Annotated in this window: 51 protein-coding genes and 1 tRNA gene (1 of these 52 running past the window's edge); 17 read left to right on the top strand and 35 right to left on the bottom strand. The window is 58.1% G+C overall.

The annotated features are described in order from the left end of the window. From nuoN to G518_RS0100135, 26 genes are all read right to left on the bottom strand, one after another. On the bottom strand, positions 1–1,004 hold the 5' portion of the coding sequence (gene nuoN / locus G518_RS0100265) for an NADH-quinone oxidoreductase subunit NuoN (protein ID WP_028600814.1). The gene continues 484 nt to the left of window position 1, outside the view; 1,004 of the gene's 1,488 nt are visible here — the first part of the coding sequence; it begins with the start codon at positions 1,002–1,004; its stop codon lies beyond the left edge, outside the window. Positions 1,005–1,014: 10 nt separating this feature from the next. Further along, positions 1,015–2,490, bottom strand: a complete 1,476-nt coding sequence (locus tag G518_RS0100260; RefSeq protein WP_028600813.1) for an NADH-quinone oxidoreductase subunit M — start codon at positions 2,488–2,490, stop codon at positions 1,015–1,017. A 16-nt stretch (positions 2,491–2,506) separates the two neighbouring features. Continuing rightward, complete coding sequence (nuoL, locus tag G518_RS0100255; RefSeq protein WP_028600812.1) at positions 2,507–4,540, bottom strand: NADH-quinone oxidoreductase subunit L; 2,034 nt, start codon at positions 4,538–4,540, stop codon at positions 2,507–2,509. 1 nt (position 4,541) lies between these two features. Further along, a complete protein-coding gene (gene nuoK, locus G518_RS0100250) occupies positions 4,542–4,850 on the bottom strand; it encodes an NADH-quinone oxidoreductase subunit NuoK (protein ID WP_028600811.1) in 309 nt (102 codons plus the stop codon). After that, positions 4,847–5,524, bottom strand: a complete 678-nt coding sequence (locus tag G518_RS0100245) for an NADH-quinone oxidoreductase subunit J (RefSeq protein ID WP_028600810.1) — start codon at positions 5,522–5,524, stop codon at positions 4,847–4,849. The genes nuoK and G518_RS0100245 overlap by 4 nt, the downstream gene beginning before the upstream one ends. Positions 5,525–5,559: 35 nt before the next feature. Further along, positions 5,560–6,069: an NADH-quinone oxidoreductase subunit NuoI gene (gene nuoI, locus G518_RS0100240; RefSeq protein WP_028600809.1), complete on the bottom strand. Its 510-nt coding sequence runs from the start codon at positions 6,067–6,069 to the stop codon at positions 5,560–5,562. A gap of 165 nt (positions 6,070–6,234) precedes the next feature. Then, positions 6,235–7,311, bottom strand: a complete 1,077-nt coding sequence (gene nuoH / locus G518_RS0100230) for an NADH-quinone oxidoreductase subunit NuoH (RefSeq protein ID WP_028600808.1) — start codon at positions 7,309–7,311, stop codon at positions 6,235–6,237. After that, positions 7,308–9,479, bottom strand: coding sequence for an NADH-quinone oxidoreductase subunit NuoG (nuoG, locus tag G518_RS0100225; RefSeq protein WP_028600807.1), 2,172 nt, complete (start codon positions 9,477–9,479; stop codon positions 7,308–7,310). The genes nuoH and nuoG overlap by 4 nt, the downstream gene beginning before the upstream one ends. Before the next feature lie 17 nt (positions 9,480–9,496). Next, a complete protein-coding gene (gene nuoF, locus G518_RS0100220; protein ID WP_028600806.1) occupies positions 9,497–10,849 on the bottom strand; it encodes an NADH-quinone oxidoreductase subunit NuoF in 1,353 nt (450 codons plus the stop codon). Continuing rightward, positions 10,849–11,382 (bottom strand): NADH-quinone oxidoreductase subunit NuoE, encoded by a 534-nt coding sequence (gene nuoE, locus G518_RS0100215; RefSeq protein WP_051235758.1) that lies wholly within the window; start codon positions 11,380–11,382, stop codon positions 10,849–10,851. The genes nuoF and nuoE overlap by 1 nt, the downstream gene beginning before the upstream one ends. Next, positions 11,379–12,629, bottom strand: coding sequence for an NADH-quinone oxidoreductase subunit D (locus G518_RS0100210; RefSeq protein WP_028600804.1), 1,251 nt, complete (start codon positions 12,627–12,629; stop codon positions 11,379–11,381). The genes nuoE and G518_RS0100210 overlap by 4 nt, the downstream gene beginning before the upstream one ends. Before the next feature lie 30 nt (positions 12,630–12,659). Further along, positions 12,660–13,280: an NADH-quinone oxidoreductase subunit C gene (locus tag G518_RS0100205; RefSeq protein WP_028600803.1), complete on the bottom strand. Its 621-nt coding sequence runs from the start codon at positions 13,278–13,280 to the stop codon at positions 12,660–12,662. Positions 13,281–13,282: 2 nt separating this feature from the next. After that, a complete protein-coding gene (locus tag G518_RS0100200) occupies positions 13,283–13,762 on the bottom strand; it encodes a NuoB/complex I 20 kDa subunit family protein (protein ID WP_028600802.1) in 480 nt (159 codons plus the stop codon). 46 nt (positions 13,763–13,808) lie between these two features. Beyond that, complete coding sequence (locus tag G518_RS0100195) at positions 13,809–14,168, bottom strand: NADH-quinone oxidoreductase subunit A (RefSeq protein ID WP_028600801.1); 360 nt, start codon at positions 14,166–14,168, stop codon at positions 13,809–13,811. A 47-nt stretch (positions 14,169–14,215) separates the two neighbouring features. Beyond that, positions 14,216–14,300, bottom strand: a tRNA-Leu gene (locus G518_RS0100190). 124 nt (positions 14,301–14,424) lie between these two features. Further along, entirely contained in the window at positions 14,425–14,862 is a 438-nt protein-coding gene (secG, locus tag G518_RS0100185) for a preprotein translocase subunit SecG (RefSeq protein ID WP_028600800.1), read from the bottom strand. Between the two features lie 35 nt (positions 14,863–14,897). Further along, positions 14,898–15,644: a triose-phosphate isomerase gene (tpiA, locus tag G518_RS0100180; protein ID WP_028600799.1), complete on the bottom strand. Its 747-nt coding sequence runs from the start codon at positions 15,642–15,644 to the stop codon at positions 14,898–14,900. 25 nt (positions 15,645–15,669) lie between these two features. Further along, entirely contained in the window at positions 15,670–16,686 is a 1,017-nt protein-coding gene (locus G518_RS0100175) for an NAD(P)H-quinone oxidoreductase (RefSeq protein WP_028600798.1), read from the bottom strand. Between the two features lie 75 nt (positions 16,687–16,761). Next, on the bottom strand, positions 16,762–19,044 hold the full coding sequence (pnp, locus tag G518_RS0100170; RefSeq protein WP_028600797.1) for a polyribonucleotide nucleotidyltransferase: 2,283 nt from the start codon (positions 19,042–19,044) through the stop codon (positions 16,762–16,764). 207 nt (positions 19,045–19,251) lie between these two features. Then, positions 19,252–19,518 carry a 30S ribosomal protein S15 gene (gene rpsO / locus G518_RS0100165; RefSeq protein WP_028600796.1) on the bottom strand — a complete coding sequence of 89 codons (267 nt, stop codon included), beginning with the start codon at positions 19,516–19,518 and terminating at the stop codon, positions 19,252–19,254. A gap of 170 nt (positions 19,519–19,688) precedes the next feature. Beyond that, positions 19,689–20,852, bottom strand: a complete 1,164-nt coding sequence (locus G518_RS0100160; protein ID WP_028600795.1) for a pyridoxal phosphate-dependent aminotransferase — start codon at positions 20,850–20,852, stop codon at positions 19,689–19,691. Positions 20,853–21,772: 920 nt separating this feature from the next. Then, positions 21,773–22,294, bottom strand: coding sequence for a hypothetical protein (locus G518_RS0100155; RefSeq protein WP_028600794.1), 522 nt, complete (start codon positions 22,292–22,294; stop codon positions 21,773–21,775). A 409-nt stretch (positions 22,295–22,703) separates the two neighbouring features. Then, positions 22,704–25,166, bottom strand: a complete 2,463-nt coding sequence (locus G518_RS0100150; RefSeq protein ID WP_156909210.1) for a hypothetical protein — start codon at positions 25,164–25,166, stop codon at positions 22,704–22,706. A gap of 322 nt (positions 25,167–25,488) precedes the next feature. Beyond that, positions 25,489–27,018 carry a Do family serine endopeptidase gene (locus tag G518_RS0100145; RefSeq protein ID WP_028600792.1) on the bottom strand — a complete coding sequence of 510 codons (1,530 nt, stop codon included), beginning with the start codon at positions 27,016–27,018 and terminating at the stop codon, positions 25,489–25,491. A 117-nt stretch (positions 27,019–27,135) separates the two neighbouring features. Next, positions 27,136–28,515, bottom strand: a complete 1,380-nt coding sequence (locus G518_RS0100140; RefSeq protein ID WP_028600791.1) for an ATP-binding protein — start codon at positions 28,513–28,515, stop codon at positions 27,136–27,138. Between the two features lie 142 nt (positions 28,516–28,657). Beyond that, positions 28,658–29,314 (bottom strand): response regulator, encoded by a 657-nt coding sequence (locus tag G518_RS0100135; RefSeq protein ID WP_028600790.1) that lies wholly within the window; start codon positions 29,312–29,314, stop codon positions 28,658–28,660. A 63-nt stretch (positions 29,315–29,377) separates the two neighbouring features. On the opposite strand from G518_RS0100135, the gene G518_RS33225 reads away from it, so the two are divergent. From G518_RS33225 to G518_RS0100090, 9 genes are all read left to right on the top strand, one after another. After that, entirely contained in the window at positions 29,378–32,389 is a 3,012-nt protein-coding gene (locus G518_RS33225; protein WP_084651280.1) for a monovalent cation/H+ antiporter subunit A, read from the top strand. Then, the gene (locus G518_RS0100125) at positions 32,389–32,730 is read left to right on the top strand and encodes a Na+/H+ antiporter subunit C (protein WP_028600789.1); all 342 of its coding nucleotides are present in this window, start codon (positions 32,389–32,391) and stop codon (positions 32,728–32,730) included. Before G518_RS33225 ends, G518_RS0100125 begins: the two co-directional genes overlap by 1 nt. Next, positions 32,727–34,433 carry a monovalent cation/H+ antiporter subunit D gene (locus G518_RS0100120; RefSeq protein ID WP_036593106.1) on the top strand — a complete coding sequence of 569 codons (1,707 nt, stop codon included), beginning with the start codon at positions 32,727–32,729 and terminating at the stop codon, positions 34,431–34,433. The genes G518_RS0100125 and G518_RS0100120 overlap by 4 nt, the downstream gene beginning before the upstream one ends. Before the next feature lie 174 nt (positions 34,434–34,607). Next, positions 34,608–35,099 (top strand): Na+/H+ antiporter subunit E, encoded by a 492-nt coding sequence (locus tag G518_RS0100115; protein WP_028600787.1) that lies wholly within the window; start codon positions 34,608–34,610, stop codon positions 35,097–35,099. After that, positions 35,096–35,374, top strand: coding sequence for a K+/H+ antiporter subunit F (locus tag G518_RS0100110; RefSeq protein WP_028600786.1), 279 nt, complete (start codon positions 35,096–35,098; stop codon positions 35,372–35,374). The genes G518_RS0100115 and G518_RS0100110 overlap by 4 nt, the downstream gene beginning before the upstream one ends. A gap of 70 nt (positions 35,375–35,444) precedes the next feature. Then, the gene (locus tag G518_RS33220; RefSeq protein ID WP_084651278.1) at positions 35,445–35,861 is read left to right on the top strand and encodes a Na+/H+ antiporter subunit G; all 417 of its coding nucleotides are present in this window, start codon (positions 35,445–35,447) and stop codon (positions 35,859–35,861) included. Positions 35,862–35,936: 75 nt separating this feature from the next. Further along, complete coding sequence (locus G518_RS0100100) at positions 35,937–36,908, top strand: Bug family tripartite tricarboxylate transporter substrate binding protein (protein WP_028600785.1); 972 nt, start codon at positions 35,937–35,939, stop codon at positions 36,906–36,908. Beyond that, the gene (locus G518_RS33215) at positions 36,909–38,408 is read left to right on the top strand and encodes a sulfatase family protein (RefSeq protein ID WP_051235757.1); all 1,500 of its coding nucleotides are present in this window, start codon (positions 36,909–36,911) and stop codon (positions 38,406–38,408) included. A gap of 50 nt (positions 38,409–38,458) precedes the next feature. Then, complete coding sequence (locus tag G518_RS0100090) at positions 38,459–39,382, top strand: LysR family transcriptional regulator (RefSeq protein WP_028600784.1); 924 nt, start codon at positions 38,459–38,461, stop codon at positions 39,380–39,382. 18 nt (positions 39,383–39,400) lie between these two features. Here G518_RS0100090 and G518_RS0100085 read toward each other — a convergent pair whose 3' ends face one another. The 6 genes from G518_RS0100085 to G518_RS40860 form a co-directional block, all read right to left on the bottom strand. Next, a complete protein-coding gene (locus G518_RS0100085) occupies positions 39,401–40,072 on the bottom strand; it encodes a response regulator (protein ID WP_028600783.1) in 672 nt (223 codons plus the stop codon). After that, positions 40,069–41,589: an ATP-binding protein gene (locus G518_RS0100080; RefSeq protein ID WP_028600782.1), complete on the bottom strand. Its 1,521-nt coding sequence runs from the start codon at positions 41,587–41,589 to the stop codon at positions 40,069–40,071. Before G518_RS0100080 ends, G518_RS0100085 begins: the two co-directional genes overlap by 4 nt. Positions 41,590–41,716: 127 nt before the next feature. Beyond that, a complete protein-coding gene (locus G518_RS0100075; RefSeq protein ID WP_084651403.1) occupies positions 41,717–42,586 on the bottom strand; it encodes a dioxygenase family protein in 870 nt (289 codons plus the stop codon). A gap of 109 nt (positions 42,587–42,695) precedes the next feature. Further along, positions 42,696–42,986: a hypothetical protein gene (locus G518_RS0100070; protein ID WP_051235756.1), complete on the bottom strand. Its 291-nt coding sequence runs from the start codon at positions 42,984–42,986 to the stop codon at positions 42,696–42,698. 517 nt (positions 42,987–43,503) lie between these two features. Next, a complete protein-coding gene (locus G518_RS0100065) occupies positions 43,504–44,781 on the bottom strand; it encodes a branched-chain amino acid ABC transporter substrate-binding protein (RefSeq protein WP_028600779.1) in 1,278 nt (425 codons plus the stop codon). Positions 44,782–44,800: 19 nt separating this feature from the next. Further along, positions 44,801–45,718 carry a DUF2242 domain-containing protein gene (locus G518_RS40860; protein ID WP_245597858.1) on the bottom strand — a complete coding sequence of 306 codons (918 nt, stop codon included), beginning with the start codon at positions 45,716–45,718 and terminating at the stop codon, positions 44,801–44,803. 234 nt (positions 45,719–45,952) lie between these two features. On the opposite strand from G518_RS40860, the gene G518_RS0100055 reads away from it, so the two are divergent. Beyond that, positions 45,953–46,330: an Hsp20/alpha crystallin family protein gene (locus G518_RS0100055; RefSeq protein WP_028600778.1), complete on the top strand. Its 378-nt coding sequence runs from the start codon at positions 45,953–45,955 to the stop codon at positions 46,328–46,330. Between the two features lie 169 nt (positions 46,331–46,499). On the opposite strand, the gene tsaD is transcribed toward G518_RS0100055, so the two are convergent. Continuing rightward, positions 46,500–47,546, bottom strand: coding sequence for a tRNA (adenosine(37)-N6)-threonylcarbamoyltransferase complex transferase subunit TsaD (tsaD, locus tag G518_RS0100050; RefSeq protein ID WP_028600777.1), 1,047 nt, complete (start codon positions 47,544–47,546; stop codon positions 46,500–46,502). Positions 47,547–47,643: 97 nt separating this feature from the next. Between tsaD and G518_RS0100045 the strand changes: the two genes are divergently transcribed. From G518_RS0100045 to G518_RS0100025, 5 genes are all read left to right on the top strand, one after another. Then, a complete protein-coding gene (locus G518_RS0100045; protein ID WP_028600776.1) occupies positions 47,644–48,339 on the top strand; it encodes a substrate-binding domain-containing protein in 696 nt (231 codons plus the stop codon). A 268-nt stretch (positions 48,340–48,607) separates the two neighbouring features. Beyond that, positions 48,608–48,928: a thioredoxin family protein gene (locus tag G518_RS33205; RefSeq protein ID WP_051235754.1), complete on the top strand. Its 321-nt coding sequence runs from the start codon at positions 48,608–48,610 to the stop codon at positions 48,926–48,928. 112 nt (positions 48,929–49,040) lie between these two features. Continuing rightward, the gene (gene ybiB / locus G518_RS0100035) at positions 49,041–49,946 is read left to right on the top strand and encodes a DNA-binding protein YbiB (protein ID WP_028600775.1); all 906 of its coding nucleotides are present in this window, start codon (positions 49,041–49,043) and stop codon (positions 49,944–49,946) included. Between the two features lie 44 nt (positions 49,947–49,990). Beyond that, complete coding sequence (cobA, locus tag G518_RS33200; RefSeq protein WP_084651274.1) at positions 49,991–50,890, top strand: uroporphyrinogen-III C-methyltransferase; 900 nt, start codon at positions 49,991–49,993, stop codon at positions 50,888–50,890. A 64-nt stretch (positions 50,891–50,954) separates the two neighbouring features. Beyond that, positions 50,955–52,238: a BaiN/RdsA family NAD(P)/FAD-dependent oxidoreductase gene (locus G518_RS0100025; protein ID WP_036593103.1), complete on the top strand. Its 1,284-nt coding sequence runs from the start codon at positions 50,955–50,957 to the stop codon at positions 52,236–52,238. Positions 52,239–52,300: 62 nt separating this feature from the next. Here G518_RS0100025 and G518_RS0100020 read toward each other — a convergent pair whose 3' ends face one another. Next, positions 52,301–54,943 carry an AAA family ATPase gene (locus G518_RS0100020; RefSeq protein WP_028600773.1) on the bottom strand — a complete coding sequence of 881 codons (2,643 nt, stop codon included), beginning with the start codon at positions 54,941–54,943 and terminating at the stop codon, positions 52,301–52,303. Beyond that, a complete protein-coding gene (locus G518_RS0100015; protein WP_028600772.1) occupies positions 54,940–56,082 on the bottom strand; it encodes a metallophosphoesterase family protein in 1,143 nt (380 codons plus the stop codon). The genes G518_RS0100020 and G518_RS0100015 overlap by 4 nt, the downstream gene beginning before the upstream one ends. 358 nt (positions 56,083–56,440) lie before the next feature. Here G518_RS0100015 and rpsU point away from each other — a divergent pair, with 358 nt between their 5' ends. Both rpsU and G518_RS0100005 read left to right on the top strand, forming a co-directional pair. Beyond that, entirely contained in the window at positions 56,441–56,653 is a 213-nt protein-coding gene (rpsU, locus tag G518_RS0100010; protein ID WP_007833691.1) for a 30S ribosomal protein S21, read from the top strand. A 102-nt stretch (positions 56,654–56,755) separates the two neighbouring features. Next, positions 56,756–57,202: a GatB/YqeY domain-containing protein gene (locus G518_RS0100005; RefSeq protein WP_028600771.1), complete on the top strand. Its 447-nt coding sequence runs from the start codon at positions 56,756–56,758 to the stop codon at positions 57,200–57,202. The last annotated feature ends 469 nt before the right edge of the window (positions 57,203–57,671 follow it).

Raw genomic sequence — 57,671 nt, 5'->3', positions numbered from 1 at the left:
GAGCTGTAGGCGTTAGCGGCCGACAGCGCATTACCGTTGACCACCCCTGCGGTCAGGCCGAGCAGCACGAAGCCCATTTGCGCAATCGTCGAATAGGCCAGCATCCGCTTCAGATTGGTTTGTGCAATGGCCGCCAGGTTACCGAGTAGAAGTGAAGCAACCGCCAGCAGGCCAAGCATCTGTTGCCAATCGAACGCCAGCGGCAGCAAGCCTTCCACCAACAGACGAATGGCGATGGCGAAGGCAGCCAGTTTCGGTGCCGCACCGATGGTCAGCGTCACGGCTGTGGGAGCGCCTTGATAGACGTCTGGAATCCACATGTGGAAAGGCACCACGCCGAATTTGAAGGCCAAACCGGCCACGACAAACACCAGACCGAAAATCAGCACCTGATGGCGAATCTGGCCAGAGGCCACCGCCTTATAAACAGACCCGATATCAAGCGTGCCCGTAGCGCCGTACAGCATGGACAAGCCATAAAGCAGGAAGCCTGAGGCCATCGCGCCCAATACGAAATACTTCATGGCCGCTTCTACCGACACCGTATGGTCGCGGCGCAGCGCCACCATGGCGTAGCTCGCCAGCGTCAGCAGTTCAAGGCCCAGGTAGATCAGCAGGAAGTTATTGCCTGAAATCATCACAAAGATGCCAAGCAACGACAACAAGCTGAGCACGAACCACTCACCGCCGCGCAGAACACCGCGCTCACGCATGTAGGTGCGACCATAAACGAGCGCCACGGCGCTAGCCAAGGCAGCGAAGCACTTGAGCCAGTTGGCAAGCATATCGCTCACCACCATTCCGCCGAAGCCGTAAACGGTCTGACCGCCGTACGCGTAAATCCCCGTCAGCACAGCCAACACGAGCAAGGTCAAAACAGACAGGATATAGGTCGCTGTCCGGCGCTCGCTGGTGTCCAGCAGATCAACCAGGGCGATCACGCAGGCCATCGCCAGCAACACGATCTCTGGATAAATCGAAATCCAACTGAATGCGTCAATCATCTCCTGGTCCTCAATTCAGTTTGGAAACCGACACCTGCTTGAGCAGGTTGGCGACGGACGCATCCATCACATCGGTGAAAGGTTTGGGATTGATACCCATACCCAACACCGCCAATGCCAGCAGACTAAGCATGACAAATTCGCGCGCATTGATATCTTTCAGGTTGCGCACGTGATCGTTGGTGACGGGTCCAAAGTAAACCCGCTTGAACATCCACAAGGTGTAGGCAGCGCCCGAAATAAGCGCAGTGGCTGCGAGAAGCCCAAGCCAGAAGTTGGCCTTGACTGCCCCCAGAATCACCATCCACTCACCCACGAAACCCGCTGTTCCCGGCAAGCCGCAGTTGGCCATAAAGAACAGCAAAGCGAATACCGTGAAGCGCGGCATGGTAGTGGCTACCCCACCATACGCTGCAATCTCACGCGAATGCACACGGTCGTACAAAACGCCGATACAAAGGAACATTGCACCTGAAACGAAGCCGTGGGCGATCATCTGCACCAGGCCGCCGGCGATGCCAAGGTCATTGAAGAGGAAGAATCCGAGTGTGACGAAACCCATGTGCGCCACAGACGAATAGGCCACGAGCTTCTTCATGTCCTGCTGCACAAGCGCAACCAGACCTACATAAATCACGGCAACTAACGAAAGCGTGATCATGAGCCCTGACCATTCGTGCGAAGCATCGGGCGCAATGGGCATGGAAAAGCGCAGGAAACCGTACGCGCCCAATTTCAACATGATCGCCGCCAGTACGGCGGAGCCACCCGTAGGCGCTTCCACGTGCACATCAGGCAACCAGGTGTGAACCGGCCACATGGGAACCTTGACCGCAAAAGCGGCGAAGAGCGCGAAGAAAATCAAGGTTTGCGCCGTGCCCGAAAGCGGCAAGGCATGCCAGGTCAAGATATCGAAACTCCCGCCCGAGCGGGTGTACAGATAAATGAAGGCCACCAGCGTCAGCAACGAGCCGAGCAGCGTGTACAAGAAGAACTTGAACGCAGCGTAGATCTTGTTCGGGCCGCCCCAAATACCGATGATGAGGTACATCGGGATCAACGTGGCTTCGAAGAACACGTAGAACAGCAAGCCGTCAAGCGCTGAAAACACACCAATCATCAGGCCGGAGAGAATCAGGAAGGCCGCCATGTACTGGTTGACCTTGCGCTGAATGACTTCCCATCCCGCGATGACCACGACCACGGTGATAAACGACGTGAGCAGCACAAACCACAAGGAAATGCCGTCCACACCCAAGTGGTAATTGACATTGAAGCGCGCAATCCAGGGCGACTTCTCGACAAACTGCATGGCAGCGGTCCCGAGCTTGAAGCCCGAGTAAAGCGGCAATGTCACTACAAAACTGATGATCGATCCGATGAGAGCCAACCAGCGCACCATTTGCGCTTGACTCTCCCGGCCGAACGCCAGCAACACGACGCCAAACGCAATCGGCGTCCAGATGGCAAGGCTCAACCAACCCATTTTCTTGGTTTTCCTATTATTTGTTGAGCCAGACGAAGTACGTCATGAGCACGAAGATACCCAGGATCATCACCAGCGCGTACTGGTAGAGATAACCGGTCTGTAGCCGGCGCACTACGCCGGAAATCCAACCCACTAGCTTCCACGATCCATTGACGAAGAAGCCATCAATCAACGCGCGGTCTCCGCCCTTCCACAGGCCAGTTCCAAGGACGCGTGCGCCCCGAGCGATCACGTTTTCATTGAACCAGTCCAGGTAGTACTTGTTCTCGAACAGCGTGTAGATAGGCTGGAACATGCGTTGAATCCGGGCAGGCAATGCCGGGTTGATCATGTACATGTAATAGGACAGAGCGACACCAGCCAAGGCCAGCCAGAACGGAGGCGTCATGAAACCGTGGAGCGCCATAGGCAACCAGCCGTGAATGGCTTCACCCAATTCAGCCATAGCGCCGTGCCGTGCGCCATCCACATAAATTACGCCTTTGAAAAAATCTCCAAAGAGCATGGGCATCAAGGTGATGGCGCCAATGAACACCGACGGTATAGCCAGCGCCACGAGTGGCAACCAAACAACCCAGGGCGTCTCGTGAGGCTTTTCGTCGTGGCCATGATGCCCGTGATCGTCATGAGCATGATGATCGTCGTGGTGTGCGTCAGGGTTCTGGTCGTAGCGCTCTTTACCGTGGAAAACCAGGAAGTAAAGACGGAATGAATAGAACGCCGTGACGAAAACACCTGCAAGGACAGCGAAGTATGCAAATCCGGCCGCCGGCAACTGGCTGGCGTGCACCGCCTCAATGATGGCGTCCTTGGAGTAAAAACCAGAGAAGAAAGGAGTACCGATCAACGCCAGCGAACCGAGCAGGAACGTGATCCATGTGATTGGCATGTACTTGCGCACACCGCCCATCCAGCGGATGTCCTGGTTGTGATGTAGACCCATGATGACGGAACCGGCCGCGAGGAACAGCAAGGCCTTGAAGAAGGCATGCGTCATCAGGTGGAACACGCCTACTTGGTAGGCCGATGCACCAAGCGCCACCGTCATGTAACCCAGCTGCGAAAGCGTGGAATACGCCACCACCCGTTTGATGTCATTCTGGATGATGCCCAGAAAGCCCATGAACAGTGCCGTGATCGATCCAATGATGAGGATGAAGTTAAGCGCAGTGTCGGAAAGCTCGAACAGCGGCGACATGCGAGCCACCATGAAGATCCCGGCAGTCACCATGGTGGCAGCGTGAATCAGCGCGGAAATGGGGGTTGGCCCTTCCATCGAATCAGGCAACCATACGTGCAGCGGAAACTGGGCAGACTTGCCCATGGCCCCGATGAACAGGCAGATGCAGATCACCGTGATCAATTGCCAGCTCGAGCCCGGAAGCTGCATGGCGGAGAGTTCGGCCGCCTTGGCGAATGTTTCGCTGTAGCTCAGCGTGCCGGCGAAAGCAGCGATCAGACCAATACCAAGAATAAAGCCAAAGTCACCCACGCGGTTGACCAGGAACGCCTTCATGTTGGCGAAAGTGGCACTAGGCCGGTTGTGCCAGAAACCAATCAGCAGATAGGAAACCAAGCCCACCGCTTCCCAGCCAAAGAACAGCTGCAGGAAGTTATTGCTCATCACCAGCATCAGCATGGAGAAAGTGAAGAGCGAGATATAGGAGAAGAAACGGTCGTAGCCGTCGTCTTCGGCCATATAGCCAATGGTGTAGACGTGCACCATGAGCGACACAAAGGTCACGACGCACATCATCATGGCGGTGAGGCTATCGACCAGGAAGCCCACCTCCATCTTCAGGCCGCCCACAACCATCCACTCATAGAGCGTTTCGTTGAAATGCGCGCCATCCATGACCACGCTCTGCAGCGTCATGACAGAGATGACGAGAGCCACAAAAACGCCCAGGATGGTCGCTGTATGCGAAGCCGTACGGCCAATGCGATTACCACCGAACGCCGTGCCAAGAATGCCCGCCAGCGCAGAACCCACCAGCGGGGCCAAGGGCACCGCCAACAGCGTGGAAGCGGAAAGGGTCTGACTCATCTTATCCCTTGAGCGAATTGAGTTCGTCTACGTTGATGCTGTTCTTGTTACGGAACAACAGCACGAGGATCGCGAGACCAATAGCCGACTCAGCAGCCGCCACGGTCAGGATGAAGAAAACAAATACCTGACCATGCATGTCTCCCAGATAAGCGGAGAAGGCTACGAAGTTCATGTTCACAGCCAGCAGCATGAGCTCAATAGCCATGAGCAGCACGATGAGGTTTTTGCGGTTCAGAAAAATGCCCACCACGGACAGCGCGAACAAAATCGCGCCCAGTGTCAGGTAATGCGCTAGTGTCAAAGTCATTTCTTGGCTCCCTCGGCGGAAGGTGGCTCTTCGGCAGCAGGTGGCACCGGAGGCGCTTCACGCGTGGCGGCCATGGAAAGAACCTGAAGCCTATCGCGCGCCTTCACCTTCACTTGCAGTGATGGGTTGATGGCTTTGCTGTCCTTACGCTGGCGCAATGTCAGCGCGATGGCAGCGATCATGGCCACCAGCAAAATGACGGCGGCAATCTCCAACGGATAGAGATACTTCGTATAGAGAAGCGTACCCAATGCCTTGGAGTTTGAATACTGCACCACCTGGCCCGCTGCGTTAACCACGGTTTCCGGAATGATGGGCGCCTGTCCGGAACGGAAGCCACCAATCAACACCACCGCCATCTCAAGTGAAATGAGCGCGCCCACGCCAAGTGCCAGCGGGAAGTGTTTCCAGAAGCCTTGCCTCATGCTGTCGATGTTGATGTCCAGCATCATCACCACGAAGAGAAACAGCACCATCACCGCGCCAAGATAGACCAGTACCAGCACGATGGCCAGGAACTCAGCGCGCAAGAGCAGCCAGATGCCTGATGCTTGCGAGAACGCGAGCATCAGATACAGCACCGCGTGCACGGGGTTGCGCGCGGTGATCACTCGGAAGGCTGCAAATAGCAGCACAAGCGAGAACAGGTAGAAGAAACCGGTCGTGACGTCCATGGATCGTATCGTTCTGTGAGGCGAGCCGGGCTGGATCAGCGGAACTTGGCGTCGGCTGCTTTAGCCGCGGCGATTTCGGTTTCATACCGATCGCCCACTGCCAGCAACATCTCTTTTGTGAAATAAAGGTCGCCCCGCTTTTCTCCGTGGTATTCGAAGATATGCGTTTCGACAATCGAATCGACCGGGCAGCTTTCTTCGCAGAAACCGCAGAAGATGCACTTTGTCAGGTCGATGTCGTAGCGCGTGGTGCGGCGTGAACCGTCAGCCCGCACGTCCGATTCGATGGTGATCGCCACAGCTGGGCAAACTGCCTCGCACAGCTTACAAGCGATGCAACGCTCTTCGCCGTTCTCATAACGGCGCAGCGCATGGAGTCCCCGAAAACGCGGGGACAGTGGCGTTTTTTCCTCAGGATATTGCACCGTCACCTTGCGACTGAAGGCATAACGGCCGGTCAGGGCCATGCCCTTTAGCAATTCCACGAGCATGAAGCTCTTGAGGAAATCTCGAACGGAAAAAGGTGAAGCAGCTACAGAAGCCATAGTCATTCTCCGTCTGACCTAGAAGCGGCGATTGAACGCCGCCGGCGCGCCAAATGGCGAGCCGATCAGATGCGCGGCGCCCTCACCCTTTGGGTGAAAGCCAGAAACGAAAGCGGTCATGCGGCCCTCATGAAAATTACAAGCGGTCAACTGCCGATTCCAAGTTCAATGCCAGATATTCCAGGGCGTGTGCATCCACGCCCCGACGACAAGCAACCACACCAGCGTGACTGGAATGAAAATCTTCCATCCCAGACGCATGATTTGGTCATAGCGGAAACGCGGGAAGGTCGCGCGGATCCAGATGAACATGGACACGACGCCAAAGGTTTTTATCGCCAACCAGATCCAGCCTGGAATGAAGTCCAGCGCTGCGAAAGGCGACAGCCAACCACCCAGGAACATCAGCACGGCAAGAATCGATACCAGCCACATGCTGGCGTACTCAGCCAGGAAGAACACTGCGAAGCCCATGCCCGAGTACTCGACCATATGCCCGGCAACGATTTCAGCCTCACCTTCGACGACGTCGAACGGATGGCGGTTGGTTTCGGCGACGCCAGAAATCAGGTAGACCACGAAAATAGGCAGCAGCGGCAACCAGTTCCAAGAGAGCAAGCCGAAACCGTTGCTGGCCGCCATGCCCTGCCCTTGCGACATCACGATCGACGTCAGGTTCATGCTGCCGGAAACCATGAGCACCACCAAAAAGCAAAAGCCCATGGCGATTTCATAGCTCACCATCTGTGCGGACGCACGAAGCGCGCCCAGGAAAGCGTATTTCGAGTTTGACGACCAGCCGGCAATGATCACGCCATAAACCTCAATAGAGGTAATGGCCATCACCAGCAACAGGCCCGCGTTGACATTGGCAAGCGCGACATCCGGGCCGAAGGGAATCACGGCCCAGGCTGCAAGCGCGGGCATGATGGCCATGAGCGGGCCCAGGAAAAACAGGCCCTTGGAAGCGGCTGTTGGCTGGATGATTTCTTTGGTGAGCAGTTTGACCGCATCGGCGATGGGCTGCAACAGACCAAACGGGCCAACACGGTTAGGGCCGTGGCGAACCTGCATAAAACCCAGCAATTTGCGCTCCCAGAGCGTCAAATAAGCCACCGCCCCCATCAAGGGCAGCAAGATCACGACGATTTTGATCATGATCCAGATCACTGGCCAAACCAGTTGCCCCCACCAAGACACCGAAAAAAGGGTCAAACCCCAGTTATGGAAGGCGTCGATCATGATGTGGCTCCTTCCAGGGCGCTGGCGGAGTGACGGGCATCGGCTGTCAACTGCAGAGAAGGCGCCCGTCGCACTATGCTGTCCAGCTCATAAATGCCCACAGGCCGCATGGCATCCGCTGCACCAGACGGCGCAGTGCTGGCTTTAACGGAAGCGGTGGTGGCGTTGCTCAGACGTTCGACCGGAAGCGCGCTCACGCCTGCTGCGCCAAGCGCACGGTCGAGAACTTCCTGAGAGGAGTCGAAAGACATGTTTGGCACACTGAGAAGGTCGCCCAGAACACGAAGTACCTTCCAACCAGGCCGTGTATCGCCTAAGGGGCGCACCACGGCGTGGAAACTTTGCACACGGCCTTCGGCATTCACGAAGGTGCCAGAGGTTTCAGTAAATGGCGAGATAGGCAGCAGCACATCGCTGATGTCCATGTTGGCCTTGAATGGACTGAAAGTAACGACCATTTCGCTACCAACCAGCGATTTGCTGGCTGCTACGCCGTTTGCGGCGTCAAAAGCTGGCTCACAGTTGAAGAGCAATGTTGCCTTCAAGCCGCCTGCCAACATCTGGCCGGCATTCTGGCCGTCTTTTCCGGGCAAGGCATTGACCCACTGAGCGCCCACGGTGTTGGCGGCTTCTGTCAAATACCCAACGCTTGCACCCGTTTGCTGGCCGATCCAATTAGCCAACGCCAGCAAACTGGAGGCATCAGGATGATGGGCCGCTGCATTGCCAAGCAATACAGCCTTGCGCTCACCAGAAAGCAGCATCCGCGCGATGGCTTTAGCACCGTCGCTGATTTGATCTGCGGCTGGAGCGAGTGCGGGAGCCGCAATGCCCTTTTCAGCTGCGACGGAAGCAGCCACATCTGCCAAAGCCGACACCCATTCACCAGGCGTACCCACCATCCAATGTTTGAGCGGCATGGCCCATGCATCAGCCGAAGTGAGAAGCGCCGGGGATGTGATGGCGGCAACCGCGCCACCATGGCGTGCAGCTTGACGAATCCGCTGTGCAAAGAGCGGATGATCCTTGCGTAAGTTCGAGCCAACAATCAGAGCGGACTGCAGATTCGACAGCGATGCCACCGAAGTTCCGAGCCAACGGACACCTTCGGACGGAGCGAACTCCGTGTGGCGCAGGCGATGGTCGATATTCTCGCTACCCAGGCCGCGCAGCAAAGCGCCGCCCAGATAAAGCTCTTCCAGCGTGCTGTGCGGGCTGAATAAAGCCCCAATGCTATTGGCACCGTGTTCGGCCTTGATATTGTTGAGGCCCGTAGCCACATACTCAAGCGCGGTTTGCCAATCGACTTCCTTCCACTCGCCACCTTGCTTGAGCATGGGGGTGGTCAGACGCTCGGCACCGTTCAACGCTTCGTAGGAGAAACGATCACGGTCAGCAATCCAGCATTCGTTGACGGCTTCATTTTCCAGCGGAACCACGCGCATGACACGGTGATTTTTGACTTGGACAATCAGGTTGGCACCGGTTGAATCGTGCGGACTGACAGATTTGCGGCGCGAAAGCTCCCACGTCCGGGCGCTGTAGCGGAATGGCTTGCTGGTGAGCGCACCCACCGGGCAAATATCGATCATGTTGCCCGACAGTTCGGAGTCCACCGAAAGACCGACGAATGTTCCGATTTCGGAGTGCTCACCACGGTTGGACATGCCCAACTCCATGATGCCGCCGATCTCCTGACCGAAGCGCACGCAACGGGTGCAGTGGATACAGCGAGTCATTTCCTCCATGGAAATCAAGGGGCCCACATCCTTGTGGAAGACCACCCGCTTTTCTTCTTCGTATCGCGAGCCGGAGCCGCCATAACCCACCGCCAGATCTTGTAACTGGCATTCGCCGCCCTGATCGCAGATGGGGCAATCAAGCGGGTGGTTGATCAGCAGAAACTCCATGACGGATTTCTGCGCCGTGACAGCCTTGTCGCTCTTGGTGCGCACAATCATGCCCTGCGTCACAGGCGTGGCGCATGCAGGCATCGGCTTAGGCGCCTTTTCCACATCCACCAGGCACATACGGCAATTGGCAGCGATGGACAGCTTCTTGTGATAACAGAAGTGGGGAATGTAGGTGCCGGCTTTGTCCGCAGCATGCATGATCATGCTGCCCTCGGTCACCTCAACCTTTTTGCCGTCGATATCGATTTCAACCATGGCGCTTCTTTGCCGGATCAAACGTGAGCAGAGACCATGCAGGTCTTGTGCTCAACGTGGTGTTCAAATTCAGAGCGGAAATGCTTGAGCATCGCACGCACCGGCATGGCCGCGGCGTCCCCGAGCGCACAGATGGTGCGACCCATGATATTGCCGGCTACGGAGTCAAGCAGATCCATATCGCTTGGGCGACCATGGCCGCTTTCAATGCGTTCAACCATGCGGAAAAGCCAGCCAGTGCCTTCGCGGCATGGCGTGCATTGACCACAGGATTCATGCATATAAAAGTATGAAAGTCGTTGCAGTGACTTGACCATGCAACGCGTGTCGTCCATCACGATGACGGCGCCAGAACCCAGCATGGACCCCGCCTTGGCGATGGAGTCATAGTCCATCGTGCATTCCATCATGATGGCGCCTGGCAGCACCGGCGAGGAAGACCCACCCGGAATTACCGCCTTGAGCTGGCGCCCCCCGCGTACACCGCCTGCGAGCTCGAGCAGCTTGGAAAACGGGGTTCCCATGGGAATTTCATAGTTGCCAGGACGCTCGACATCACCACTGATGGAGTAGATCTTGGTGCCACCGTTATTGGGTTTACCGCACTCAAGATAGGCCTGACCACCATTGCGGATGATCCATGGCACCGCAGCGAAGGTTTCGGTATTGTTGATCGTGGTGGGCTTGCCGTACATGCCAAAGCTTGCAGGGAAAGGCGGCTTAAAGCGAGGCTGCCCCTTCTTACCCTCCAACGATTCCAGCAAACCAGTTTCTTCACCGCAAATATAGGCACCGAAGCCATGATGGGCGTGCAACTGGAAATTGAATCCACTGCCGAGAATGCCATCACCCAGATAGCCCGCGGCGCGCGCTTCCGCCAGCGCTTCCTCGAACCGTTCGTAAACCTGAAATATCTCGCCGTGGATATAGTTGTAGCCCACGCTCGTACCCATGGCGTAAGCGGCGATCGCCATGCCTTCAATCACGATGTGCGGGTTGTACATGAGGATGTCGCGATCCTTGCATGTACCGGGCTCGCCCTCATCGGAATTGCAAACCAGGTATTTCTGACCTGGGAATTGCCGAGGCATGAAGCTCCACTTCAAGCCGGTCGGGAAGCCCGCACCGCCACGACCACGCAGGGCCGACTCTTTGACGGTGGCAATCACTTGATCAGGCGTAAGGCCCTCACCACCATCTTTTCCCAAAATCTTGCGCAGGGCTTGATAACCGCCGCGCGCTTCGTATTCTTTCAGACTCCAGTTCGCACCATTGAGCCCAGCATAGATCTGCGGCTCAATGTGGCGATCATGAAAACAAGTCTGCACGCCCGTAGCGGCAAACTGCGACAACACCTGCTCGGCTTTCATCAATTGGCCTCCGCGTTCTTCAGGCCATCGATCAACTGATCAAGCTTGTCTTCGCTCATGAAGCTGCACATGTTGCGATCATTGACCAACAGAACTGGCGAGTCTGCGCATGCTCCGAGGCATTCGGATGGTTGCAAGGTAAACAACCCATCCGCCGTGGTTTGACCCGCGCTAATGCCGAGCTTCTTCTCCAGATACTCGAGCGCTTTGGCACCATCTCGCAATTGGCATGGCAGATTGGTACAAACGTTCAACTTGTAACGGCCAACCGGGCGCCGGTTGTACATGTTGTAGAAGCTGCTCACCTCATGGACAGCAATCGGTGCCATGCCCAGGTAAACGGCTAACGCTTGCTCGTTCTCAGGGCTGACCCAGCCCTGCTCCTGCTGAATGATAGACAGGCAAGCCATGACGGCTGACTGTTTTTGCTCAGCGGGGTACTTCGACACCTCGCGCGCAAAGCGCGCCATCGTTGCAGTCGAAAACGGCGCCGCCTGGGCGGTGCTCACTTGGGAAGACACATCAGAGATCATCGATCAATCTCTCCAAACACGATATCCAGCGTACCAATGATGGCCACAGCGTCAGCCAGCATATGGCCCCGGACCATTTCATCAAGCGCTGCCAGATGCACAAAACCTGGGGCACGGATTTTCAAGCGATAAGGCTTGTTGGCACCATCGCTGACCATGTAGATGCCGAATTCACCCTTTGGATGCTCTACGGCCGCATAGGCCTCGCCTTCAGGCACATGCATGCCTTCAGTGAAGAGCTTGAAGTGGTGAATCAACTCCTCCATATTGGTCTTCATGGCTACGCGACTTGGCGGAGCGACCTTGTGATTGTCCACGATCACCGGGCCCGGATTGGCGCGCAGCCAATTCACGCACTGCTTGATGATGCGATTGGACTCACGCATTTCCTGCACACGGACAAGATAGCGATCGTAGCTATCACCCGTTTTGCCAACGGGAATATCGAAATCGAGGCGATCGTAGACTTCGTACGGCTGCTTCTTACGCAAATCCCAAGCAATACCGGAACCCCGCAACATGGGGCCAGTCATACCGAGGTTAAGCGCGCGCTCTGCGCTCAACACGCCGACGCCCACAGTGCGTTGCTTCCAAATCCGGTTGTCGGTGAGCAAGGTTTCGTACTCATCCACGAGACCGGGGAACCGCTGGGTGAAATCGTCAATGAAATCCAGCAGCGAACCCTGCCGAGCAGCGTTTTGCCGCTCCAACGATTTCGTGCCGCGAATTTTGCTGCGGTACTGCGGCATGGTGTCCGGCAGATCGCGATAAACACCGCCAGGACGGAAATAGGCTGCATGCATGCGCGCGCCCGAAACCGCCTCGTACACATCAAACAGGTCTTCCCGCTCGCGGAAGGTGTAGATGAGGATGGTCGAGGAACCGCAATCATTGCCGTGCGAGCCAAGCCACATCAGGTGATTGAGCAACCGAGTGATCTCGGAGAACATCACACGGATGTATTGCGCACGAATAGGCACCTCAATGCCCAGCAGCTTTTCGATGGCCAGGCAGTAGGCGTGCTCGTTGCACATCATGGACACGTAATCCAGACGATCCATATAAGGAAGCGACTGGATGAAGGTCTTGTGCTCGGCAAGTTTTTCTGTAGCGCGGTGCAAAAGCCCGATGTGCGGGTCAGCGCGTTGCACGACCTCGCCATCCAGCTCGAGCACCAGCCTCAATACGCCGTGTGCAGCCGGATGCTGCGGCCCGAAGTTCAGGGTGTAATTCTTGATCTCAGCCATGAGTCAATAAGCCAAAAGCGCTAAGCGCCTTTAGTGCACTCCCCCATAATTTTCTTCACGAATCACGCGCGGCGTAACGTCGCGCGGCTCAATACTGACAGGCTCGTACACCACACGTTGACGCTCTGCGTCGTAACGCATCTCCACATGCCCCGAAAGCGGGAAATCCTTGCGGAACGGGTGCCCGATGAAGCCGTAGTCGGTCAAGATGCGGCGCAAGTCCGTGTGCCCCTCAAACATGATGCCGTAGAGATCAAATGCTTCGCGCTCATACCAGTTGGCGGCGTTCCAAAGCTCATTGACTGACGAGATCACAGGAAAGTCATCACCGGCACAGAACACACGCACGCGCACACGCTGATTCAGACTGATAGAGAGCAAATGCGTCACCACTGCGTAGCGCGCACCTTCCCACCTGCCATCGCCGTAGGTGGAGTAATCGACACCACAAAGATCGATAAGCTGCTCAAATTGACAGCCCTCACTATCTCGCAGCGACTTCATCACAGCCATGTATTCGGACGGACGAACGGTGACCGTAACTTCACCCAAGGCAATACCCACATCCTGAGCTTGCGCACCCAGGACGGCAACAATTTTATCCTTCAGCGCTTGGGGCGTGATGGCGTAGTCGACTGCGGAATCTGCCATGCTCATACCCGCGCAATCGTGTTGGTGCGACGCACTTTTTGCTGCAACTGGATGATGCCGTAAAGCAAGGCCTCAGCAGTGGGCGGACAACCAGGCACATACACATCCACAGGCACGATGCGGTCGCACCCACGAACCACCGAATAGCTGTAGTGGTAGTAGCCGCCACCATTGGCACACGAACCCATGGAGATCACCCAGCGCGGCTCAGCCATTTGGTCATAGACCTTGCGCAAAGCGGGCGCCATCTTGTTGCACAGCGTACCGGCAACAATCATCAGATCAGATTGCCTCGGGCTTGCACGAAACACCTCGGCACCGAAACGACCAATGTCGTAACGAGCGGCTGCCGCATGCATCATCTCGACCGCGCAGCACGCCAAACCGAATGTAACCGGCCATAGCGAGCCCGTCTTAGCCCAGTTCATCACCGCGTCGAAATTCGTGGTGACGAAGCCCTTTTCCATCATGCCTTCGATCATGGGCGTTATCCTGCGTATTGTGAGATTGCGTGGACCACGTGAACTATCACTCCCAATCCAGCGCGCCCTTTTTCCACTCGTAAACAAAGCCGACGACAAGAATGGCCAGGAAAATCACCACAGCAACAAAGCCAGTGAGCCCGACATCCTTGAGCGCCACAGCCCAGGGGAAAAGGAAAGCGATCTCTAGATCGAACAGAATGAAAAGGATGGCAACAAGGTAGTAACGCACATCAAACTTCATGCGCGCATCCTCGAATGCCTCGAATCCACACTCGTAAGGAGAGTTTTTGGCCGCATCGGGCCTATTGGGACCGAGAAAAGCCCCCATACCAAGACACAAAGCACCGACAGCCAGACCGACCAAAATAAAAAGAAGGACGGGCAGGTATTGAGCCAGGTTCATGGGGTTCGCTCTCTCTGACTGAGGGACTACCCCTTCAGTACTTTTTATGGTGCCGTCGGCGAGACTCGAACTCGCACAGCTTTCGCCACTACCCCCTCAAGATAGCGTGTCTACCAATTTCACCACGACGGCCAATTTCTACTTTAGCAAGCTCCTCTTACAGGATTTACGCTTACCGAATTAATCTAGGAGTTTACCCTGAAAAACCTCCACTTCCAGGATGGAAGCAAGGTTTTTTCGACAACTTTCACCAAGCTTACTTGGAAGGGATCTGAGCAGCTCCCGAAGCTGCCGGAGTTGGCGCTGTAGCGGGAGATTGTGCAGTGCCTGCTGGTGCAGGCGAAGCGCCACTCGGGATCGCAGCCGCCCCTGTAGCCGAGCCAGCTTGTGAAGCTGCTGGGACGACGATAGCGGCCTTTTCCAGAACACTATTCCCTGTGGGCGCTGTCGTACGAACGCCGACGCCAAAATAGGCCAGAGCGAGGGTACAGGCAAAAAATACAGCGGCCAAGCCTGCTGTAGTGCGCGAAAGGAAGTTGGCACTGCCACTGGCGCCGAACAAGCTGCCTGAGCTGCCGCTACCAAACGCCGCGCCCATATCAGCACCTTTGCCGTGCTGAACGAGGATCAAACCAATCATGGTTAAAGCCGAAAGAATCTGCGCTGCAAGCAGCAAGTTCAAAATAATGTTCATTCAATTACTCCAATATTCTCATTCGCTGGCACTGGTTAGGCGCGTGCAGCGGCAATGATTTTCAGAAAATCCGTGGACTTGAGCGATGCCCCGCCAATCAGGCCACCATCGATGTCAGGTTGTGACAATAGCTCAGCAGCATTAGCCGCATTCATGCTTCCGCCGTAGAGAATGCGCACCCGGTCGGCTTTCTCCGTGGCAGCTTTGATCTGCGCACGAAGCAAGGCGTGAACGCTTTGCGCCTGCTCTGGAGTCGCGGTCTGCCCGGTCCCGATCGCCCACACAGGCTCATACGCGACCACGATTTCGCTGATGCAATGGCCATTCAAGTGAATGACCGCAGACAACTGACGCTTGACGATGAATTCGGTCATACCGGACTCGCGCTCGCGCAGCGTTTCACCAACGCAGACGATGGGGGTAATGCCCGCCGCCAACGCACGTTTGGCTTTAAGGGCCACGTGCACATCATTCTCGGCCTGGTGCTGACGGCGCTCGCTGTGACCTACGATCGCATAGCGGACACCAAAGTCTTTCAGCATTTCCGCCGAAACATCACCCGTGTAGGCACCGTTTTCATTCATTGAAACGTTCTGCACACCGAGTTCAATAGGCGATGCTGCCAGCAAGTCTCGCAATTGAGCCACATAAATGCCAGGGGGGCATATAGCCACGTCGCATGCGGGCTGACCAATGCCGCCAAGCAACTCGCGCACAAGCGCGTCGTTACCGGCCAGGCTGCCGTTCATCTTCCAGTTACCGACGATCAGTTTCTTACTCATATCGCCTTCCTTGTGATTTTTCCCATCATGCTTGCCAGTTCAGCACGATCTTTCCGATGTGCTGGTTGCTTTGCATCAGGGCGTGCGCCCTTGCCGCACCACTTAACATTTCCCCCTCTGATTGCAGAGCAGGAAACACGCTGTGAATGACAGGCTTGATGCGTCCACTTTCCAGCCATGGCCAGACGTTTGCCTGGAGTGCCTTGGCAATAGCGCCTTTAAAGGCGATGGGGCGAGGACGCAGCGTGGAGCCCGTGATAACCAGGCGCTTACGCAGCACCAGGCCCGCATTGAATTCCGCCTTGACTCCACCTTGAACGGCAATGATGACCAAACGGCCATCTTCTGCCAAGCACTCGATCTCGCGGCGAACATATTCGCCCGCCACCATATCGAGTACGACGTCGACACCTTTACCAGCCGTCAGCTTCTTCACCTCTTCGGCGAAATCTGAGGTCTTATAGTTAATGGCGTGATCTGCGCCCAATTCAAGCATGGCGGCGCATTTTTCATCGGACCCTGCAGTCGCGATGACGGTGGCGCCGGCAGCTTTGCCCATTTGAATGGCGGTCACACCAATGCCACTGGTTCCACCCTGGATCAACAGCGTTTCTCCAGCCTGCAAACGGCCCCGGTCGAACACATTGCTCCAGACAGTGAAGAACGTCTCGGGTAGTGAGGCCGCCTCAATATCTGACAGACCCCGCGGCACCGGCAAGCATTGCACCACGGGCGCCACACATTGCTCGGCATAACCACCACCGGCGACGAGTGCACAAACGCGATCACCCACAGCCAAACCGGCAGCTCGCATCGCTTCGGAATCACCCGATTCGATGACGCCTGCGACCTCAAGCCCCGGCAGATCCGAAGCGCCTGGAGGCACCGGGTAGTTGCCGGTACGCTGCAGGACATCAGGCCGGTTAACGCCGGACGCCGCAACGCGGATCAGCAGTTCGCCCTGACCCGCTACGGGAGCAATGCGCTCCGCAGGCACCAGGACTTCGGGAGCGCCGAACTCTCGGATTTCAATGCATTTCATAGTCGGATGGCCATTCACTAACAGGTGCGGACGCGAGTGCCGGGCGGTTTGTTCCAACCGCGCCGGCATCAGCCATCACTGCTGCTGTTGCTGTTGTTGGTCAGCCGAACGGTCATCGGCACCAGGGCCGCGTTGGTCACGCTCTGCGCGGGGTGGACGCTCACCGCGCTCACCGCGCTCGCCGCGTTCACCGCGATCATTGCGCTCGCCGCGATCACTGCGCTCTTCACGATCACCGCGTTCTTCACGTGCGGGACGATCAAGCAAAGCCTTCATGGACAGCTTGATACGGCCCTTTTCATCGGTTTCCAGCACTTTCACGCGCACAACCTGGCCTTCTTGGAGGTAGTCAGCCACCCGCTCCACCCGCTCGTTGGCGATCTGGCTGATGTGGAGCAAGCCATCCTTACCAGGCAGGATGTTGATCAAGGCGCCGAAATCAAGCAGCTTGACGACCGGGCCTTCGTAGACCTTGCCCACTTCGGCCTCAGCCGTAATTTCTTCAATGCGGCGTTTGGCTGCATCAGCTTTGGCGGCATCGCTGCTGGCGATGGTGATGGTGCCGTCTTCCTCGATGTTGATCTGGCAGCCGGTTTCTTCAGTCAAGGCGCGGATAGTAGCGCCGCCTTTGCCGATCACATCACGGATCTTCTCCGGATTGATCTTCATGGTGAAGAGTTTTGGCGCGAAGCTGGAAATTTCGGTTTTGGCCTCACCCATGGCTTCTTGCATCTTGCCGAGGATGTGCATGCGCGCTTCCTTGGCCTGAGCCAGAGCAACCTGCATGATTTCCTTGGTGATACCCTGGATTTTGATGTCCATCTGAAGGGCTGTGATGCCGTTGGTCGTACCAGCGACTTTGAAATCCATATCGCCCAGGTGATCTTCATCACCCAGAATGTCTGTCAACACGGCAAATTTGTTGCCGTCTTTGATCAGACCCATGGCGATACCAGCCACATGCGCTTTCATGGGCACACCGGCGTCCATCATCGAGAGGCAGCCGCCACAGACAGATGCCATGGACGAAGAGCCGTTTGATTCAGTGATCTCGCTCACCACGCGAATGGTGTAAGGAAATTCGTCTTTGGCCGGCAAGCAGGCGGCCAACGCACGCTTGGCCAGACGGCCATGGCCGACTTCGCGGCGCTTGGTGGAGCCCATGCGGCCAACTTCGCCAGTAGCGAAGGGAGGCATGTTGTAGTGGAACAGGAAGCGGTCTTCAAACTCGCCTGCCAGTGCATCAATGCGCTGTGCATCGCGCTCCGTACCCAATGTTGTCACGACCAGGGCTTGAGTCTCGCCGCGCGTGAACAGCGCAGAACCATGGGTGCGTGGAAGCACGCTGTTGCGGATCTCGATAGGACGCACGGTGCGTGTATCACGGCCATCAATGCGGGGCTCGCCAGCCAGAATCTGGCCACGAACGATTTTGGCTTCCTGTTCGAACAGGAGGCTATCGAGTTTGACTTCATCAAATTCGGCGCCCTCGCCTTTCAGTGCAGCGCGCACCGAAGCATAAGCCTCACGCACAGCGTGCGTACGGCCTTGTTTGTTGCGGATCTGATAAGCCTCGCGCAGCTTGCCCTCGGCCAGCACACCAACTTTTTCGATGAATGGCTCGTCTTTGACTTCGGGCGCCCAGGCGCCGGTTTCTGTCCAAAGTGGCTTGCCTGCTTCACGCACCAGTTCATGGATGGCATTGATGGCGATACGGCCTTGCTCATGACCGAACACCACCGCACCCAGCATGACATCTTCGGGCAATTGCAGCGCCTCGGACTCCACCATCAGCACAGCGTTTTCTGTACCGGCCACCACCAGATCCATCTGGCTGTCGGCACGGGCCGAACGTGCAGGGTTCAGAACATACTGACCGTTGACATAGCCCACGCGCGCAGCGCCGATAGGGCCGTTGAAAGGAAGACCGCTGACCGACAAGGCCGCGCTAACGGCGATCATGGCGGCGATATCGGCATCCACCTCAGGGTTCAACGAAACGGTGTGGATGACCACATGCACTTCGTTGAAGAAGCCTTCGGGGAACAAGGGACGAATTGGGCGATCGATCAGGCGGCTGGTGAGCGTTTCTGATTCGCTAGGCTTGGCCTCGCGCTTGAAGAAGCTGCCAGGGATCTTGCCTGCAGCGTATGTTTTTTCGATGTAATCGACTGTGAGGGGGAAGAAATCTTGCCCTGGCTTGGAGTTCTTGCTTGCCACCACGGTGGCCAACACCACGGTGCCATCAATGTTGACCAGCACAGCGCCGGTCGATTGGCGAGCGATCTCACCAGTTTCCATGACGACGGTCTTGTCGCCCCACTGGAAGGACTTCGTGACTTTGTTGAACATGCTCATGTTTGCTCCTGGGTGAATTGGCAGCTCAAAGTTGAGCTACGGAGGCTGAAGCCAGATTCAGAACACGATGCCATTCCAGCATGCACCTCAGATTCGAGGAGGTTGATGGAATGACACAGCTTCGCTCCAAAGCCGAACTTCTCGGAAAAAAATTAAAAAAACGCCTGAGCCAAGCGAAGGCTTCAGGCGTTTTTCATCGGTTGCAGCTTACTTGCGCAGACCAAGCTTGGCGATGAGAGCCAAGTAGCGATCAGCATCTTTGGACTTGAGGTAGTCCAGCAGTTTACGGCGACGGCTCACCATGCGCAGCAGACCGCGGCGGCCATGATGGTCCTTGGCGTGCTGCTTGAAATGGGGAGTCAGTTCGTTGATGCGGGCTGTCAACAGGCCCACTTGCACTTCGGGGCTACCAGTATCGTTGGCAGCGCGTGCGTTATCCTTGACCACTACGGCCTTGTTGTCTTTGGAGATCATATCTCTTGCTTTCGTTCCAAATGGTTTGACTTGCGTGGTGCGTCGGAACTACACGCCACGTGCGATTTGCTGAGATGCAAAACCTGACGATTATAACGGCACTGGAAAGAACACTCCAAACCCCTTGAATGCCCACTCTTCGTGGCCGGGCCCCGGGCTTGGTTTGAGCCCTATTGGCGAGGCAACCAGTGGGCGAGGCGTCGGACGCCCTCCTCTAGCCGCTTGACGTCTTTTGAGGCAAAGCACCAGCGCAGCCAGCCCTCCGCTTCGGGGGCGAACGCCAGACCGGGCGCGAGTCCCACACCAGCTTCGGCAACCAGACGCTTGGCGAGATGCAGTGAGTCATCATAGCCCGTGATGCGTAAAAAAGCGTACATGCCACCGGGTGCCTTGCTGGTCTTGATGCCTGGCAGCGCCTGGAGAAGTGGAACTAATGTGTCACGGCAATTCTTCAGATGAGCCACTATGCCTGGCGTCACTGCCTCCCGGAGCTCCAGAGCGGCCAGCGCGGCTCGCTGGACAAACACCGGGGCGCACGATGTATTGAATTCAAGCAACTTGCCGACGTGAGGCGTCATCGAGGGCGGCATCACGAGCCAACCCAGGCGCCATCCCGTCATCAGGAAGCTTTTGGAGAAGCTCTGCACCACCACCAGCCGATCCTCGGGCTCCGCGAGATCGAGAAAGCTCGGCGCCGCGCCGTTGCTCGTGTCTCCCGCGTAATACAAGCGCTCATAGACTTCGTCTGAAAGAATCCAGGTTCCCGTGCCTCGGCAGTGATCGAGGATTTGCTGTTGCTCTGCCCGGGAAAGGGTCCATCCCGTGGGGTTGTTGGGCGAATTGACGACCAAAAGGCGCGTTTGAGGTGTCACCGCAGCCAAAAGTTGGGCCATATCAAGGCGCCAGACACCATCGGCATCCGGCGCAAGCGCTACGCAACGCAACCGAGCGCCCAAGATAACGGGCTGCGCGGTAAGGTTGGGCCACACCGGAGTGACGGCAACCACTTCATCACCGGCATCGATCAGGGTCTGCATGGCCACAATCAAGGCATTCACGCCACCTGAGGTCACGGCAATGCGACTTGGTTCGACAGGCCCGTGAAGCTCACTCATGTACCCGGCCACCGCCTGGCGCAGCGCGGGCAAGCCCAGGTTATGCGAATAGAAGGTTTCCCCGGCTTGCAACGAGGCAATGCCCGCTTGCCGGATCGCTTCTGGCGTAACTTCGTCACTCTCGCCAAACCAGAATGGCAGCACATCTTCTCGTCCCATTCCGGCATTGGCAACTTCACGGATCCGGGATTCCTCAAGCTTCAAAATGGCTTGGCGCATGATAAGGTGCTCGACTTTTTTCGGTTTACTTTTAAGCGGATTCGCATGGTAGCGGAATGCTGCTTGAGTGTGACACGCCTTACTCCACCCCACCTCTTCAATGCTTCAACGCACTCGCGCCCTACCCCTCCTTGCCATTGCTACAGCATTGCTCCTGACCGCGGTGATTTTTGCGTCTCCAGCGCACGCAGCCCGAAAAAAGCGCGATCAGCTCGCCGAGACTTGCACCGCAGACCCCGAAGGAGGCTGCTCTGCGCGTGCGCGCCGCCCCCTTCATGTGAAGTTCGAACGACGTGCCCATGAAAGCGCTCGGGAACGCGAGCGCCGATTAATACGTGAATGCCGAAGCAGGCCTAATGCGGGCGCGTGCCTAGGATACGGAAGTTAGGGCGCCCGTTTGCTCGCAGCGCCCTACCCAAGAACCGTGATAAGCCGCCGATTTTTCATGTGAATATGAATATATGAGCCTGCTCGTTTCAGTTGAACGCCTCTGACCTCGCGGAAGGGCACACACCATGGACACGCCGCTCGCCCTCACCCCTACCCTCTCCCGCCTGCGGGAGAGGGGGTAAAACCAGCTCACAGCCTCGGGTTCTGGGGCTCCAGTCGGCAAGCGCGCTTGCATCAGGCTCTTACAGAAGCCCCTCCCCAGTTGCGCCTACGCGCGAGGCGCCCTGCGCACTGGATTGAAGGCGCTCACCGTGTGCACGGATATCTGGCGCAGGCGCCTAAGACCGTTCGCAAAGTCTTGACGCTTAGGGAGTCTCTGCAAAACCTATCGCGGATGCCAGGCGCTGGCCGCGGGATGGGCTGCAAGACGAGTTTTGCAGCCAATAGCTCGTGCTATTGGCAAAAAATTCAACGCAGCAGACCGCCCGGGGGTAGCGATCTGGCGCTGTGAGGGGTTTTGCAGAGGTTCCTTAGATAGCAATAAGCACCATAAGCAGCAAAAAGACTGCACAGACAGCGCCAGCTATATAACCATGCTTCATATTTAGGCCTCCCGCACTCGTCAGTGCCGCATCTCGCGCCGGGCCAGCAGGTGTTTCCTTCTTAATTCGTGCCACTTGGGCCACGGCATGCTGGATATACATGGATTTGGCGATCATCGGAATAAGAAACGCCATAAAGGTGAAGTCAGGGCTTTTCGGCCAAATGAACGCTATGACATTAACAAAAACAATGAGCCCTACCATCAGACCCACAAACAGCCAATTTTTACGCGCCACCGCCCATGGGATTCCAAGCGGAGGAATAAGTGCAGGCCAACTCCAGCTAAGCCCAGAACCCCCATACCCCTTCTCTTTCCAATTCGTGTGCTGCTTCTGCCATGATGGTTGATACGATTGGGCGTTGGGCCCAATAAACGTGGCAAGCTCCTCCCAGGTCACGCTGAGCCAATTCTCTTTTATTTGAGAAACTTTTTCTTTATTTACAAACACTTGAAAATCCCTCACTGATTAAAATCACCAAGAACTTAGCAGCGAGTGATAAAAGCTACGGTTTTAGCTTTTGAAATTCACGTGACTGAGCCCCCCTCTTCCATCCACGTTACACCAGCGCCCGCTGAGTCGCTAAGGTGGCGATGGAAATTAGAGCAATTTCCGTGAAATTATTGACCTTGCGGCATGTGTGCACAGGACCGCGCGGATAGCTCGCCATGCGCCTTTAGCAGGAGCGGCCATAAGAAGGGAGTGCGTCGTACCGCGTAGGGCTGCACATATCGACGCCCCTCCGAGGCGCTTTTCATAGGCACCGACTACCGTACAGGCGGCAGCCTACCAACTAGGAACGCTGGACGCTGACCCATGAACTAAGCACACGAGGGGGTTATCAGGCAGCCATGCGTGGCTATAAACGCTCCACGGCAGGCATCGACTCAAGCTCTGAATAAAGCAAGGCACCAGTATTGATTATTCGCATCGCATACTCTTTTAGCAGTGCATGCTCTTCAACACCGGGTGTAATGCGCACGGTTTCCCCGCATTCACCGAAATTGGTGATATTGAATCCGAAACTTGATCGATCTACGACAGCCAAGTCTCTAAAGGCCGGACAAAGCCTGGTCTCATATAGCTGGGCGTTGATGCGAGCGCGCTCCTCTGGAGATACCATGGCGCCCTCTATTCTTAGCTTTTTGGCCAAGTATGCCTGCGTCAGCCTGAAGCTGATATACACGGTTTTCGCATCAGAATTAATACATATTTCATATGCATTCTCTGTCTCATGGCCCCACGCGATTTTTTCTTCCAGCGTGGCGCGCAATGTGGCGGTATTTTTTCTAACTCTGGCCAGATACGCTAGCGAAGACGCATGGTTTTCGGTAGAGAGCAGATGGGCGATATAGCCTTCGTCGTCGTTCGGTACATGCATGCGATTTCGCGCCATATTGGTACGGAAATCTACCCAGTGTTCTTTGTGGTTGAAAACCGCCGCGAAACCAATATTGACGAGATCCATGCCATTTTGAACAAATTTGGTGCCGCTTTGCAGCAGAATCAGATTCAACCGGCCAGATTCAATGTGAGGTTTGGCGGCTTTCAGAGCGGCTGAGATTTGCTCTTCTCCGAGATGATTCAAGGTGACATCCATCACTACGGTGCGGCGGTGATCAACGCCGTCTGAGAACAGATGCTTGATCAACTCCACAGGATCGTGCGGCTGCACACTGGGTTCTGCCGCATTGTTGGGATGCGGCTCGATGATGATCAAGTCTTTCTCGATCAAATCAGGATGTGTAACGAAGGGATAGCTAGCGGGCTCATTGAAGAGGCCGGGCGTTTCGTAGTAGCCACCAGCCAAATAGGCGACTGAGTTCTGACCCGGTAGCGACGCGTGGGTCTGATCCAGCATGGCCAGGGCGTGAGGTGCACGCTCCACTGCCAGGAATTCTTGCAACGCGCATGCCTCGCCGCGTGACAAGCCAACACCTGTGACCACGGATATTCCCAACAGCAATGACGCGACGGCGTCATCCAAACGAGTCGTGCGCCCGGCCCAATCGTTTTGAAAATGGATGATGCGGTGAATCTCCTGCATGGCCTGATAAAGGCGCTCCATATGCAGTGACGAAGCCTGCGGGTTAAGCCGCGGGCCCGACATGAAACCCGCCTGAAACACGAGTTCGGATACGGTTTGCAAAGCTTCCGTGAGATCAGCGCAGACCATGGCAGGCATACTGGGCCGGCCAAATTTCTGGATATCGCCAATGAGATTGCGCACTACCTGAATATTTTGTCGCAGGAAAAACGGCAAGCCTTCGGTCCCCGGGGCAACGCACTTTTCGTAAGCAGCTTTCAACAATTGAGTCTGCTCAATCGAACTGCCCATCAACGGATCTACGCCTTTGGGCACTATCAAAGTATTGGGTGCCCACTGCGTTTTCGATAGGCCGCTTTTGACCGCTTCTGCGGCCTCGTCATGAAACGCAGCATTCAGTGATTCAAGAGCGCCCGGAATGTCGCCCTCGCAGATTTTTCTCACCATGGCTTCGGCGCAAATTTCCGCGCATTCACTCGGCGAAGCGCGCAACCCCCGGCGACCGAAATGACCATCGATTACAGGCAAGGTCACCTTGGTCTTCAAGATGAGCTGTATCCGCAAGGGCTCGATATAAACGCTTTCGAGGCCCGCAAGGTCTAGCGCATCCAAACTGGACAATAGCGTGAGCGTCAACCCCGGATACTCGAACGCTCGGCTGACCGGGTAAACCACAAACTTGTTCAGTTCATCACTGCTCTCACCAAGGAGCTTTCGGATTTGCTCGGTACGCACTTCTGCGGCGGCCATCCAGAGACCGGTTCGCACCGCTCGGCCGTACCCCTCCCGGACCAGGGGCGAGCGTGAACGCTCCAACCTATCCGCATCGTTGCGTGAATAGGTAGCTTGCAACTGCCCACGCATGAGTTCCGCCTTAAGGAGCTTCTGATACCTTGGGGAGGCAATCTGAAAACCCTGTACGTTACCTGCCCGGCTGCCAAGAAGGCTCAGTGTGTTTGCAAAGCTGTGAAACCAATTCCTGAACGCCTTGGCATGATCGGTTGCGCTTTCCACAACTCCAAAGGATTCGTGAATATTTGAATGCAATAGTGCCGCTGTAGGTGCAGGTGCGATAGCAAAGGAAACGGCATTAGCGGGTACGGGCACCGAGTTATTTCTGGCCAAGATGGTTGCAAGTAACTGATCAAGCTCTGCCATCCAGGCGTGGTCGCGTTGCAAGCCTTGCGCGGAGGATGCTCCGCAGGGGCTCTCAGTGGGGGAGGATTCGTTCCTAGGGGATCGGCAGCCGGCAATACCGCCGGACAGGTTGCTCATTCCTGGCATGTCTTCTTCTTTGATAGATGAGGCAGAGCAGATTCGATAGCGGGGGCTGTTATGCCGTTGGCGACGTCTGGAGGCCGTTTCGTAGCCACAGCAAATGAGTAACGAAACGGCGTTACAAGTTCCATTCGATGGGAAATTGCCAAGCGCGCTCCTGCGCTCAATGCCCCCTCGTGCCCTCATGCAGTTGCGTTTCACTTCGTTCGTTGTGATCAACTTACGGCGGGACTTGCACCCGCAGGTGTGCGCCCATGCTGGGCACACTAATAAAAAAACCCGAGGCGATCGCCTCGGGTTTTTTAAGTGAAAACCAGTTTCAGCCGATTCGCACTGGCACAAATATCCGCTGACCATCTCGCTGGATCAGCAGCGCCACTGACTTATCAGATTTGGCGATCACGTTGCGAGCCTGTTCGGCATTGCTCACCGCTTGCCCATTGATCGACACCAGTACGTCGCCTGGTTGTACGCCCGCCGCGGCGGCCGGGCCTGCGGCCTGCTCAATCAAGAGTCCATCCTCCACACGTGCCTGCTGCTTCTCCTCAGGAGCCAGAGGCCGGAGAGACAAACCGAGTTTTCCTTTTTGCACGTTCCCAGCGTCGGCCAATTGCTCGGCTTTGTCTTTATTTCCACTCAAGCGGGCAGTGACTTTCTCCGAACGGCCTGCGCGCCAGATCTCAAACGTCACCGTGTCTCCGGGTCGCGCCATGCCGATCTGTGCGGGCAGATCACCCGAGGCGACGATAGGTTGGCCGTCGGCCTTCAAAATCACGTCGCCCGTTTTCAGCCCCGCGCGTTCGGCAGCGCTTCCTTTTTCCACGTTGGCAATCAACGCGCCTTCCGGTTTGGGCAGTTTGAAGGAATCAGCGAACGCTTGATTCACCTCCTGTACTGCGACACCCAGGCGAGCGTGCTCGACTTTGCCGGTCGCAACGATTTGATCCTTCACTTTGGCGGCCAATTCGATGGGAATGGCAAATGACACCCCCTGGTAGCCCCCTGAGCGGCTATATATCTGCGAGTTGATTCCCACCACCTCGCCGGCGGAGTTGAACAGCGGGCCACCCGAGTTGCCGGGGTTCACAGGAACGTCAGTCTGGATGAAAGGAACGGCGCTGTCGTCAGGCAATGAGCGGCCTTTGGCACTGACGACACCTGCAGTGACGGTGTTTTCAAATCCAAACGGCGAGCCGATGGCCAGCACCCATTCTCCGGGTTGAAGATTCTTGCTGCTGCCCAGCGGAACGGTGGGCAGGCCCTTTGCTTCGATCTTCAGGACTGCGATGTCCGTCTTGGGATCCGCGCCCAGCACCTTGGCCCGAAACTCGCGGCGGTCGGTCAACTTCACGGTGACCTCTTTCGCGCCGCGCACCACATGGGCGTTAGTCATGATCAGCCCGTCTGGACTAATGATGAATCCAGAGCCTACGCCCCGTGCTTGCGGTTGCTGAGCACCGCCGCCTCGTTGCCCGGGGGCTTGCCCGAACATACCGGGCGGAATGCCAAACTGGCGTAGCAAATCGTCCATGGACCCCTCCTGTCCGCGCCTTGACCGGCCTTGCGGGGCGGGGGTTTCGTCTTCATCTTCGTCTGATGCTTTCTGAGTGCCGCTGGTGCTGATATTGACCACGGCGGGGCCGTTGCGCGCCGTGATGGCGGCGAAACTCGGCAAGGTTTGTGTCGTAGCCACTCCGGGTGCAGCGGCCAGGGCAGCGGCCACAGGTGCTGGTTGCGCCTGGGCGCGTACGTTCATCCGGTCCACAGCCGTCACCCCTGCCCCGCCCAGCACGCCGGCAGCTAAAAGTGCAACTACGAGTTTTTTCGACTTCAGCTCGATCGCGTTCATGTTTGTGTCCTTTTTCCGTCTATTCAATGGGGCCGTCTAATGACGGTTGAGTTGAATATGACGGCGGACACTTAGGCAGAGCTTAGGAGCTCACAGTCTTAGAACGTTGGCTTGAAGTTAGCTGAACTCCACGGTAACTTTCAAACCGCCCAAAGCGGGCGACTCATCCAGCTTTACCTGGGCGCCATGCCGGTCAGCCACCGCTTTAACGATCGCCAACCCTAGCCCACTGCCGTGCCCGGCGGCTCCTGCGACCCGATAGAAGCGATCGAGCACGCGCTGTCTTTCTTCAGGGGCAATACCGGGACCGGAATCTTCCACGATAAGCCATGCTTGGGGTGCTTTGGAGCCAGATAGCCCAGGCCCCTCGATCTTCGGCGGCGCATGCGCCACTTGAACTTGCACGCGGCCACCCTCAGGGGTATAGCGCAACGCGTTCTCCAGCAAATTGCGTAGTAGCACGGCCAAGCCCTGTTCATGGCCAGAAACTATCACTTCCTCCTGAGGGGCCAAAGGCGGCGCCAAGATAACGCCCCGGGTGGCGGCCTCCCTGGCAAACTCCTGCACAGCACCTTGGGCCAATCGGTTCAGGTTCACAGAAGATGGGGGTACTGCGTCACCATTGCCCCCTTCCTGCCTGGCCAGCGCGAGCAGTTGTTCGACCAGACGAGTGGCGCGGTCGATGCCTGAAAGCAGGCGCTCATTCGCCACACGGCGAGCCTCCGGCCCTTCCGCGCGTTGAAGGCTCTGCAGTTGGAGGCGCAGGGCAGCCAGGGGCGAGCGAAGTTCGTGAGCGGCGTCAGCGGTAAAGTTTTGCAGAGCGTCCCAGGCTGCGGCCAGGCGCGACAACAGGCCATTCATCTCGGTCACCAGCGGCAGCACCTCGGCTGGTAGGCCATCAACCGCCAAAGGAGCCAGATCGTGAGCGCGTCGCGTGGCTACCTGGCGGCGGAGCTGCTCCACGGGAGCCAGCGCGTGGCCGATTACCCACCACACGATCAGCATCAAAAGCGGTGCCAAAGCCGCAATGGGAAGCACGGCGCGCAGCGCCAATCGCCCCGCGATCTGCCTGCGTGATGCGAGATCTTGTGCTACCTGGATGACCTGCAAAGGGGTCTGCAATGCATACACCCGATAGGCCGCTCCGGCCACACGCACATTCGCAAAGCCCAGCACAGCCTGCTGGGGAAGCAGGCGCGCTGAACGCGAGCGGTAAAGCATGGCGCCATCAGCTCGCCATATTTGAATGATCAAATCGTCCGCACCCGAACCGGGAGCTAGCGCGTCTTCACCCAACACGGCTGAAGCCAGGCCACCAGTCAAGGAGAGCGCAATGCGTTCCATCTGCGCATCAAATACGGCTTCAGTTTCTGTGCTCGCGGTGCGCCAGGTAACTGCGGCCTGAACACAGGCGATCAGCAGCACGGCGAGTAGCAGCAAGCGGGTAAGACGGGCGCGTAATGAAGGCGCCGGCCGAGGTGCGCTATCTAAGGGCATGGGCTTTCAAGGGCATGAGCTTTTGACATCGTCCAGGTTGGGAAGCTATCGGTATACGATGGAATGGCCGTCTCGGGCTGTAAAAGCCAGGGGAGAATCAGGGCTCTGACTACACGCCTGTGAAAAGACCTCGAACGGCCTCTCATTGAGGCACCCTATACCCAAGGCCGCGCTGGTTTTCGATCAGGCCAGCGCCCAGCTTCTTGCGGACACCGTGGATGTAGACCTCAACAGCGTTCGAGCTGATGTCATCGCGCCAGGAATAGAGCTTTTCTTCCAGCTGAGCACGTGAAAGCACACGCCCCGGGCGAGCCAGAAGAGGCTCCAATACTGCCCATTCACGTGCGGACAGGCTGACAGGTTGGCCTGCCAGGCTGACCTCTCGCGTGGCGGGGTTGATGGCCACGTCTCCCCACTCGTAAACAGGCTCAGCGCGACCATCCGCACGCCGCAAAAGAGCGCGAATACGAGCCAATAGTTCATCGAGGTCGTAGGGCTTGATAATGTAGTCATCCGCCCCGGCATCCAGGCCGGCCACTCGCTGAGCGACGGAGTCACGTGCTGTAGCGATCAACACCGGTAATCTCTGCTTGCGCGCGCGCAAAGTACGCAGCACTTCCAGGCCATCTTTGCGTGGCAGGCCGAGATCCAACAGCAAGAGGTCATAGGACGTCGTTGCCAAGGCTGTTTCGGCCATGGCACCGTCTTTGACCCAATCGACGGCCCACCCTTCTCCGCGAAGTGCATCTAGCACTACTTCGCCAATCATGGTGTCGTCTTCGGTCAGCAGAATGCGCATCTGCGCTATTTTGTCGTTTTTTTTCCGCAATCGGCCAAACCGCCCGTTAGACTTGAGAGTCACATGGATTTGCTGACACTTCTTCTACTGCCTTTCGCTGGGGCCTTGATAGCCGCCCTGCTACCCACCCACGCGCGAAATACCGCCGCGACACTTTCCGCGTTGGTAGCTGGTGCAGCGTTGTTCACCGTGGCGTTGATGTATCCCGCTTTGCAGGAAGGCCAGGTGCTGCGCCAGGAGGTTGCATGGATACCTTCGGCAGGCTTGAACCTGGTTCTGCGCGTAGATGGCTTTGCCTGGATGTTTGCCACGCTAGTCACCGGCATTGGCCTGCTGGTGGCACTGTACGCGCGCTACTACATGAGCAAGGAAGATCCGGTTCCGCGCTTTTTCTCCTTCTTCCTGGCCTTCATGGGCGCCATGTTGGGTGTGGTGCTTTCAGGCAACCTGATTCAACTTGCCTTTTTCTGGGAACTGACCAGCCTGTTCAGCTTCCTGCTCATCGGCTATTGGCACCATCGCAAAGACGCTCGGCGCGGTGCGCGCATGGCTCTCACCATCACCGGAGCTGGCGGCCTGTGCCTGCTGGCGGGCGTACTGATCCTTGGCCATATCGTGGGCAGCTACGATTTGGAGGCCGTGCTGGGGGCAGGCGATCGAATCCGCGCCCATGCCTTGTATACACCGATGTTGGTGTTGGTACTGCTTGGCGCGCTAACCAAAAGCGCTCAGTTTCCATTCCAATTCTGGTTGCCACATGCGATGGCAGCCCCCACCCCGGTTTCCGCCTATCTGCACTCGGCGACCATGGTGAAGGCGGGTGTATTCCTCCTGGCGCGGCTTTGGCCCGCGCTTGCCGGCACAGAGCAATGGTTCTGGATGGTGGGTGGCGCAGGCCTGATCACCCTGGTGCTCGGCGCCTATGCGGCCATGTTCCAGAACGACCTGAAAGGGCTGCTGGCCTATTCCACCATCAGTCACCTGGGTCTGATTACCTTGCTTCTGGGCCTGAACCGTGATCTGGCGGCTGTGGCGGCGGTGTTTCACATCATCAACCACGCCACTTTCAAGGCATCTCTGTTTATGGCGGCAGGGATCATTGACCATGAAACAGGCACCCGGGACATTCGTCGCCTCAACGGGCTGTTCAAGTCTATGCCCATCACGGGCACGCTGGCACTGGTGGCCAGCGCAGCGATGGCTGGTGTGCCGCTCATGAACGGGTTTCTCTCCAAGGAAATGTTCTTTGCAGAAACGATCGATCTGCACGCGCTTCCCTGGCTCGACTACGGGCTACCCATTGCAGCCACGGTGGCCGGCATATTCGCCGTGACCTATTCGCTTCGCTTTTCCTGGGACATTCTTTTCGGCACACCTTCCACCAACCTGCCACGCGAGCCGCACGAACCCGTACGCTGGATGCGGGTGCCGGTTGAAGTGCTGGTTCTTTTATGCCTGCTGGTAGGAATTTTCCCCCAGTGGAGCATTGGCCCGGCACTCGACCTTGCCGCTCGGCCCGTAGTGGGTGGTGCCTTACCCACCTATAGCTTGGCTGTGTGGCACGGAATCAACCGCCCCTTGGTGATGAGTCTGGTCGCGTTAGCAGGCGGCATTGTGCTGTACATGCTTTTGCGGCGCCAGCTTGAAGCGGGACGCCTGGATCAGCCGCCACTGATTTACCGGCTAGACGGGCAAGCCCTTTTCCAGCGCACGCTCGTCGGCCTTGATCGCCTCGCACGCGCTCTGCTGAAACTGTTCTCCACCTCCCGCCTGCAGCCCCAAATGTTGTTGGTGGTGCTGGCAGCCATTTTTGCGGCTTGGGCATCACTGCGGCACGGCCTGGGTTGGGGTGATCGCACGCGTGTGCCTGGCACGGTAGCGATGGCCTTGCTATGGGTGATGGGTTGCATTTGCGCGGTAGCTGCCGCCAACCAGGCCAAGTTCCACCGGCTGGCCGCCCTGATCCTCGTGGGGGGCGTGGGGTTGATCGTCAGCCTGACTTTCATGTGGTTCTCCGCTCCAGATCTCGCGCTGACGCAATTGGCGGTGGAGGTGGTAACCACCATCTTGTTCCTGCTCGGATTGCGCTGGCTGCCCAAACGCATGCCGGTGGACGAAAAGGCGCCCAGTATCCGCACACGGCTGCGGCGCCTGCGGGATCTGGCGGTCTCGCTTGCTGCCGGTGGCGGCATGGCTGCCCTGGCCTACGCCATGATGACGCGGCCTGCACCGCAAAGCATCTCGCCCTTCTTCCTTGACAGAGCGCTACCCGAAGGCGGTGGCACCAACGTGATCAACGTCATGCTGGTGGACTTCCGAGGATTTGACACCATGGGCGAGATCACCGTGCTGGGGATCGTGGCGCTCACGGTTTACGCCTTGCTCAGGCGGTTCAGGCCGCCCGGCGAGGTGAGCGAGCTGCCGCCGCAGCAGCGCGCCGTGCCACCTGATCTAGCCTCAGACCTCATCAACCCGCGTACGGCGCAAGACACCGCGTTGGGATACATGATGGTGCCGGCCGCCTTGGTGCGCCTTCTGCTGCCGATAGCCGGCGTGATCGCGGCCTATCTTTTCATGCGCGGGCACAACGAGCCTGGCGGCGGCTTTGTGGCCGGGCTGGTGGTGTCCATCGCGTTCCTCACTCAGTACATTGTGGCCGGCACGCACTGGGTGGAGGCCAATCTTCAGCTGAAGGTGATCCGCTGGATCGCCATTGGCATGCTTTTAGCGTTATGCAACGGCTTGGGCTCGCTGTTTTTTGGTTACCCGTTCTTGACGACGCACACCGCGCACATGACGCTGCCTATAGTGGGTGAGATACACATAGCCAGCGCGCTTTTCTTCGACGCTGGCGTTTTTGCAGTGGTCGTAGGCTCCACATTGCTGATTCTTACCGCACTGGCTCACCAATCAGTTCGTAGCCACCGGAAACCCGCCAAAAAGGATGGCGCTGGCTCCTCCGCGGAAGCTCAGGCATCGGATGAGGCTGGAGCGCTGAACCACAATCAATTAGCCGCTTCAGGAGGACCATTGAATTCAGGGCGGATCGACGCGCCGATAGGGAGGGCGCTCTAATGGAGATCATTCTCGCCATGGTTATCGGCATTCTGGGGGGCTCAGGCGTATGGCTTGTGCTGCGCCCGCGTACCTTTCAGGTGCTCATGGGCCTGAGCCTGCTTTCCTATGCCGTGAACCTGTTCATCTTCGCCATGGGCAGCCTCTCACTAGACAAGGAACCCATCGTCACGCCAGGCCTCGTTCCCAATCTTGAAAACTACACCGACCCCCTGCCCCAGGCGCTGGTACTTACAGCGATCGTCATCGGGTTTGCCACCTCTGCCCTGTTCCTGGTGGTGCTGATGGCCTCCCGGGGGCTGTCTGACACTGACCATGTCGATGGCGAGGAGCGCGAATGAGGCAGCTGATCGAATGGTTGATGCCGCACCTGATCGTCGTGCCCATCTTGCTGCCCATGGGGACAGCCATATTGATGCTGCTTCTGGGAGACACGCGCCGGCCATTGAAGGCCGTGGTCAACGTGGTTTCATGCTTGCTGGGGCTGCTTGTAGCGATTGCCCTGGTTTATTGGGCGCAGCGGATGGGCGGCCCTCAGGCCGTGGGCGTCTACCTGCCATCCAACTGGCCGGTGCCGTATGGCATCGTCCTGGTCGCGGATCGTTTGTCAGCCATGATGCTGCTGCTGTCGTCGATTTTGGGCTTGGGCGGGCTTTTGTTCGCGGTGGCCCGCTGGCATAAGGCAGGCGTTCATTTTCATCCGCTCTTTCAGCTGCAACTGATGGGCCTGAACGGCGCATTTCTTACGGCCGACCTGTTCAATCTGTTTGTGTTTTTCGAGATCATGCTGACGGCCTCCTACGGCCTGCTGCTGCATGGCTCTGGCTGGCCACGTGTGCGCTCCGGGCTGCACTACATCGCGGTGAACCTGCTGGCTTCCACCCTGTTCCTGATCGGGGTGGCCATTCTGTACGGAGTCACCGGCACGCTCAGTCTGGCAGACATGGCCATCATGGTGCCGGCTATCGGCGAGAGTGACCGCGGTTTACTGCACGCTGGCGCTGCCATTCTCGCGATCGCATTCCTGGTGAAAGCCGGCGCATGGCCATTGAATTTTTGGCTCGCCCCCGCTTACTCTGCTGCATCGGCCCCGGTGGCGGCCTTGTTCGCCATCATGACCAAACTGGGGATCTACTCAGTGCTGCGGGTATGGACGCTGCTCTTCCCTCAGGATGCCGGCGTTTCGGCGCTTTTTGGCGGCAACGCTCTGATATGGATAGGCTTGGCGACGCTGGCCTTCGGCGCCGTGGGGATCATAGCCACGCAGCGCCTGGCACGCATGGCGGCATTTTGTGTCGTCTTGTCCTCCGGTACGCTCATGGCCGCATTGGGCTTCGGTCAACCTGCAGTCACCGGCGGAGCGCTTTATTACGCGCTCGGATCCACCTTGGCGATAAGCGCGTTTTTCTTGTTGATCGAGCTGATCGAGCGCTCACGCGAGGAGGATGAAAAACCTGCGTATGTCAGCGAGTTGGAGATGGATGAAGCTTTCGGCTACCCCATCGACTTGATGCCGGCCCGAGATGTCAACCTGGATGATGACGAAACCGAACTGATCGGCCGAGCCATTCCCGCTGCCATGGCATTTCTAGGCTTGGCATTTATCGCCTGCGTGCTGACTATCGCCGGGCTACCCCCGCTCTCGGGATTTGTTGGCAAGTTCATCATGCTTTCGGCGCTGCTCAACCCGGCAGGTTTGGGCCACGCTGCAGCAAACCCTCCCGCTGCGGCGTGGGTGCTTCTGATATTGCTCATCAGCGGCGGCCTGCTGGCCACTATTGCCCTGTCTCGCGCGGGCGTTCGTTATTTCTGGGCGCCACAAAATCGCCCGGTTCCGCGCTTGCGCGTGATTGAGACAATTCCCATCGGCGCGATGCTCCTCCTTGTAGCCGTACTGGTGTGGCAGGCTGAAGCCGTGATGGGCTACACCAATGCTGCGGCGCGCGGACTCCATGATCCCAAGGAATATATTGGTACGGTGATTTCGACGAAACCGGTGCCGTCTCCCACGGCTTCGGGTGAGGGAGGGCTGCGTCGCCCATGAAAAAGGACATGACCCCCCCACGCTCCCCCGCTTCGCGAGGTCCGCTGCCCCCCGAGGGGGTTGCTTTTCATCTTGGGACGGCCCGGCGATGAAAATGATGCCCCCACGCTCCCCCGCTTCGCGAGGTCCACTGCCCCCCGAGGGGGTTGCTTTTCATCTTGGGACGGCCCGGCGATGAAAAAACTCTTTCCCGCTCCTTTGCTTTCCGCGGCGTTGATCGTCATGTGGTTGGTGCTGAACCGCTCGCTAAGTGCAGGACAGATCATCCTGGCGGTTGTATTCGGTCTGCTGATGCCGATCCTTTTCGAGCCGCTGCGGCCGGGGCGTCCGCGTATAAGGCACCCGCTGGTGCTGGCTCGTCTCATCATGAATGTGGGTTATGACGTCCTGCTCTCCAACATCGAAGTCATCCGCGGCGTACTTCGCTCAGAGCAGCGGCCGCCTAACAGCTGCTTTGTCGTCATTCCCCTGGATCTGCGTGATACCGCCTCGCTGGCTGCACTGTCAACCATTACGACCGTCGTTCCCGGTACGGTCTGGTGCGAACTCGCGCGTGACGGCAGCTCAGTCATGCTTCACGTTTGGGATTTGATCGATGAAGAGGCTTTCATTGCCCACTTCAAGGAACGCTACGAAGCCCCGCTACTAAAGATTTTTGAATCATGAGCGCACTACTGACCAACTCCGTCATATTTACGCTAGGCGCCTATGGCGTTGCGATGCTGCTGGCGCTTTGGCGCGTGCTGAAGGGCCCTTCCGCGCAAGATCGGGTGCTTGCGCTCGATTTCATCTACATCGTTGGGATGCTGGTGATCCTGGTGACTGGCATCCGCTATTCGAGCAGCACCTATTTCGAAGCGGCTTTGTTGATCGCACTGTTTGGATTTGTGAGCTCGGCGGCGATGGCGAAGTTCTTGTTGCGAGGCGAGGTGATCGAATGACGAATCAACCCTGCATCAGGCGGCAGCGCGAGAAACGACAGAACCACAACGCTGCATCAGGGCGTGCAGAATGACTCCGGAACAAGCTACGCCCCTCTGGGCCGAAATCATCGTCGCTTGCCTGCTCATAGCCAGCGCATTTTTTGCTCTGACAGCGGCTTGGGGACTGGTGCGTTTGAAGAATTTCTTTCAGCGCATGCATCCCCCTGCACTCGCATCCACAGGTAGTGCATGGTGCGTCACCCTGGCATCAATCGTCTATTTTTCAGTTCTGAAGGGCGACCTGGTGCTGCACGTGTGGCTGATCATCATCTTGCTGTCGATCACAGTTCCAGTGACAGCGATGCTTTTGGGCCGCGCGGCGCTATTTCGTGGCCGCCAGGCCGGCAATCGAGCCCTGCCTCCTGCCTTGCAACCCAAAACACCGCATGAGCCCAAAAACGATGGCTCCGGCCAATCTCAAGCCGGTATAAAGAAAACCGTATAGCTCAGCCATCCAAATAGTATTTCTCTTTGGGAAGGTGCTTCTCCATACTGAAGCAAACTATTCCCAGGAGCAATCATGAGCATGAGCCGTAGACGGTTCGCCGGAGTTTTGGGCGCATCGGCGCTAGGCTGCGCCACCCCACACTCCTTCGCGCAAGACAAAACTCTGCGCATTTTGGTGGGCTACACCCCTGGCGGCGCGATGGATACGGTGGCTCGGGCAGTTGGCGATGGTCTGCGAAACAGCGGCTATTCCGCAATCATTGACAACAAGGCCGGAGCAAGCGGGCGCCTGGCCATGGAAGCCTTGCTCGCGGCACCGGCCGATGGAACAACGCTGCTCATGTCGCCTATGGGCAACCTGACGCTCTATCCCCATGTTTTCAAAAACCTGCGCTACAACCCTTTGAAGCAGTTTGCGGGCGTCAACACGGCTTGCACCATGGGGTTTGCGTTAGCGGTGGGCGCAAATAGTCCCGCCAAAACACTCGAGCAATTCCTGGAGATGGCCCGCAGGGACAACGGACTGGCCGCCTATGGCACGCCAGGCGCCGGCACAGCCATGCATTTCATAGGTCAGTTACTCGCCAAAGCATCGCAAGTGCCCCTCACCCACGTGGCCTATAAAGGTGGCTCAGTGGCCGTAACGGACGCCATTGGAGGCTCTTTGCCTGCTGTCATCACCACACTCCCCAACTTGCTGCCCATGCACCGGACAGGGAAGCTGCGCATCCTCGCCATTTCCAATGAAGCGCCCTTGGCCGCTTTACCGGGTGTGCCCACGTTCAAGTCAGCCGGATTTCCCGATCTGGTGGTTACCGAAACTTTCGCTTTTTTTGCCCACACGGGCACGCCAGCGCCCGTCATTGCGCAACTGAACCAGAGCATTACCCAAGCCGTGAAATCCAGCAAAATCAATGCGCTGCTTGAAAAACAAGAGTATCTGCCCCGAACCTCCACGGCGGACGCACTCGACAAGCAATTGCATGAGGAATATGCCCGATGGGGCAATGTAGTCAAGACCGCAGGCTACACCCCGGAGGACTGAATGGGACACTCCGACACCTCCTTGCCACGTCGCAATGTGGTCGTGATCATGTCAGACGAACATGATCCCCGGATCATGGGATGCGCGGGCCACGCCATCGCCAAAACCCCTCACCTGGATGCCCTGGCGGCTCGCGGCACGCGGTTTACCAGCGCCTACGCCCCAAGCCCTATCTGCGTCCCTGCGCGGGCCGCTTTTGCAACCGGCCAGCGCGTGCACCAGACTCGCCACTGGGATAACGCCATGCCGTATGTAGGCACGCCGCGTGGCTGGGGCCATGTGTTGCAGCGTGAGGGCATCAAAGTTGAAAGTATCGGCAAACTTCACTACCGCGCAGAGGAAGATCCTGCTGGTTTCGACAAAGAGCACATCCCCATGCACGTCGTGGGCGGCCATGGAATGGTGTGGGCATCCATACGTGACCCCTATATTTCCAGCCCTTCAGACAAGCGGATGCTGGGCGAGCGCGTCGGTGCAGGAGAATCGCCCTACACCGCGTACGACAGGGAAGTCACCTCGCGCGCGCAAGCCTGGATTCGTGACGCAGGTACGCGTGACGGAGAATCGTTTGTGCTCTACATCGGTTTGGTGGCACCTCATTTCCCCCTGCTTGCCCCGCAAGAGTTCTTCAACCTCTACCCACTCGATAATCTCCCCACCCCGAAGCTGCACCCCACGGATGGGTATAAACGCCACCCGTGGGTGCAGGCCTACGCTGACTTTATGGACAATGAAAAGCAATTCAGCAGTCCAACGGAAAGGCTCGAAGCTTTCGCCGCTTATTACGGTCTCTGCAGCTTTCTGGATCACAACGTTGGTCTGATCACGCAGGCATTGGATGATGCGGGGCTAACGGATGAGACCACCATCATCTACACCTCAGACCATGGCGACAACCTTGGCACGCGCGGGCTGTGGGGTAAATCAACGCTGTATCAGGAGAGCGTCAGTGTTCCCATGATTTTGGCGGGGCCCGGTGTAGAACCAAGGGTGTGCAGCACGCCCGTCGACCTGCTGGATCTCTTTCCCACCATTCTCCAAGCGGCAGGCGTGCCACCTGATCAGGACATGGGGGACCGGCCTGGTCAATCACTCCTGGAGCTGGCATCCGGGCCCAACCAGCCTGGCCGCATTGTGTTCAGTGAATACCATGCAGCAGGTAGCAATACTGCAGGCTTCATGGTGCGAAAGGGGCGCTGGAAATTTCACTACTACGTTCGCTTCCGGCCCGAGCTGTTTGACCTCGAATCCGATCCTGAAGAACTGAACGATCTCGCATCCAGCCCCCTACACGCGGGCACGGTTCGCGAGATGGAAGCAGAACTGCGACGCATATGTGATCCCGAGGCGATCGATGCCATGGCTAAAGCCGACCAGCAGGCCATGATCGAACGCTTGGGAGGCATCAAAGCGGCCGCAGGCATGGGTGCAGGCGGAGCGACTCCCGTACCCAAGCAACATCTTGAACCGCCCTCGACGAGAGAGCTTGAACGTTCCTAGAGGCACCTACGCAGTTGCCGCAAGCCATTGAGGAGGACAATAGCGGGGGAATGAACCCCAGGCAGCTCAAATACTTCGTGGAAATAGCACGCACCGGCTCCATGACGACCGCAGCCAGTGCTCTGCATATTGCTCAGCCCGCGCTTAGCCACCATGTGGCAATGATGGAGAAAGAGCTTGGTGTGTCTCTTTTCAAGAGACATGCACGCGGCGTGCAATTGACGGTGCAAGGCCAGTTGCTGTTTGACCGCGCCACCACCATCCTTCGACAATTGGACCGCCTACCCGACGACGTTCGTGAGGCGAATGGCTCGCCCAGAGGAGTTGTGAGCCTGTGTATCGTCAGTTCAGTGGCGCTTGTTGTAGCGATGCCGTTGTTGCAACTGACGACGGAGCGTTTTCCTGGCATTCAGTTGCAATTGAGCATGGGGATGTCACGGGAAGCCCAGTCCATGGTGGAAACCAGGCGAGTAGATCTTGCCTTGCTACCCACAGCCTTTGAACTCACGCGTCTGAAGGCTACACCCGTATTCGAAGAACGCTTTTGCCTCTTCGGACACCGCCGCTTGTTCAACGGCAAATCAACCACCATAGCGTTCCGCGAGATCGCTGACAGGCCCTTGGTCATGCCTGACCGGGACCAAGATCTGCGAAAACAGATTGAACGCACGGCGCTAGCCCAAAACTGTGCCATCAACGTGCGTTACGAGCTCAACAACTCCGAGCTGTTGCGCGCGGCAGTCCGCGAGGGCTTGGCGTTCTCCATCATGCCCCGCAATGCCTTTCCACTGGCTGACCTGAAAGACATTGCTCTGCGTGAAATTACGGACCCAGTGCTGGCACGAACCCAATCCATCGTTTCGCTGGAAGACCATCCGCTATCACCCGCAGGAGAGGCAGTGCGTCAAATTCTTCTTGAACTCATCTCGACTCTGACAATGAACGGAACGCTCAAAGCCAAGCTCTTGGTTTGATGATCAAGTCAGGACCGGCTAACCCGGCTCGAAGGCAAACCCCAGGCCATAGACTGAGCGAATCCACTCATGGTCTCCCCCTCCCGCTGCCTTGATTTTCTTGCGCAAATGCTTGATGTGACTATCGATGGCGCGATCGTTCACATCCAGCGTGTCTCCACACGCGAGATCCAGTAGTTGTGAGCGCGAAAACACCCGGCCAGGCTGTTTCATCAACACTTGCAAGATGCAAAGCTCGCGGTTGGTGAGCGGCAGCGCCTGGCCGTGCAACATGGCGCGCCCCTGCTCGGCCAGGAGCACCAGGCTTTTCTCGCGCTCGGGAACCTGGCTGCGGCGCAGTACGGCTTTGACACGGGCGACGACTTCGCGGGGAGCAAAGGGCTTGCAGATATAGTCGTCGGCACCAAGCTCCAGGCCCAAGAGGCGATCCATTTCCTCTACACGCGCGGTGAGAAGGATCACAGGACAGGCGGTGTGGCGCCTGGCTTCACGAAGAACGTCCAGCCCATCCATGCCGGGCAGCATGATGTCTAGAAGCGTCAAGCTAGGTGGTGCCTGCAAGATTCGCTCGAGCGCCGCTCGCCCATCGCGAATGTGTTCCGCCTCATATCCTGCATGCCGGAGATAGTCGAGGATGATCACGGCCATGTCGGTCTCGTCCTCTACCACCAGAATGGTCGCAGGTTTCATGATGGCGGGTTCTCCAGCAGCGGAAGCCATAGGGTAATTCGTACCCCCCCTAGATGCGAGGCAGAGGCCTGAATCCGCCCGCCGTGTGCGTGCGCTATGGCGCTGCAAATAGCGAGCCCAAGGCCAGAGCCACCCAAACCATCGCCCTCACGAACCCGAGAGGTGTCCACCCGATACAAACGATCAAACAAACGAGGCAGATGGTGCGAGGCCACACCGGGAGGAGTGTCATCCCAGGATATTCGCAAGTCCGTACCTCCTTCTCGTCGCTCCAATACCGCAGCCACTTCCAGGCGGCCGTCTGCCTTGGTGTAGCGCAAGCTGTTCTCAAGCACATTGGAGAACAACTGGTGCAGTTGGTTCGCATCTCCGAGTATTAACGGCGCTCGCTCGCTTGCGCCCAAATCGTCTACCCCGCGATGCGTCAAGTTGATGCCAGCCTGAGAAATGCGCGGTGCAGCACTCTCCAGTGCCTCCGTCAGCAGCGAGAGAGGATGCACTGGCACATGATTCACTGAGCGCAGAGCCTCTGAACTCTCCAGACTGACGCGCAGATCATCAACCAGCCGGATCAAACGCATGGTTTGGCGATGCAGGCGCAGTGCAGTCCGCTCATCAATTGGGTGCACACCATCCTGAATGGCCTCCAGCTCGGCACGCATGGTGGACAAAGGAGTTCGCAGTTCGTGCGCTACATCTGCCAGCCAACGCTGGCGCGAAGCCTCTACGCCGGCTAGTTGTACTGCCATATCGTTGAAGGTCTTCGCCAAGCGGGCCAACTCCTGGTCGTTCGTGATGGCGACGCGGGTCTCCAGCCGCCCAGCTGCAATACCGCGCAGGCCATCAATGAAAGCTGTCAGAGGCTCCAACCAGCGCCGCGTCAACCATGCCGAAAGCAAGAGTACCAAGACCAAGCCTGCTAGCCCGGTCCAGGCCACAAAGCCCATCTGGCTAGCCACAAAAGCTCGATCCATCTCGGACTTCAGGTTTTTCACCGGCGACAACGCAAGCTCACCAAGTATCTGCCCGCTTGCTGAACGCACTGTGCGCCTCGCCGCGCCAGGCTGCGGCGCCATGCCAAACACTGTCTTTCCCTGCGCGTCAGTCAACCCCAGGCGCTGGAACGGGCCACCGAAGGGACGATCGGGCGGTGACGGCGGAGGTCCACTCCCCGGTTCTCGGGGCGGTGGCCGCCTGTCATCGAATGGACGTGGGGGCGGATGGTCTGGAGAATTCGGTCCAGGGCCGTCGCGCCGCCGCGCCCCACCGCCCGGTAAGAGTAAATCACGCAACGCGTCTGGCCGATCAAGCAAAGGCTCCCAGCCACCATTTTGCTCATGGTAGAGCGAAAGACGAGCCACCAGCCAATCCATGCCCTCCAGCTCTACTTCGGCCATATAAGGACCGAGCCCTCGCTGTAGCCCCAGACGCGAAAACCCTAAAAAAATGAGCAGCAAAGCTACCAGCAAGGCTGCCAATGCAAAAAAAGCCTTGCTTTGAAGTTTCAGTCTTGGCATGGCAGACGGACTAAGGAGCGGCCGGAGGAAATCAAGGGCAGGCTCTGCAGGTATTGATCAGCGGGTTCGCCGCGTGCCATGAGACCGCGCATTGCTACCCGCGTGTATTAGGGCAAGTTAACACGCCTTAGACTGCAATTCCAATTGTGATCGTCGCGGTGTACCCATTGGTCGTATCTCCGGTGAATGTTGGTGTTTGCCACGCGATCTGTTCGCTGGTGTTGTCGCTGAAAACATTGTCGCTCGCCAGGCTGATCCTCGCCAGATTGGACACGCTGGCGCTATAGCCACTGACGGCTGCATAGACCGCGCGGGAGATGTCCATAGGCATGGCCATCTGCGACGTCAGCAGCTTGTTGGAGTAACTCATTGCCGTATTGGCGCTCTGGTAGAGCTCAAAGTGAATGTGTGGCCAACGCCCGTCGTAGCACCCTGGGAAAATACTCACAAAAGCGCATTGGCCGTTGCTGTCTGTGACCTGTACGCCGCGCAAGTAATTCTGGTTTTGAATACTGCTGGAATACAGTGAATATTCTCCACCACGTGTGCAGTGCCACAGATAAACGGCGTAGCCTGTCAGCGGAGCGCAGTTGTTGTTGACATTGACCACGGCGATCTTCAACGTCATCGGCAGGCCCTCAGCCGTGCCGCTCAAGCTGCCAAAGCTGCTACGGATATCGCTGCGCACCACGCCGCTTTGCGCCAGCACGTTGACAAGGCTTCCGTTCACCCGGTTTGAGCCATCTCCCGGATAAGGGCCTTCGGTCTCCGTCGGATCGACGATACAGGTGCTGCCAGAGGCACCGGAGGTACTGCTGGTATCAGTTGTTGCGGTACCTGAGTTCGTTGATCCGGCCGTGGAATCACTCGAGCTTGCGCTGGTGTCATCCGAGCCGGATTCACCCCCGGCGCCCCCACAACCGCCCAAAACCAGCGCAGCCCCGCCGGAGACAAAAAAACCGAGCATGCGGCGGCGCTCAAGCGCGCGGTGCGCCATGACTTCCAGATCGTGAGCCAGCCCGTTATGGTGTTCGTAGTATTGTTCGTTCACGGAAATAGTCCTTCTGAATGAGCCGCTGGCATCGCTAAATGCCCAGGTAACACGATCAGCTCCGAGGCCCAGGGGGAGGGCCACCCGCACCAGGTCTCTCGGTGGGCACCGCGACCAACTGGCCATTCAAAGTGCGGCAAATGCCGACCAAGGTCTTTCCGTCAGGCATGGTCAAACTTACGCTGGCGCCTTCGACCTTTCCCGAGCACGCCGCAAAGGCCTCTGGAGGTGGCGACGGCGGGTTGCCACGCATCTGGGCAAGGCTTGTCGCAGCGCCTGAGACAGCGAGACTCAGCGCTAGCGCCGAGCGAAAAACAAACAAACGAAATTGAGGATGCGCGTGCATGGTGTTCTCCTATGAATGTCAGGCCGCAGATCGAAATCTGCGGTGCCACCGCTACTTCAAAGTAGCGGCCTGAATTCATTCTGCCGAGCAATCTAGGAGAAAAATGGTGCGCAAAGGGCTTCGTAAAGCCAATGCCATGCAAACGCCAAAACCACTGCGATTGGCTAGACAATCACCCTGCTTAAGCAGATGACACTCGCAGGAAATGTCAGGATTTCAGTAGACGCTTTTTTTTGACGAGCCCCCGCCATCTGCTTCAAGATGGCCTTAGAGCCTGTTCAAAGTCTCTGCGCGAGGGCTATTGTGTTCGAAAGACTGTGGATGCAAGGGGTGCGCCCATGCGACGAAAAACGCAGGGATACCTCGTGGTATCGCGAGTATTTTTAACGCCGCAGACGCTGTTTTTCGAGCGCAATAGGACCGCGAGGAGACTTTGAACAGGCTCTTGAGACAGTTGGGGGTCTGCATCTGGCGCCTGCGAGACCTGGAGGGCGCCTCGCAAGGATTGGCAGCGCTCTTATCCCGGCCGCACCATCTTGCAACTAGTGGGCAAGGCAGCCTGAGCCGCGTTGATCTGTCGCACCACGCGAAAGCCGTAGCCGGAGCCCTCAACGTCAAAGGGAACGCCGGGCGAGCCTTGGCGTTCCATCACACCGACCACCAGCGATTGCTGAAACTGATGGTCCTCAGCGCGCATCTGCCCGCGCTGCCCGGCCAAGGTGACATCCGCGCGCTCCAGTTGCGCTGCCACTGCCCGCGGCTCCACGCTCTTTGCCCGTCCGATGGCTTGCGCAAGCGCCTCCACGAGGAGTTGCATGCGCATGTGCACGTAGTCATCCTGGGGCTTAGGAAAGCGCTCCCTGAATGATTTGTAGAACGCTGCGCTCTCTGGCGTGGGAACGTTGGGAAGCCAATCAGCCACCGCCACCACCTTGCCCAAACCTGCATCGCCAATGGCGGCAGGCGCGCCTAAGGCGTTACCGTAGAACGTGTAGAAGCGCCCTTCAAAGCCGACATCGCGCGCAGCTTTCACCAACAGCGTGAGATCGTTGCCCCAATTGCCAGTGAGTACAGCTTGCGCTCCACTGGCCTTGATCTTGGTGGCATAGGGCAGGAAGTCTTTGACGCGCCCAATAGGATGGAGCTCTTCGCCAACCACGGCCACGTCTGGCCGCTGCTGAGCCAACTGGCGCTTGGCTTCACGCAGCACGGCATGGCCAAAACTGTAATCCTGACCAATCAGGTAGATACGCTTGAGTGCCGCGTCGTCTTTGATCACGTGCATCAACGCGCCAATGCGCATGTCGGAATGCGCATCAAAGCGAAAGTGCCAATAGCTGCATGCCTCGTTCGTGAACGTAGGATCGCCTGCCGAATAATTCAGGAACAACACCTGCCGATCTGCGTCGCGCTGGTTGTGCTTGTTCACAGCATCAATCAAGGCCGCCGCCACCGGCGATGAATTGCCTTGCAAGATCACGCGCGCACCACTATCAATGGCGGCGCGGAGAACGGAGAGCGATTCCTCCACCTGGCCTTTGTTGTCGAAGCGCTCGAGCGTCAACTGGCGCTGGCCCGTAGCCGTGGCAACGCCACCGCGCCCATTCACCCGCTCGACTGCCCAGGCAATATTGCGATACACCGCTTCACCGGTATTGGCAAACGGGCCACTCATGGATTCGATCAACGCCAGTTTGATGGGTGCATTAGATTGCGCCCAAGTCGCGAAAGGAGCGGCGCTCAACAAAGCCAAGGAGGACTGGCGCAGCGCGGCGCGGCGAGAAATTTTTGCCATCAACGTATTCCAGGTGAATTTAAGAGGTGGGAGTTCCGGCAGCCGACGCTGCGGCAGCCGGTGCTGCGGCAGCCGGCATTGAAGCAGCTGGTGCCGGAGAGACAGGCACTGCATCTGGTAGTTCAGATGTCGCAGGTGCCACAGGTAATGTCGATGCGGCCGGTACTGCCGGCACTGGGGGTACAGCCGGCATCAATGGTGCTGATGCTGCCGTTGCTGGCGGGACCGCCAGTGCAGGCGACGCGGCGGGTGCAACTGGTGGCGTTGCCGGAGCGGTTGGCACTGCCGGTACAGGCTGAGCCCGTGGAGCCGGCGCAGGAGGCGCTACGGTGGTCTCAGGCGGAACAACGCTGTCCAGGTGGTCCGCCAGCAAATCGAAGAAGCGTTGATACAACTCGGCGTCAGTCACCGTTTCGCTGGCGACTTTGACCATGGAGTCCATGCTGCCTTCTACCGGGAGTGACAATGAGCCGAAACCGCCCACACCGAGCGAAGCTGATTCCTTGACTTTTCGAATACTGTATTGATCCTGCAATCCACTGGCGAACGCGATAGTGTTCCCGTGACCGCCCGCATCGAGCGCGCAGACCACACGAAACTCAAGTTGCACGTGATGATCTGAATTGGGTTGGAAATACTTGCGCGCGGTGACCTGATCCGCCGTCGCGGAAGCCAGGATATAGCCTTGACCCAGCAACGCACGCCGCGCGGCCTCGCAGGTCTGCGAAGGTTCGGCTGCAAAATTACGTGAGTAGGTTGCGGCGGAAAACGCTTCCGGCTTGTAATTCAGAAGCGGTGCAGGCGCACGGGAAAGCCCTGAGCAACCGCCCAGCAAGAAAGTCGGCACCAGCAACCAAGCAGCGGTCGGGCGCGAGAAAAAATCAAACGGCATCCAAATCTGCAACAGCGTCGGAAAGCGACCAATGATACTGCCCATGGTATTTGCCGCTCCCAAAAGCCCCATAGCCCGACTTGGAACAAGTAGACGCCTCATCTGAGGTCGAATGGCTCCAAGCGCGTGTTCTGAGGCCCGAGCACCGATATTCAAGACCTTTCATGCAAATTTATTCCCCTTGCCTTTGGCCTTGAAAACCCCGAATGGGTGCGCATTTTCTGCTGTAAGCCCGCACCATTTCGCCGGGTCCACCATCTGAAAGACAAAGGAACCATCATGTTTATTACAGCTACTCCCGCCGTCCGCCGCTCAGCTTATGGTCCCGCCCTTCGTTCGCTGGACCGTTTCCTGGACGAAACGTTCACATCAGCCCGCTCCGCAGCGGGTGCGAAGTTCAGCGAAGACGACACCAGTTGGACGCTCTCCCTCGACCTGCCAGGGGTGAGCCGTGAGCAACTCACCATCGCCATCGACGGGCAGGACGTGAAGATCGAAACCGTTGAAGGTGCTCCTCGCCAGTACAAGAAGGCCTACGAGTTTCCGCAAACCGTGGATGCTGCAGCCAGCACCGCGAAACTTGAAAACGGCGTACTGACGCTGACCTTGGCAAAAGTTGCCCCTGCTGCGAAGGCCGTGACTCTGAATATCAACTGAAACCCCTGAACCGGCTCGGTCACGAGGTAACTCGTACCGGGCCGGCTTGCTTTTTAGGTTGTGTTGACGAGCTATCCGTGATCGCGCAAGTTCCTTGGCCGATGCCAAACCTCCGGGAAGAAGCCAAGGCGCCCGCGCGCTATACACAACACGCAGCGCTTCCAGGTATTCAGGCAAGCAGCGAAAAGTCCAACGGCCAGCGCGGCTTGACGTCGAACGCATAGTTCGCTTGAGGAGTCTCGACACCGGCGTCTATTCGCATGGCAGCAGCCAGCGCGATCATGGCTCCGTTGTCTGTGCAAAGGTGCAGTTCTGGGTAATGCACGCGCACTCCGCGCTTCGCACAGGCCTCGTTCAGCTGTTCACGCAGCGCCGCGTTGGCGCCCACGCCCCCGGCCACAACCAATCGTTTCAAGCCGGTTTGCTCCAGTGCCTTGATTGATTTTTTAATCAAGACCTCGACGATGGCCGCCTGCGTGGAGGCTGCAAGGTCGGCCCGCATCTGATCGCAAGGGGCGCCTTCAAACTTCTTCGCTTGAGTCAGCACGGCGGTCTTGAGGCCTGCGAATGAGAAATCGAGGTCACCGCTATGCAGCAAAGGGCGCGGCAGCTTGTAGGCCGTGGGATCACCAAACTCGGCCAGCCGCGCGAGTGCAGGCCCCCCAGGGTAACCCAAGCCCAAAAGCTTGGCGGACTTGTCGAACGCCTCACCCGCCGCGTCGTCTATGGTCTCTCCCAACAGGCTGTAACGGCCCACGCCATCGACTCGCATCAGTTGGGTGTGTCCCCCAGAAACCAATAAGGCAATGAACGGAAACTCCGGCGGGTCGGCGCTCAGGAAAGGCGATAGAAGGTGCCCTTCCAGGTGGTGAACACCCAGTACCGGTTTGCCCAACGCAGCCGCCAGTGCACAGGCCACACCCGCGCCGACCAGCAAAGCGCCTGCAAGTCCTGGTCCACGCGTGTAGGCCACAACATCAACGTTTTCCAATGCCTGCTCAGCCTGCTGAAGCACATCCTCGGTGAGAGGCAGCACCCGCCGAATGTGGTCGCGACTCGCTAATTCGGGGACTACGCCGCCATAGTCTGCATGCATTGCCATCTGGGTATGCAAGGCATGCGCGAGCAGTTGCGGCACCGCCTGGCCAGCACTTTTTACCAGTGCTACCCCGGTTTCGTCACACGAAGATTCAATTCCTAAAACCAAGCTTGCCATGGGGATAGATTATCCCTCCCCTCGAAGCCTGGTGAAATCCGACTGCACAATACGAGCGCATACAACCTCTTCTTTGACATCAACTGAGACCGACGCAATGACTTCGCCCACTTTGAGCATCATCTCTTCCATGGCCACCCAGAAACTGCTGGTGGAGTTGATTGCCCTGTATGAGAAAACGCACCCGGGAGTTTCTATCAAAGTAGAGTCCGTCGGTGGCTTGGCAGCCCTCAAGCGCGTGGAGGCCGGTGAGGCATTTGACGGCGTGGCACTTGCTTCAGACGTCATCGACAAGCTTTCCACCAGCGGCCACGTCATTGGCGGAAGCCGCGCGGACCTGGTTCGTTCGGGCGTCGCAGTGGCCGTTCGTGCCGGCGCCCCTCGCCCGGACATCTCCAATGGGAACGCGGTCAAGCAAGCCGTGCTCGATGCCCCTAGCGTGGGCTATTCCACCGGGCCCAGTGGCGTGCAACTGGCTGTTTTGTTTGAGCGTTGGGGTATCGCGGAGCAAATTAAGAGCAAGCTCGTCGTTGCGCCTCCCGGAGTGCCGGTGGGTTCTCTGGTAGCCAGCGGTGAAGTGGCGTTGGGTTTCCAGCAATTGAGCGAGTTGATGCACATTGAAGGCATCGATGTCATCGGCTCGTTGCCCGCAGATATTCAGATCACCACGGTTTTTTCTGCAGGCCTGGCTGCTACCTCCAAGCAGCCCGACGCGATGCGCGAACTCTTCGCGTTCCTGACATCTGCAGAGGTTGCAGGGGTAAAGCGTGACAACGGCATGGAGCCTGCTTGAACACCTAAGAGCGTGTGCCCTATGAGCACTACGCTTCTATCTGGTGGTCATAGGTCAACACCCTCTTCGCGAAGCCAATACCAACCTGCTTTCCGGAATCTGGACCCGTTCGCGCTGAGCCTGGCGATGCGTTGCGCAAGGTTTCGACCCCTCGACTGGCTCAGGACAGGCCAAGCTCAACCCGAACGGTGTTTTATCAACTGAATGCAGCTCTGTATGACAGGGATGTCAGGCCACAATACAAATATCCCCTCACCGCGCCCACCCCATGGACAACGCAGATTTACGTGCATTGCTTGCCAGCACCTTAGCCTCCGCGCCCGCAGGCGCAGCAGTCGTCTGTCTGTGCGCCGCCTGGTGTGGCACTTGCCGGGAATTTCAGCCGGGGTTCGAGCAGGCGGCGCTGGAGCATCCGCAGATCACGTTCCGCTGGGTCGATATCGAGGACGAGGCAGACGAGTTGGGTGATGTAGACATCGAAACCTTCCCCACCCTGCTGATTGGAGACGCCCAAGGGGTGAAATTCAACGGACCGGTGCTGCCTCAACCCGGTCAAATAGGTCGACTGTTACGAAGTCTGGGACTTTAAGAACGTGTTCACGATCTTTTCCACACCGCGAAAAGATCATGAATCCGTTCTTAGCATTTATTCTTGACACTTATCAATTTCCGGGAAGGTCCATCCGGACCACAATCAGACTATGGGAATTAGCACGTATCTGAAGGAAATTGGCCGCGGCGCGCAAGGCGCCAGGTCACTCACGCGCGAACAGGCACAGGACATGTTCGGCCAGATCCTCGACGGCCAATGCACGGACCTTGAAATAGGCGCTTTTTGCATCGCGATGCGCATCAAAGGAGAAACCGCAGAGGAGATGGCGGGCTTTCTTGATGCTGTAGCTGCCCGCATGACCAAGATACCTGAGAGCGGATCTCCGGTGATCGTGCTCCCCAGCTATAACGGCGCCCGCAAACTACCCGTGCTCACCCCCTTGCTGGGTCTTTTACTGGCGCGGCAAGGCTTACCCGTGCTATTGCACGGAACCGCCACAGAAAGCACGCGTGTCACCGCTGGGCAAGTTCTCCTGGCCATGGGCATTCAGCCACAACCCGCTGCGGCCCCCATCCAGAACGGGAGCCTGCACTGGGTCCCCACGGAACATCTGCTGCCCAGCCTCACGCAACTGCTGGAAGTCAGGCGGACCATTGGCCTGCGCAACCCCGCGCACAGCCTCGTCAAACTGATGAACCCCTGCGCCGGGGCAAGCCTCGTGGTGGGCAGCTATACGCACCCAGAATATGCCGTATCCATGGCGGCCACCTTTCGACTCATGAACACAAACGCCCTGCTGCTGCGCGGTACAGAAGGCGAGCCAGTGGCCGACGCGCGGCGGATCCCTCGCATGGAGCTGTTTCAGCAAGGTCAGGCGCGATGCGTACAAGAGGCGCAAGCCGGCCCGCTGACCACCTTGCCCGAGTTACCCGCCATTGATGCAGCGAGCACGGCGGCCTATACGCAGTCCGTTCTAGATGGAACGCTTGCGGTACCGGAACCGATTGCGCGGCAGGTCGAACACATCTCGCGAGCGTGCATGGCCAGTGCGTAGCTCGACATGGCCGAAGTAGAGCCAACAGAAGAAAAACCCACGATATGAAAACCCTTTCGAACGCTGGAAACCGCCGGGCGTGGAGCGCCGAAAACGAAAATGAGCCCCAGCGAGGACACTTCCCCCCCGATGGCCGGCAGGCGATTTCCAAGTCTGACGGCCTCCCAGGCAGCGTGACCTTGGTCGGCGCGGGGCCGGGCGACCCTGAACTACTCACCGTCAAGGCCATCAAAGCCATCCAATCGGCAAGCGTAGTCCTGGCGGACGATCTGGTGAGTGAAGGCGTGTTGGCACATGCGCGTCCGGGCGCCCGAGTGACCTATGTGGGCAAGCGCGGAGGTTGCAACAGCACCCCTCAGGCCCTCATAGAACAACTTATGCGAGAAGCGGCCGAGGCGGGTGAAACCGTGGTGCGTCTGAAAGGAGGTGACCCTTTCATCTTCGGTCGTGGCGGAGAAGAGATCGAAAGCTTGCGCCTGGCAGGCATTGAGCCAGTGGTGATCAATGGCATCACTGCAGGACTAGCCGCAGTCACAGGCCTGGGCGCACCGCTCACGCACAGAGAACACGCCCAGGGCGTGGTCTTTGTCACAGGTCACCCTCAGAAAAATGGTCCCGGCCTGGATTGGAAACACCTGGGTGCCTCTGCCAGGGATTTGCGCCTGACCTTGGTGATCTATATGGGCATCAGCAGCGCCGAACTCATCCAGACCGGCTTGCTTTCCGAACTGCCGGAGGAAACTCCGGTCGCCATCATTGAACGCGCCAGTTTGCCCAACCAACGCGAGTGCATCACATGTCTTGGCGATATGCTGCAGGACTTGCGTCAATCCGGGCTGGGCAGCCCCGCCGTCATGGTGGTGGGTGATATTGTGAAAGTAGCCGCCCATTACGCACGTGGGCGCCTTTCGTCCGAAAGCCTCTCACTGGCGCAAGCGCATTAGGGAAACGTCAGCCTTGTAAACACGTTCGTCAGCGTGTGGCCTGCAGGACCGGTACAGTCACGCCATGTTTTCCTATGATGTGATTATTCTTGGCGCAGGTGCTGCAGGCCTGTTTTGCGCAGCACAGGCTGGCCAACGCGGGCTGAAAGTGCTGTTGATCGACCACTATCCCGCAGTGGCCGAAAAGATTCGCATCTCTGGCGGAGGGCGCGCCAATTTCACCAACCGTGATCTGGACCCTTCATCCCCTCAGAAGCACTTTTTGAGCGGCAATTCCCACTTTTGCCGATCAGCGCTGGCGCGATTTACACCAGGCGACTTCCTCGCTCTGATGCAAAAGCACGGCATAGATTTTCATGAAAAGCACAAAGGCCAGCTCTTTTGCGATGGTTCCGCGCAAGAGCTCATTGACATGCTGCTCGCTGAATGCCAATCCGCGCCCGTGAAGGGTGGACTCGTAGACCGGTGGCAGCCCTGCCGGGTAAGCCGCGTGGATCATGACCCCGACAAGCAAATCTACACCGTGGACAGCGATCGTGGAATGGTCAAGGCTAGCGCGCTGGTGCTGGCCACGGGTGGGCTCTCGATCCCCAAGCTTGGCGCCACCGACTTCGGCTGGCGGCTAGCGCGGCAATTCGGGCTACGGGTGATTGAGCCGCGCCCCGGCCTGGTGCCCCTCACCTTTGACGGAGACAACTGGGCGCCATACGCGTCATTGGCGGGATTGGCCTTGCCAGTGGCCATCAGCACCAGTGAGAGCAAAGGCGATTCACCGCCCTCTGGAAAATCGAAAAAAACACGCATCACCTTTCACGAAGATCTGCTGTTCACGCACCGCGGCCTCTCAGGCCCGGCTGTGTTGCAGATTTCAAGCTATTGGCAACCAGGTGCCCCGATCTCGATTGATCTCGCACCCGGCGTGGATTTGGCGGCAGAACTGCTGGCCGCCAAGGCACGTGGCTCACGCAAGCTGATTGCCAATGAATTGACGGCCTGGCTGCCCTCGCGTCTGGCAGATAGCTGGGTCAATGTGAATTCAGCCTGGCAGCGCCCCATCAACGAAGCCAGCGACAAAGCCTTGGCGCAGTTAGCCGAACAGTTGTCTCAATGGCAACTGGTGCCCACAGGCACCGAAGGCTACAGAAAGGCCGAAGTCACGGTAGGCGGTGTGGACACCCGAGATCTCTCCTCACAAACCATGGAAGCCAAGAACCAGCCGGGGCTCTATTGCATTGGCGAAGTGGTGGATGTCACCGGTTGGCTCGGAGGCTATAACTTCCAATGGGCTTGGGCCAGTGCCCATGCCTGCGCGCTCGCGATAGAACCGGGCTCAACGTCGCAAGCATAGGCTTTGGGGCGTGTTCAAAGTCTCATCGGGCAGAGACTTTGAACACCCCATCCCCATCAGCTTCAAATCCCGATCCCTCGCGCCGCCACGCCCAGGTCTCGCCAAGCCGCTGGATGGCAGGTAAAGATCAGCACCTGGTGCCGCTCCGCGGCGTCGTACAGAACGCGCTTCATTTGCCCTAAGCGCTCCTCATCGGTATTCACCAGGGCGTCGTCCAGAATGACCAAGGTGGGCCGGCCGGCTTCCTGGAGCAAGTCTGCATACGCCAACCGCGCCACGATGCCCATTTGCTCGCGGGTTCCCACGCTCAGTTCTTCAAACTCGCCATTCTCCGGCCCGTGGGGGCCGATGCGGGTGGTGGCACCGGGAGAAAGATCGTCGGACACCTCCATGCGTGCACCCGGAAACAGGATGCCCAGGTAATGGTCCAGATGCTTTTGCAGAGGGGCGCGCAGGCGGCGGGCCAGTGCTGAGCGCTTCTCCCGCAGCAGGCTGAGCAGATGATCCAACGCAGCGGCGCGGCGGGTCAACTCATCTGCCCGGCGAGTGATCGCATCTTGCTCGCGCTGCAGTTCAGCGCGCTGCTCTTCCAGCCCTAGAGCCCCCTTGGCCTCCAGATCCACCTCCAGCCGCATGATGTCTTGCCGCCGGCGTTCATGGCCTTCTTCCAGCTGCTGGGCGCTGCGCGCAAAGCGGTCAACGTCCTGCCGCAAAAGGGCTAGATTCACGCTCTGAAGCTCTGCAGCGGTGGCCTCCAGGCGATGCTGGGCCGCGGCCTCTCGCGCCAGCGCATCGTTCAGTGACTGCCGCGCCGCGGTGACACGCTGTGCACGCTGGAGATCACTCGCCGTAGCTTCGGCAGCGGCCAGCTCCTGATGCGCAGTAGCGAGGTCACTTTGCGCTTTCCCCACCGACACGCGCGTCTGGTTGAGTTGGGTGGCTGCAGTTTCAAGTGCAGCCACAGCGCGCTCTGCCTCAGCCTGCGCTGCGGCATGATTCGGCAGATCGTCGTCGCCTGAGGCGGCTTGAGGCAAGGCCGCGAGGGTTTCCCGCAGCTCTTGCGTGCGCACGGTGCGAGACGCCAGTTCAGCTTCCAACGCTTCCACGCCTTTGGGAGCCAAGGCCCCCAACACCTTTTGGCTTTCCTTGGCATCTTGCAAGCGTTGCGCGGCCTGGCGCGCACGCTCTTCTGCTTCAGCCGGATGGGCCACGCCCATTTTCTGCAGCAAGGCTGCCAGCTCAGCCGCGAGGCTGTCGCGCTGCGCCATGAGCGCGGGAATGGCGTCACCGCCGGGTTGCACAGCAATGCGGCCCACCCCCTCAATATGCAACTCCGTGCGGCCCACCACAGTGCGGCGTGCGTTACCTTGAATGGGTTCATCACCGACACGCAAGGACTGGCCTTCGAGCAGCTCAAATTCCAGCGTCGTGGCCGCGGCGTCCAAGCGCACGCTGACATCGCGCAGCGTCACCGAAAGCTGCAAAAGCTTCTTCAAGTCGCCCGGGTCGACAGCCATGACTGCCGCTTCAGCCTGCAGGCGCGCGAGACGCGTGCGCTCCTCTTGCGCTCGGCTGAGCACTTCGGTCAGCGCAGCAAGCGTACTCTCCAGCTCTCTTGCAGCGCGGGATGTCTCAGCGCGTATGCCCACGGCCCGTACTCGCTCCAGCAGCCTGCGGGACTGGGAATCAGTAGCCATCGCCTCGTTGTGTCTTCGCTCCCAGGACTGCATTTCGCCCAAGGCGGCGGCTTCAGCCGCCGTGCGCAACTCCAGCGCTTTCTGGCGCGTGGCAACAGCTGCCTCGTCACGCGCAAACGCCTCCAGCTCAGAACGAAGCGACGCCGTCTGTACCCGCCATTGCTGCAACGCTGTCTGCTCAGTTTCTTGGCGTGCTTGCAGACCTTGCGCCGCTTCAAGCCTCGCTTGCGCAAACCGAAGCTGCTCACGCAAGGACGCCCATGGCCGATCCTGCTCATCACGGAGGTGGTCGCTGCGCAGGGCAGCAAGCCTGTCCACACTGGCCTGATAGGCGGTGATGTCGCGACCAAGCACGTTCAGGGCCTCAGCCAGTTCAAGCTTGCGTTGCAGCACGGTGGCCAGTTCGCCTCTGGGATTTCCGGTTGCCGGGGTGAGCAACTCGTTGCGTTCGACCTCCACGGCTTGCAAGACGGCATCCCCACCGGAGGACGTCAGCTCGCCCAGTGATTCGCCCAGGACCTGCCGCAGGTGATCTGCGGCGTAAGTCACCGCCTGGGCGAGCTCGTGTGCGGTTCCCTGCCGAATCCAGAGTAACCCGGGAATGCCCATATGCTCTGGCGCACTCGCTCCTTTGCCCGGGAATTTGAAACCTAGTAACTGCGCCAGATAGTCTTCGGCCACGACCCCGTCTAACGGGAGTTGGCCTTCAATAGACAGATCACAGCGTTTCTTGCCCAAAAAGGCCTTGGTGAGGTGATAGCGCTTGTGCCCCATCTCGAACTCTACGTCCACGGTGGGTGTGGCAGACGAGTCGCCCCAAGGACGCAAATGCTCCACCCTGGTGGAGCGATGCCGCTCAAAGAAGGCTGCACGAATGGCCTCGGTCACCGTGGATTTGCCAGCTTCGTTGGGAGCGGCGAAAAGATTAAGCCCATCGGCAAAACCCTCAATCACCAAAGGAGCGCGAAAACGCTTGAAGTGCTCGATGCGCAGGCGCTTAAGCTTCATGAGCCTGCCTCCGCGTTCACCGCCACCGGGGATGCTCCCCTTTCATTGAGCAGGCGTGCCAGGATCACTAGCGCTTCACGTGCCCGCTCCGCCTCCAATCCCGTTTGTTCGGTGCGCAATTGCTGCAAGGCTTCGCCCACGTAGCCATCAGCGCGCAGCGAGGCGATGTCATCATCCGTAGGCTCCAATCGCAAGGCATGCGACTCATAAACCAAAGCGCGCAAGCGCGCCCTGGCAGCCTCCACCCCTTGCTGCAAGCGGTTTTGTCCATTCAGGTCACAGACACCGGACACGCGAAGCTGAAGCACATCCTCTGGCCCCGTCTCCGCAAGCAATCGCAAGGCCTCATCCACGTCGCTTGGCACCGCCATGCGCAGCTCCATCTGGCGCCATTGGTATCGGCCAGTTTGCAGGGTTTTCACCTCCGGCGGCGACCCAGTGCCAGCAATGTCAACCAGAAGCGCTTGGCCAGAATCGTTCGCCCTGAAGCGATCAGTCTCGGGTGTGCCGGCATACCAGGTTCGTTCATCGAGGCGTCGGCTTCCATGCCAGTCCCCCAGCGCCAAGTAATCCAGATTAGCCGTGGAGGCGCGGTTGGCCGCTATGGGGTTGGCTGAATCCAGCTCCTCAGGCAACACGCCCTGCACACACCCATGAGCTAAACCAATGCGCGGCATGCCTTCGGGCGTGGAGGCGGAGGAAAACCACTCCGTCAAGTCCCCGTAGGTGTGGCGTTGCATCAAAGGTGCGGGCAGCACGGCAAAGCGCTCACCCACCACGCGAACGCCAGGCTCCAGGCAGGTAACGACCTTGGGGGGGACCACGCCCAGGCGATGGGCTCTGGTCCAGACCGATTCCGCAAGCGCTGCGTCATGGTTACCAGGCAGCATCACCCAGGCACCATCGAAGCCGCTCAAGGCGTTGAAGAGTCGACGGATGGTTTTGTCTGACACCGTCTGTGCGTCGAATACGTCCCCCGCCACAAGTACGGCATCCACGCTGTGCTCGCGGGCCAAAGAGGCCAATCTCTCGACGACGGTAAAACGAGCCTCGAACAAGGCCGCGGCATCGTCGGGCTCGAACTGTGAATAGATTCTCCCGATCTGCCAGTCGGCTGAATGCAGCAATCTCAGGGCCATGACTTCCTCGGTATTTTTTCTGGGCAGCAGGGATTTTGCACGACCAAAGCGTTCGTTTTCGGGGTATCTGCTATACCCAGCTACAGTGCGCCCGGAAGGCGGGAGCCCGCAGAAGTATTGAGATTCTGGCGAGGCTGTACGCCTTAGGCTGAATGTTTTGATCGAATTTCAGCGCCCCAGTTAGTCAACTGCCGCGCAAAGCCGCGAGAAAACTCATATAATGCTTGGCTTTGCTGGCAATAGCCCTGCCGGCCAAATAAAATACTAGTTAGAGGCAGGGCAATATTAGTGGCGCATGGCGTGAAGGCACGATCTTCCTTCCCACCCTCTGGCCACACCTTCTGGAAATTTCTGAAGAATGACCACTATCCGCGTTAAGGAAAACGAACCGTTTGATGTTGCACTTCGCCGCTTCAAACGTACCATTGAGAAACTGGGCTTGCTGACCGATCTGCGTGCCCGCGAGTTCTACGAGAAGCCGACTGCTGAGCGTAAGCGCAAAAAAGCAGCTGCCGTCAAGCGCCACTATAAACGTGTGCGCAGCATGCAGCTGCCTAAGAAGCTTTACTGATTCGAGCATCGTCTCCTGAACAAAGGCTCGCCGAGGACGCTCGGCGAGCCTTTATTTTTTGGTGGATTGCAATCGTGAACTAGATTCAAGAAGGAAAGAAAAATGAGCCTGAAAGACCAAATCACTGAAGACATGAAAACTGCCATGCGTGCCAAGGATTCGGGCCGCCTGGGAACCATTCGTCTGCTACTGGCAGCAATGAAGCAAAAAGAAGTAGACGAGCGCGTCACCCTTGATGATGCAGCCGTGGTGGCCATCGTCGACAAGCTGGTCAAGCAGCGCAAAGACAGCATTGAAGCCTTCACCAAAGCGGAGCGTCAAGACCTGGTGGACCAGGAAGTCTCCGAGATGACGGTACTTCAAGGCTATTTGCCTGCGCGCCTTTCAGCCGAAGAAGTCATGGCAGAAGTCCAGGCTATTGTGGCCGAGCTGGGCGCCAAGGGCCCTGGCGACATGGGCAAGGTGATGGGTGCGGTTAAAGCCCGGTTGGCCGGAAAAGCGGATATGGGCGCAGTCTCCGCAGCCGTCAAGGCGGCTCTAGCTTCATAATCCCCCCTGAGGCGCGTGCGCGCCTTCCCCCCAAGGGGACGCACCTAGCGGCCTGGCAAAGCCAGCTCCGCGGGTGCCCACGAATGGCCTGCTCCGCGGCCTTCTGATTTTGCGCCCTCTGGGAGCGCCCGGCATAGGGGAAATTTGGGCGGGGCTAGCCAACCGGTTGAGCAAGCAGCGTGCCCATGGAAGCCGCAGACCCTCACCGGTTGGCCGGCCCCGCCCAACCCTACCCAAGAACCCCGATAAAGCGCTGATTTCTCATGCTGATGCGAATATATGAGCCTGCGCGGATCGTGAACGTGTTGCCAAAGGCCGGGCCTTGAATTTTTTCTTTTCTGATTGGGAACGACGAGCACTCTGAGGGCCGAGCGCAGCAATGGCCCGAGTGGGTATCCCACCCCTTGAGGCCGTGCCGAGGAGCGCAGGGCAAGGGGCGGGCAAGAGCACTGCAAGATGCTCTTGCTTC

This window comes from Ottowia thiooxydans DSM 14619 (assembly GCF_000422885.1).
Taxonomy (GTDB): Bacteria; Pseudomonadota; Gammaproteobacteria; order Burkholderiales; family Burkholderiaceae_C; genus Ottowia; species Ottowia thiooxydans.
Note: the sequence above shows the minus strand (reverse complement) of the source record. Positions and strands in the feature narration are given on the sequence as shown.

Bases quoted from the DNA above. Each gene is read 5' to 3' on its own strand.
- G518_RS0100260 (WP_028600813.1), bottom strand. From the start codon at position 2,490: ATGGGTTGGTTGAGCCTTGCCATCTGGACGCCGATTGCGTTTGGCGTC.
- nuoL (WP_028600812.1), bottom strand. From the start codon at position 4,540: ATGAGTCAGACCCTTTCCGCTTCCACGCTGTTGGCGGTGCCCTTGGCC.
- nuoK (WP_028600811.1), bottom strand. From the start codon at position 4,850: ATGACTTTGACACTAGCGCATTACCTGACACTGGGCGCGATTTTGTTC.
- G518_RS0100245 (WP_028600810.1), bottom strand. From the start codon at position 5,524: ATGGACGTCACGACCGGTTTCTTCTACCTGTTCTCGCTTGTGCTGCTA.
- nuoI (WP_028600809.1), bottom strand. From the start codon at position 6,069: ATGGCTTCTGTAGCTGCTTCACCTTTTTCCGTTCGAGATTTCCTCAAG.
- nuoH (WP_028600808.1), bottom strand. From the start codon at position 7,311: ATGATCGACGCCTTCCATAACTGGGGTTTGACCCTTTTTTCGGTGTCT.
- nuoG (WP_028600807.1), bottom strand. From the start codon at position 9,479: ATGGTTGAAATCGATATCGACGGCAAAAAGGTTGAGGTGACCGAGGGC.
- nuoF (WP_028600806.1), bottom strand. From the start codon at position 10,849: ATGAAAGCCGAGCAGGTGTTGTCGCAGTTTGCCGCTACGGGCGTGCAG.
- nuoE (WP_051235758.1), bottom strand. From the start codon at position 11,382: ATGATCTCTGATGTGTCTTCCCAAGTGAGCACCGCCCAGGCGGCGCCG.
- G518_RS0100210 (WP_028600804.1), bottom strand. From the start codon at position 12,629: ATGGCTGAGATCAAGAATTACACCCTGAACTTCGGGCCGCAGCATCCG.
- G518_RS0100205 (WP_028600803.1), bottom strand. From the start codon at position 13,280: ATGGCAGATTCCGCAGTCGACTACGCCATCACGCCCCAAGCGCTGAAG.
- G518_RS0100200 (WP_028600802.1), bottom strand. From the start codon at position 13,762: ATGATCGAAGGCATGATGGAAAAGGGCTTCGTCACCACGAATTTCGAC.
- G518_RS0100195 (WP_028600801.1), bottom strand. From the start codon at position 14,168: ATGAACCTGGCTCAATACCTGCCCGTCCTTCTTTTTATTTTGGTCGGT.
- secG (WP_028600800.1), bottom strand. From the start codon at position 14,862: ATGAACATTATTTTGAACTTGCTGCTTGCAGCGCAGATTCTTTCGGCT.
- tpiA (WP_028600799.1), bottom strand. From the start codon at position 15,644: ATGAGTAAGAAACTGATCGTCGGTAACTGGAAGATGAACGGCAGCCTG.
- G518_RS0100175 (WP_028600798.1), bottom strand. From the start codon at position 16,686: ATGAAATGCATTGAAATCCGAGAGTTCGGCGCTCCCGAAGTCCTGGTG.
- pnp (WP_028600797.1), bottom strand. From the start codon at position 19,044: ATGAGCATGTTCAACAAAGTCACGAAGTCCTTCCAGTGGGGCGACAAG.
- rpsO (WP_028600796.1), bottom strand. From the start codon at position 19,518: ATGATCTCCAAAGACAACAAGGCCGTAGTGGTCAAGGATAACGCACGC.
- G518_RS0100160 (WP_028600795.1), bottom strand. From the start codon at position 20,852: ATGCGCCAAGCCATTTTGAAGCTTGAGGAATCCCGGATCCGTGAAGTT.
- G518_RS0100150 (WP_156909210.1), bottom strand. From the start codon at position 25,166: ATGAGCAACCTGTCCGGCGGTATTGCCGGCTGCCGATCCCCTAGGAAC.
- G518_RS0100145 (WP_028600792.1), bottom strand. From the start codon at position 27,018: ATGAACGCGATCGAGCTGAAGTCGAAAAAACTCGTAGTTGCACTTTTA.
- G518_RS0100140 (WP_028600791.1), bottom strand. From the start codon at position 28,515: ATGCCCTTAGATAGCGCACCTCGGCCGGCGCCTTCATTACGCGCCCGT.
- G518_RS0100135 (WP_028600790.1), bottom strand. From the start codon at position 29,314: ATGCGCATTCTGCTGACCGAAGACGACACCATGATTGGCGAAGTAGTG.
- G518_RS33225 (WP_084651280.1), top strand. From the start codon at position 29,378: ATGGATTTGCTGACACTTCTTCTACTGCCTTTCGCTGGGGCCTTGATA.
- G518_RS0100125 (WP_028600789.1), top strand. From the start codon at position 32,389: ATGGAGATCATTCTCGCCATGGTTATCGGCATTCTGGGGGGCTCAGGC.
- G518_RS0100120 (WP_036593106.1), top strand. From the start codon at position 32,727: ATGAGGCAGCTGATCGAATGGTTGATGCCGCACCTGATCGTCGTGCCC.
- G518_RS0100115 (WP_028600787.1), top strand. From the start codon at position 34,608: ATGAAAAAACTCTTTCCCGCTCCTTTGCTTTCCGCGGCGTTGATCGTC.
- G518_RS0100110 (WP_028600786.1), top strand. From the start codon at position 35,096: ATGAGCGCACTACTGACCAACTCCGTCATATTTACGCTAGGCGCCTAT.
- G518_RS33220 (WP_084651278.1), top strand. From the start codon at position 35,445: ATGACTCCGGAACAAGCTACGCCCCTCTGGGCCGAAATCATCGTCGCT.
- G518_RS0100100 (WP_028600785.1), top strand. From the start codon at position 35,937: ATGAGCATGAGCCGTAGACGGTTCGCCGGAGTTTTGGGCGCATCGGCG.
- G518_RS33215 (WP_051235757.1), top strand. From the start codon at position 36,909: ATGGGACACTCCGACACCTCCTTGCCACGTCGCAATGTGGTCGTGATC.
- G518_RS0100090 (WP_028600784.1), top strand. From the start codon at position 38,459: ATGAACCCCAGGCAGCTCAAATACTTCGTGGAAATAGCACGCACCGGC.
- G518_RS0100085 (WP_028600783.1), bottom strand. From the start codon at position 40,072: ATGAAACCTGCGACCATTCTGGTGGTAGAGGACGAGACCGACATGGCC.
- G518_RS0100080 (WP_028600782.1), bottom strand. From the start codon at position 41,589: ATGCCAAGACTGAAACTTCAAAGCAAGGCTTTTTTTGCATTGGCAGCC.
- G518_RS0100075 (WP_084651403.1), bottom strand. From the start codon at position 42,586: ATGGCGCACCGCGCGCTTGAGCGCCGCCGCATGCTCGGTTTTTTTGTC.
- G518_RS0100070 (WP_051235756.1), bottom strand. From the start codon at position 42,986: ATGCACGCGCATCCTCAATTTCGTTTGTTTGTTTTTCGCTCGGCGCTA.
- G518_RS0100065 (WP_028600779.1), bottom strand. From the start codon at position 44,781: ATGGCAAAAATTTCTCGCCGCGCCGCGCTGCGCCAGTCCTCCTTGGCT.
- G518_RS40860 (WP_245597858.1), bottom strand. From the start codon at position 45,718: ATGGGCAGTATCATTGGTCGCTTTCCGACGCTGTTGCAGATTTGGATG.
- G518_RS0100055 (WP_028600778.1), top strand. From the start codon at position 45,953: ATGTTTATTACAGCTACTCCCGCCGTCCGCCGCTCAGCTTATGGTCCC.
- tsaD (WP_028600777.1), bottom strand. From the start codon at position 47,546: ATGGCAAGCTTGGTTTTAGGAATTGAATCTTCGTGTGACGAAACCGGG.
- G518_RS0100045 (WP_028600776.1), top strand. From the start codon at position 47,644: ATGACTTCGCCCACTTTGAGCATCATCTCTTCCATGGCCACCCAGAAA.
- G518_RS33205 (WP_051235754.1), top strand. From the start codon at position 48,608: ATGGACAACGCAGATTTACGTGCATTGCTTGCCAGCACCTTAGCCTCC.
- ybiB (WP_028600775.1), top strand. From the start codon at position 49,041: ATGGGAATTAGCACGTATCTGAAGGAAATTGGCCGCGGCGCGCAAGGC.
- cobA (WP_084651274.1), top strand. From the start codon at position 49,991: ATGAAAACCCTTTCGAACGCTGGAAACCGCCGGGCGTGGAGCGCCGAA.
- G518_RS0100025 (WP_036593103.1), top strand. From the start codon at position 50,955: ATGTTTTCCTATGATGTGATTATTCTTGGCGCAGGTGCTGCAGGCCTG.
- G518_RS0100020 (WP_028600773.1), bottom strand. From the start codon at position 54,943: ATGAAGCTTAAGCGCCTGCGCATCGAGCACTTCAAGCGTTTTCGCGCT.
- G518_RS0100015 (WP_028600772.1), bottom strand. From the start codon at position 56,082: ATGGCCCTGAGATTGCTGCATTCAGCCGACTGGCAGATCGGGAGAATC.
- rpsU (WP_007833691.1), top strand. From the start codon at position 56,441: ATGACCACTATCCGCGTTAAGGAAAACGAACCGTTTGATGTTGCACTT.
- G518_RS0100005 (WP_028600771.1), top strand. From the start codon at position 56,756: ATGAGCCTGAAAGACCAAATCACTGAAGACATGAAAACTGCCATGCGT.